The 42,299-nt window shown below is 52.5% G+C and carries 37 protein-coding genes, 2 tRNA genes and 1 rRNA gene (1 of these 40 only partly in view); 20 read left to right on the forward strand and 20 right to left on the reverse strand.

What is annotated here, in order from left to right; translation table 11 throughout:
* The 4 genes from uvrA to EI42_RS22945 all read left to right on the forward strand — a co-directional run.
* Positions 1-444: the 3' portion of an excinuclease ABC subunit UvrA gene (uvrA, locus tag EI42_RS22930; protein ID WP_428843957.1), read on the forward strand. 2,304 nt of this gene lie to the left of the window's left edge; 444 of the gene's 2,748 nt are visible here — the last part of the coding sequence; its start codon lies beyond the left edge, outside the window; it ends in the stop codon at positions 442-444.
* A gap of 156 nt (positions 445-600) precedes the next feature.
* Positions 601-673, forward strand: a tRNA-Phe gene (locus EI42_RS22935).
* Between the two features lie 156 nt (positions 674-829).
* Positions 830-2,686, forward strand: coding sequence for a MutS family DNA mismatch repair protein (locus tag EI42_RS22940; protein ID WP_211326318.1), 1,857 nt, complete (start codon positions 830-832; stop codon positions 2,684-2,686).
* 218 nt (positions 2,687-2,904) lie between these two features.
* The gene (locus tag EI42_RS22945; protein ID WP_170142839.1) at positions 2,905-4,299 is read left to right on the forward strand and encodes an acyltransferase family protein; all 1,395 of its coding nucleotides are present in this window, start codon (positions 2,905-2,907) and stop codon (positions 4,297-4,299) included.
* Positions 4,300-4,307: 8 nt separating this feature from the next.
* On the opposite strand, the gene EI42_RS22950 is transcribed toward EI42_RS22945, so the two are convergent.
* From EI42_RS22950 to EI42_RS22975, 6 genes are all read right to left on the reverse strand, one after another.
* Positions 4,308-6,020: an ArnT family glycosyltransferase gene (locus EI42_RS22950; RefSeq protein WP_111324981.1), complete on the reverse strand. Its 1,713-nt coding sequence runs from the start codon at positions 6,018-6,020 to the stop codon at positions 4,308-4,310.
* A 42-nt stretch (positions 6,021-6,062) separates the two neighbouring features.
* The gene (locus EI42_RS22955) at positions 6,063-6,443 is read right to left on the reverse strand and encodes a response regulator (RefSeq protein WP_170142840.1); all 381 of its coding nucleotides are present in this window, start codon (positions 6,441-6,443) and stop codon (positions 6,063-6,065) included.
* A gap of 1 nt (position 6,444) precedes the next feature.
* A complete protein-coding gene (locus EI42_RS22960) occupies positions 6,445-9,129 on the reverse strand; it encodes a GAF domain-containing sensor histidine kinase (RefSeq protein WP_111324983.1) in 2,685 nt (894 codons plus the stop codon).
* 268 nt (positions 9,130-9,397) lie between these two features.
* Positions 9,398-10,150 (reverse strand): LysM peptidoglycan-binding domain-containing protein, encoded by a 753-nt coding sequence (locus EI42_RS22965; protein ID WP_246046333.1) that lies wholly within the window; start codon positions 10,148-10,150, stop codon positions 9,398-9,400.
* Between the two features lie 183 nt (positions 10,151-10,333).
* A complete protein-coding gene (locus EI42_RS22970; RefSeq protein WP_111324984.1) occupies positions 10,334-11,947 on the reverse strand; it encodes an amidohydrolase in 1,614 nt (537 codons plus the stop codon).
* Between the two features lie 23 nt (positions 11,948-11,970).
* Positions 11,971-12,909 (reverse strand): alpha/beta fold hydrolase, encoded by a 939-nt coding sequence (locus tag EI42_RS22975; protein WP_170142841.1) that lies wholly within the window; start codon positions 12,907-12,909, stop codon positions 11,971-11,973.
* A 64-nt stretch (positions 12,910-12,973) separates the two neighbouring features.
* Here EI42_RS22975 and EI42_RS34475 point away from each other — a divergent pair, with 64 nt between their 5' ends.
* Positions 12,974-13,108: a hypothetical protein gene (locus tag EI42_RS34475; RefSeq protein ID WP_282957334.1), complete on the forward strand. Its 135-nt coding sequence runs from the start codon at positions 12,974-12,976 to the stop codon at positions 13,106-13,108.
* A 159-nt stretch (positions 13,109-13,267) separates the two neighbouring features.
* Here EI42_RS34475 and EI42_RS22980 read toward each other — a convergent pair whose 3' ends face one another.
* Positions 13,268-14,290 (reverse strand): methyltransferase, encoded by a 1,023-nt coding sequence (locus tag EI42_RS22980; RefSeq protein WP_111324986.1) that lies wholly within the window; start codon positions 14,288-14,290, stop codon positions 13,268-13,270.
* 1,328 nt (positions 14,291-15,618) lie between these two features.
* On the opposite strand from EI42_RS22980, the gene EI42_RS22985 reads away from it, so the two are divergent.
* Positions 15,619-17,061: a sensor histidine kinase gene (locus EI42_RS22985; protein ID WP_170142842.1), complete on the forward strand. Its 1,443-nt coding sequence runs from the start codon at positions 15,619-15,621 to the stop codon at positions 17,059-17,061.
* A 119-nt stretch (positions 17,062-17,180) separates the two neighbouring features.
* A complete protein-coding gene (locus EI42_RS22990; RefSeq protein ID WP_111324988.1) occupies positions 17,181-17,900 on the forward strand; it encodes a response regulator transcription factor in 720 nt (239 codons plus the stop codon).
* Positions 17,901-17,907: 7 nt separating this feature from the next.
* On the opposite strand, the gene EI42_RS22995 is transcribed toward EI42_RS22990, so the two are convergent.
* The 3 genes from EI42_RS22995 to EI42_RS23005 form a co-directional block, all read right to left on the reverse strand.
* Entirely contained in the window at positions 17,908-18,837 is a 930-nt protein-coding gene (locus tag EI42_RS22995; RefSeq protein WP_111324989.1) for a metallophosphoesterase family protein, read from the reverse strand.
* A gap of 156 nt (positions 18,838-18,993) precedes the next feature.
* Positions 18,994-19,692, reverse strand: a complete 699-nt coding sequence (locus EI42_RS23000; protein ID WP_111324990.1) for a hypothetical protein — start codon at positions 19,690-19,692, stop codon at positions 18,994-18,996.
* A gap of 224 nt (positions 19,693-19,916) precedes the next feature.
* Positions 19,917-20,312: a response regulator gene (locus EI42_RS23005; RefSeq protein WP_111324991.1), complete on the reverse strand. Its 396-nt coding sequence runs from the start codon at positions 20,310-20,312 to the stop codon at positions 19,917-19,919.
* 318 nt (positions 20,313-20,630) lie between these two features.
* On the opposite strand from EI42_RS23005, the gene EI42_RS23010 reads away from it, so the two are divergent.
* From EI42_RS23010 to EI42_RS23040, 7 genes are all read left to right on the forward strand, one after another.
* Positions 20,631-23,456, forward strand: a complete 2,826-nt coding sequence (locus EI42_RS23010; protein ID WP_111324992.1) for a tetratricopeptide repeat protein — start codon at positions 20,631-20,633, stop codon at positions 23,454-23,456.
* 256 nt (positions 23,457-23,712) lie between these two features.
* Positions 23,713-25,116: a CCA tRNA nucleotidyltransferase gene (locus EI42_RS23015; RefSeq protein WP_111324993.1), complete on the forward strand. Its 1,404-nt coding sequence runs from the start codon at positions 23,713-23,715 to the stop codon at positions 25,114-25,116.
* 93 nt (positions 25,117-25,209) lie between these two features.
* Positions 25,210-25,974 carry a Nif3-like dinuclear metal center hexameric protein gene (locus EI42_RS23020; RefSeq protein ID WP_111324994.1) on the forward strand — a complete coding sequence of 255 codons (765 nt, stop codon included), beginning with the start codon at positions 25,210-25,212 and terminating at the stop codon, positions 25,972-25,974.
* Positions 25,975-25,989: 15 nt separating this feature from the next.
* On the forward strand, positions 25,990-26,406 hold the full coding sequence (locus EI42_RS23025; protein ID WP_111324995.1) for a hypothetical protein: 417 nt from the start codon (positions 25,990-25,992) through the stop codon (positions 26,404-26,406).
* A gap of 128 nt (positions 26,407-26,534) precedes the next feature.
* The gene (locus tag EI42_RS23030) at positions 26,535-27,335 is read left to right on the forward strand and encodes a sulfite exporter TauE/SafE family protein (RefSeq protein WP_111324996.1); all 801 of its coding nucleotides are present in this window, start codon (positions 26,535-26,537) and stop codon (positions 27,333-27,335) included.
* 104 nt (positions 27,336-27,439) lie between these two features.
* The gene (locus tag EI42_RS23035) at positions 27,440-28,933 is read left to right on the forward strand and encodes an MFS transporter (protein WP_111324997.1); all 1,494 of its coding nucleotides are present in this window, start codon (positions 27,440-27,442) and stop codon (positions 28,931-28,933) included.
* Positions 28,934-29,161: 228 nt separating this feature from the next.
* Entirely contained in the window at positions 29,162-30,001 is an 840-nt protein-coding gene (locus EI42_RS23040; protein ID WP_111324998.1) for a PP2C family serine/threonine-protein phosphatase, read from the forward strand.
* Between the two features lie 26 nt (positions 30,002-30,027).
* On the opposite strand, the gene queA is transcribed toward EI42_RS23040, so the two are convergent.
* Together queA and ruvB are read right to left on the reverse strand one after the other, a co-directional pair.
* Positions 30,028-31,116: a tRNA preQ1(34) S-adenosylmethionine ribosyltransferase-isomerase QueA gene (gene queA / locus EI42_RS23045; protein WP_111325014.1), complete on the reverse strand. Its 1,089-nt coding sequence runs from the start codon at positions 31,114-31,116 to the stop codon at positions 30,028-30,030.
* A 2-nt stretch (positions 31,117-31,118) separates the two neighbouring features.
* Positions 31,119-32,150 carry a Holliday junction branch migration DNA helicase RuvB gene (ruvB, locus tag EI42_RS23050; protein WP_111324999.1) on the reverse strand — a complete coding sequence of 344 codons (1,032 nt, stop codon included), beginning with the start codon at positions 32,148-32,150 and terminating at the stop codon, positions 31,119-31,121.
* A 530-nt stretch (positions 32,151-32,680) separates the two neighbouring features.
* On the opposite strand from ruvB, the gene EI42_RS23055 reads away from it, so the two are divergent.
* A complete protein-coding gene (locus EI42_RS23055; protein ID WP_111325000.1) occupies positions 32,681-35,881 on the forward strand; it encodes an efflux RND transporter permease subunit in 3,201 nt (1,066 codons plus the stop codon).
* 68 nt (positions 35,882-35,949) lie between these two features.
* Here EI42_RS23055 and EI42_RS23060 read toward each other — a convergent pair whose 3' ends face one another.
* A complete protein-coding gene (locus EI42_RS23060) occupies positions 35,950-36,552 on the reverse strand; it encodes a 5-(carboxyamino)imidazole ribonucleotide mutase (RefSeq protein WP_111325001.1) in 603 nt (200 codons plus the stop codon).
* Positions 36,553-36,559: 7 nt separating this feature from the next.
* Positions 36,560-37,723, reverse strand: coding sequence for a 5-(carboxyamino)imidazole ribonucleotide synthase (locus EI42_RS23065; RefSeq protein WP_211326319.1), 1,164 nt, complete (start codon positions 37,721-37,723; stop codon positions 36,560-36,562).
* 166 nt (positions 37,724-37,889) lie between these two features.
* Here EI42_RS23065 and EI42_RS23070 point away from each other — a divergent pair, with 166 nt between their 5' ends.
* Genes EI42_RS23070 through EI42_RS23080 form a run of 3 tightly spaced genes read left to right on the forward strand, consistent with a single transcriptional unit; the run spans position 37,890 to position 38,681 of the window.
* On the forward strand, positions 37,890-38,111 hold the full coding sequence (locus tag EI42_RS23070) for a carboxymuconolactone decarboxylase family protein (protein WP_111325002.1): 222 nt from the start codon (positions 37,890-37,892) through the stop codon (positions 38,109-38,111).
* An 18-nt stretch (positions 38,112-38,129) separates the two neighbouring features.
* Positions 38,130-38,420, forward strand: coding sequence for a carboxymuconolactone decarboxylase family protein (locus EI42_RS23075; protein WP_137686139.1), 291 nt, complete (start codon positions 38,130-38,132; stop codon positions 38,418-38,420).
* 12 nt (positions 38,421-38,432) lie between these two features.
* Positions 38,433-38,681, forward strand: a complete 249-nt coding sequence (locus EI42_RS23080) for a hypothetical protein (RefSeq protein ID WP_111325004.1) — start codon at positions 38,433-38,435, stop codon at positions 38,679-38,681.
* A 61-nt stretch (positions 38,682-38,742) separates the two neighbouring features.
* Here EI42_RS23080 and EI42_RS23085 read toward each other — a convergent pair whose 3' ends face one another.
* From EI42_RS23085 to EI42_RS23100, 3 genes are all read right to left on the reverse strand, one after another.
* Entirely contained in the window at positions 38,743-38,994 is a 252-nt protein-coding gene (locus tag EI42_RS23085) for a YtxH domain-containing protein (RefSeq protein ID WP_111325005.1), read from the reverse strand.
* 493 nt (positions 38,995-39,487) lie between these two features.
* Positions 39,488-39,871 carry a response regulator gene (locus tag EI42_RS23090; protein ID WP_137686140.1) on the reverse strand — a complete coding sequence of 128 codons (384 nt, stop codon included), beginning with the start codon at positions 39,869-39,871 and terminating at the stop codon, positions 39,488-39,490.
* A gap of 412 nt (positions 39,872-40,283) precedes the next feature.
* Positions 40,284-40,355 (reverse strand) — tRNA-Lys (locus tag EI42_RS23100).
* Between the two features lie 185 nt (positions 40,356-40,540).
* Between EI42_RS23100 and EI42_RS23105 the strand changes: the two genes are divergently transcribed.
* On the forward strand, positions 40,541-41,044 hold the full coding sequence (locus EI42_RS23105) for a nucleotide triphosphate diphosphatase NUDT15 (protein WP_111325008.1): 504 nt from the start codon (positions 40,541-40,543) through the stop codon (positions 41,042-41,044).
* Between the two features lie 75 nt (positions 41,045-41,119).
* On the opposite strand, the gene EI42_RS34975 is transcribed toward EI42_RS23105, so the two are convergent.
* The 3 genes from EI42_RS34975 to EI42_RS23115 form a co-directional block, all read right to left on the reverse strand.
* Positions 41,120-41,179, reverse strand: a complete 60-nt coding sequence (locus tag EI42_RS34975) for a hypothetical protein (protein ID WP_371859999.1) — start codon at positions 41,177-41,179, stop codon at positions 41,120-41,122.
* 2 nt (positions 41,180-41,181) lie between these two features.
* Positions 41,182-41,370 (reverse strand): hypothetical protein, encoded by a 189-nt coding sequence (locus tag EI42_RS33990; protein ID WP_111325009.1) that lies wholly within the window; start codon positions 41,368-41,370, stop codon positions 41,182-41,184.
* A gap of 69 nt (positions 41,371-41,439) precedes the next feature.
* The gene (locus EI42_RS23115) at positions 41,440-41,766 is read right to left on the reverse strand and encodes a hypothetical protein (protein ID WP_111325010.1); all 327 of its coding nucleotides are present in this window, start codon (positions 41,764-41,766) and stop codon (positions 41,440-41,442) included.
* Positions 41,767-42,044: 278 nt separating this feature from the next.
* Between EI42_RS23115 and rrf the strand changes: the two genes are divergently transcribed.
* Positions 42,045-42,161, forward strand: a 5S ribosomal RNA gene (rrf, locus tag EI42_RS23120).
* The last annotated feature ends 138 nt before the right edge of the window (positions 42,162-42,299 follow it).

Raw genomic sequence — 42,299 nt, forward strand, 5'->3', positions numbered from 1 at the left:
GGCGAAGCCCTCGCGTTCTTCAACGATACTCCAAAGCTGGCTCGCATGCTCCAAACCCTCTGTGATGTCGGCCTGGATTACATCACGCTCGGTCAGAGCGCAACCACCTTTAGTGGTGGTGAGGCACAACGTATCAAGCTGGCCAAAGAACTGAGCAGAATGGCAACAGGCAAAACTCTGTACATTCTTGATGAGCCAACCACGGGCCTGCATTTTGCGGATACCCAGCACCTGCTGAATGTGCTGCACCGGCTGGTCGACGCTGGAAATACCGTTCTGGTCATCGAGCATGAGCTTGATGTCCTCAAAACGGCAGACTGGATCATCGACATGGGGCCTGACGGAGGTGAACAGGGGGGCTACCTTGTCGCCGAAGGGACACCGGAACAGATCGCAGATAACCCGAAAAGTATCACCGGGCGTTATCTCCGTGCCATACTGTAGTTCGTATACATCGCATCTCAGGCGACAAGGTCATGCTTGTCGCCTGCCTGGTCCTCGGCCAGCATGCCAGATTTCTCACTGTTTTTGCCACAAGCTCAAAAATTGGGTCCAAAAAGGCTTGACGGCCAGAGCGAGTCGTGTTATATTAATTCTCGCGCCAAGGTAGCTCAGTCGGTAGAGCACAGCACTGAAAATGCTGGTGTCGCCGGTTCGATTCCGGCCCTTGGCATTTTGTATGCGCGCCGAAAAGGCGCTTTTTTTTTGTCTCTTCGAGACAGCAGCCCTCACAACCCGAAACCGTATTGTACGTACTACTTAAAAAGTAGAAACCCCATCAAGCTTTCATTTGAAAAGACAGGACACTTGCAAAATGATATCCCAACACATGCGTCAGGCTGCCTTGCAACGGCATCTGGAGCGACTACAAGAGCGTATAGATCGACGCCTGGACCGCCAACGTTTTTATGGTATGCAACAGCTCGCCACGGTTTTCCTGGGCTTCTTTCTCTGTGCGGGGGCGCTGGCCTGGAACCATTTTTTTGGCGTACTTGTCATCATCGGCGCTATTCTCTATTTCGTCTATAACTGGCGGCTGCATAAAGCCTATCAACAGAGTGTATCACGCTATCAGCGCCGTCTCGAATACCATCAACAGCAGCTTGCCCGCCTTGCACTCAACTGGGAGAATATCCCCTCAACAGGCCCCAAAGCGGAGCAGAGCGATCACCCCTTTGAAAATGACCTGGATATCAGCGGCGACTACTCGCTGCATGAACTGCTCAATACCGCAGCCTCCCAGGGTGGAAGCGAGCGCCTGCGCTCATGGCTTCTAACACGTGAACCTGACCGTGATACGATCCTTCAACGCCAGCAGCTTGTGCGGGAACTGACCCCAATGATCAATTTTCGGGCCGCGCTAGCCGAGCATTCACAGTATGCGGTCAGCTATGGCAACGAATATCTTGTAAGCGAGAGGCTACAAAACTGGGTCACCAGGACCATGAAACCTATACCCCTCTATAAGCTGATTGTTCCGCTCCTGCTCACAGCGCTCTTTCTCGGAACGATCATTGCCTATATCGTTGCCCATATCTCCCTGATGCTAACAGCCATTCCCTTTTTTCTTTGTATTGGTTGGTCAATCCTGACAACCTCTGATCGTGCAGGTCTGTATGAAGAAACGGCCTACATGAGTGAAACACTCAGGCGATTAGGCATCATCTTCAGTTTTCTCGAACGCACCTCTTTTGCGCCGCAGTCGAAGCTCCAGGGAATATGTCATCCCTGCTACAGTGGCACTGTTCGTCCCTCACGGTTGATGAAAAACCTCAAGTTGATTGCCTCTCTCTCGGGGTTCACTCAGGATCAGATAGGCAGTCTCTTCTTCAATGCGTTCCTGCCCTGGGATGCCTTCATCGCGCGCAGGCTTCAGGAGTTCAAGGCCGACCTCAGCGAGCACCTGCCGCAATGGCTCGATACATGGTATGAGCTCGAAGCGCTCTGTTCACTGGCGAATTTCGCCTATCTCAACCCGGAATACACTATGCCCCGACTTCTTCCCGCTGAAGCGGAGGGGCCACTGCTAGAGGCAACAGAGCTCGGTCATCCGCTGATCGATCCCGCCGTCCGTGTGACCAACACGACCAGCTTTGCCCGCATCGGTGACATCATGCTCCTGACCGGCTCCAATATGGCGGGAAAAAGCACCTTCCTGCGCACTATCGGCGTTAACCTCTGTCTGGCATATGCCGGAGCACCGGTGGTTGCTCGCTCATTTCAGACCCGACTCTTTGAGCTCTATGCCTGCATTCGTGTCACCGACTCAATGGCTGATGGCTTCTCCTATTTCTATGCCGAAGTTCATCGTCTGCGCGGACTCCTTCAGCGGCTGGAAGCACAACCACGTTACCCGATCTTCTTCCTTATCGATGAGATTTTCAAAGGCACAAACAACCGCGAGCGGCTTATTGGCAGCCACGCCTATATCTATGCACTGGCGCAGAAGCGGTGTGTCGGTGCGCTGACCACTCACGACCTTGAGCTTGTGACACTCAGCGAGGAATTGCCGCAGGTAAGCAATTATCACTTCCGGGAAGAGGTGGTTGACGGGAAAATGACCTTTGACTATAAGCTGCACGTGGGCCCCTGTCCCACAACCAACGCTCTGAAGATCATGCAATTGGAAGGTTTGCCCATTTCCTGGCCTGATCCTATAAAGGGCACAAAAGAGAAAAGCAAATAAAAGAAACAAGAAGAGAAATGACCGCTTTCTACCTGACGGAAGCGGTTATTTTTATCTAATATACCGCAATATATTCCTACCCTTATTTCGCATTCTTGCAAATCCTCGGCCCTGTTTGTTACAGTGTCAGGTGAAGTAGGACCTAATGCTGTAAAATGTGAGGAGTCACTAAAACCTTGATTACTCCAGTCGCCGTAAGCCAAAATAGAGAATCTTTTTTGCAACGTACAAGAGCAAAACTAGATCTTATACTGGAAGGCAAGAAACAGAAAAACACGATTGCTGTGTTGGATGGGGTGCGGGCCCTGGCCTGCCTTTTTGTTATTGCTTATCATATGATGCTCATCTTTGTACAGGATATCAAGATCCTGCGCATGGACAAGCTCCCGGTCTTCTTCGGGGCGATCCTCAACGCAGGAGATACGGGCGTCAATCTTTTTTTTATTCTTTCGGGCTTCCTGCTATTTCTTCCCTACGCGAGAGCCATTCTTTTTGAGCAACAGAAATGGCCCTCTTTCTGGAGATTCTATGTAAAGCGCATTATGCGCATCTTGCCAGCCTATTATCTCTCGCTCCTGCTCATGATTCTCCTTTTTCACCCTGCCTACCTTCAGCCCAGGAACCTCCCCCGTGTACTGGCATTTGTCACTATGTTTATGGATTCGGGCAAGACCACCTTCAAGGAGATCAACGGTCCATTCTGGACATTGGCAGTCGAGTGGCAATTCTACCTCTGGCTTCCCTTTATCGCGCTCGGGATCGGCCTGCTGGTGCGAGCAATCATGTCTCGTTCCACTCCGCGTTCACGCTTCTTTCTGCTCTCGTTCTTCTTGCTGTTGCTGACAAGCTGGGGCGTATTCTCACGCTTTGTCGGGCTTCAATTTGAAAGGCATGTCTGGAATCTACCGGCCATTCCGCCTATTATCACCCATATCTATCTTGTGCTCTCATATGGCACGATCGAGAAAGCAGGCCTGCACGGCAAATTCCTTGAGAACTTTGCGGTTGGTATGTGGGTCAGTTCGCTCTACATCTATGTGCAAGCGCTTCCCAAGCAACACAAGCAAAACACCGAGCGCCGTTTGCAAAAGCTCAGCCCCTTGCTCTTTGTGATCGGGCTACTGGTACTCCTCAGTATGTTCCTCTGGAAGTACGATATGCACCCGAAGCTCGCCACAGATCTCAACATTTTCAGAGCGCTCAATGACAATTTCGCCTACGTTTCCGAATTGGGCTACGGTCTGGGCTATGGCATCTGCGTTCTGGCCCTGCTCTTCGGTTTTGCCTGGCTGAAACGGCCCTTTGAGTGGAAACCGTTGCGCTGGATTGGTCTGCTCTCATATGGCCTGTATATGTGGCATCTGCTGCTATTGCAACAACTGACACCATTGATTCAAAGCCATGTGCACCACTGGCCCAACATCCTCATCTACCTGAGCTACGGTGCCTGGCTCCTTTTCCTGATTATTCCCTGTATGCTGTTGCTCTTCTTCCTGGTTGAACGCCCGGGGATTCAGCTTGGAGAGCTGCTGACACGCAATAAAAAAAGCCATCCAACAAAGCGGACGGCTTCTATAAACGATGAGTCTCATGAGCTCATCGCAAAAGATTGACAACTGGCTCACTGGGGCAAATACAACCAGTATCCCTCTAACGAGATCCGCTTGTATTTGCGCCCGGTCTGCTGAAAGTAACGCTCAATGTTTTTATGCACAACAGAATTGGCGGGCGAGATATCTGTTCCCGGTACATATTTCGAGGAGGCCGAGAACAGATATGCCGCCTTCGGATCATGCTGTACCAGTTCCAGATAGCCCGGCACGCGGTTTCGCCCGGGCTTCAGCTCATCACTCACCCCGACACAGGCAATGCGTTCCTGCGAGAGAAACGAAAACTTATTGCACCCCCAATAGTCGGTGTAGATGCTCTTCACACCAAGCTGAACCAGCGTGTTCACAATACGCTCGTTTCGACGCGCAATTTCTATTGCCTGCGGCACTTCTCCAAATGCGGTCAGGAATGGGCCAATCAGCGACATCACAAGGACATAGGTCAGAATAAGGGCGCATCCGCCTTTGCCCACCAGTGCGGGCCAACGCTTTTTCTCGATCTGCGCCGTAATGCCCTGCCAGAGCCACCAGAAAAGCGCGGGCAAACAGACCAGCAAACCAATGACATACCGTGCATGCACGTCAGGATCATGTAGAGAACCATTGCTAAATGCATACATATAAATCGTCAACAAAGCGGCGCCGAGCAGGCCAGCGTGTAAGATTGCCCGCCGCCATTGAAGCTGTGCCTGTTCCTCTCCTGGCGCCTGCCGCCCCTGCCTCCATGTGCGCCAGAGCGTCCAACAAGCCAGGCAGAGCGCGATCAAAAAGACGGCGCAATAGCCAAACCCCCACAGATCCATCAGCACCTGACAGCGGCGCGTATACTGCACTACAGGAGCAAGGTAGACAAACTTGCCATACAGAGGACAGAAAGGCTCACCGGTCATCAACGGAATGCTGATCCGAATCGTATTGAGCAAGCCTGTTATTTTCTGGCTCCAACTCAACTGTGAGCCACGCATGCTATTGAGCACCGACCACGAATCCTGGCCAGGCAGGGCATGCAGATTGTAATAGAGCAGCGGGAACGCGCCGATCCCCAGGCCGAGGAGCAAGAGCAACACAGGCCACCCGTGCAGGAACTCACGCCAGCAAACCACAAACAGGACCACACCCGACATACAGACAAAAGGCGCGATCAGTAAGTCACTCCAGAGCGCACAGCCTGCCACAAGCCCCCAGAGCAAGTAGAGCGCAACTCGCCACCAGCGAAAGCTGCGTGGGCGGTAGGTCAGGACGAGCAGCGCAGAGAGCACAAACAGGAGCGAACCAAACAACAGCGTTTCAGTATAGCCTCCAATCGCGCTCAACTCGCGTGCCATGACATAGCCAGAGCCCAGACACAGCAGGAGCAAGGAGAACAGAGCCCATCCCCGGGTATAGAGCAAGCGTGCAAGAATATAGGAACTTGCTAAAAAGAGCGCAAAGAGAACGACCAGACCCAACCGCAGCGCGAAGAGCGATGGGCCAAAGAGATGGAAAAAAAGGGCCCCCAGGAACGCCTGATGAGACCCCATATAGTGTTGACCATAATAAAAAATGGGAAGATCGCCGTGATAGGCAATGCGTAACGCCATAATACCAATCGTGCCTTCATCACTATTGGTCCACGGCCACCCTAGAAAAATAAAGATACCACGCATAATACTCGCGGCAAGAATCAAAGAAAAGGCAAGCACATCATGCCTGCCCAGATGAGATGATTTCATGGTTGTTTCCATATATTCCTTTTTCATTTACTCAATGACAGAAACATCCATCTTTTAGCCTGTGAGCATGTATGGTTCAAGCACCTGCATCACGTCATCTACTGTAAACGGTTTTGGCATGGTTGCATCAACCTGAAGCGCGGAAATATCCACCATATTATCAAGGGCAGACATCAGCACAATCACGTGCCGCTGACGCACCTCCGGTTCAGCCAGTAGCTGTCGGCATACCTCTCGACCATCCATGACAGGCATCAGCATATCCATAAAAACCAGAAAGTTTCCATCTCTGCGCAAGATCTCCAGCGCCTCACGCCCATTACGAGCCACAGAGATCGGATACGCCTCAAAACTGAGAATATCAACCATCATATCTCTGATAATAGGGTCATCATCCACCACTAAGATCGCACTTGGCCTCTTCTGCACCTGCATATCACTCTCCTGTTTCAACTGGTGGCTCGACACGAGGAAGATAAAATGTGAAAACAGAACCTTCTTCAGGGTCACTGCTCGCCAGCCAGATCTTTCCCCCCATAGCCTCAACATAGCGGCGACAAATATACAACCCCAGACCCGACCCCCGAACCGGCGTCGTCAGTGAACGCGGTGCCCTGACAAACTTCTCGAAGATGCGCTGCTGATCCTCTGGCAACACACCTTCTCCCTGATCCTTGACAGAGATCAACACAACAGGAATATCCCCCTGTTCTACCAGCAACATTGGGTCTTCCTGGTCTTCCGGCAACCTCTCCGCCACCTTCGCAAGCGTTGTCTCCTCGGCAAAAACCGTAATCTCGCTTTTTGCCGGCGAGTATTTTGCAGCATTATCAAGCAAATTGACCATCACCTGACGAAAGTGGAGCGCATCAGCATTCACCCACAAGTGCTTGTCTATCCGCAGGCGGATCTTCTGCTCAATATTGAACAAGAGCATCCTGGCAGCAATCTCCGCCACTGTTCGGACCTGTACCGCCTCAAACTTAAGCTCCAACTTCTTGTCAACGGCTCCCAGTTTTGCGGCATCCGTCATGTTATCAATGAGATTCTGTAGTTGCTGCGCTGCGGTACTGATCTTGGTTGCAAACCGGAGAATATCCTGCGATGAAGCACGAGAGCTCTGCCGTTTTAGCAGGGTCGAATAGCCGATAATCGCGCTCATGGGCGTGCGTAGCTCATGCGATGCAGTCACCATAAACTCATCTTTGAGCTTGTCCATGCGCTGCAATTCTGCATACGCCTCCTCACGCTGCTCAACAAGCTGAGCGTTCCGAATCGCGCTGGCCGCCTGGGCACAAATGGCAAGCAACATGCCCACATCCTTCGGACGGAAGTTTCTGCTCTCTCTCGGTACAGAGACCGAAAGCAGGCCGATAAAATCTTCCTGAAAGAACATCGGTATCATCAACATCTGTTGATCGGGGAGGGCACGCAGGAACAGGGCTCCCCCTTCGTCGCTCAACTGTGCCAGCTCTTCCAGCTTGGGCGGGTCAAGATAGAAAAACGAGGACTCGTTTACCAGTTGCTGCAAAAAGGTATCTTGAAACGGCAGACGGATCAAGCGGATCAGCGCCTCGTGCTCGCCCTTATTATAGGGCGGCTCAATCGCCGGGCGTCCACTGCCATCGTCAAGCTGGCTGACACTCGGAGGGCCATACATCGCCTGGGCAACCAGCTCTTCTTTGGTGGGCGAGAGCTGGAAGAACACACAGAGATCCACCCGTACCAGACTGGCAACCTTCTCCACAAAGGTATTGAGCAGTGCATTGACATCCAGCACCGAGCCAATGGACTGCAACGCGCTGTTAATCGCGGCAAGCTGTGCCTCACGTTGACGAGCATCACGCAGAAGATGCCGGTCACGCTCATAAAGCTTGGCGTTCTCGAAGCTTACAGTGACTATCTGAATCATTGTTTCCAGAACCTGTATTTCCTCTACATGATATGCGTGTGGACGCTTACTTGTAAGGCACAATGAGCCTGTAACCCGATTAAACATTTTCATTGGCAAGAAAAGAAACGATTGAGCGCTGCGTTGGTCTCCCCAGGTACCCATCAGTAATTCTTGATACTGCTCTCGAAGTCGGGCATCCTGAGCGGGCGAAAAGTTCAGGCGAAGCAGCTCGTTGTGGGCCACCTGCTGCGCCACAGTCCACCACATCGGGCGGTCCTCTTTTTTCGAGATTACCGGTTGCTCAGCCAGATTCGCGACAGAGTGACCATCGATCACCGCAAAGATATCGTAGATTCCCTCAGTATCCCGATCGTATAGCGTCAATAACATTGCCGAGACATCAACCACCTGAGTCGTAAACTGATAGATCTTGCCAACCAGCTCCGAGAGCTTGACCGTGGCAGGAAACGCGGTACTGATATTCTGCAAATGCTCAAGGTACTCGCTCGTCCGCTGCTGAAGCCGCTTCAGGCGCTCATTTTGTAGATAGAGCGAGATACGCTCAACATATTGCAGTGCCTCGGCTCGCTGTCGCTGCTGAAAGCCCGCGCCCAGGCCGGAAATGATCTGATACAGAACCACAACCCCTTCAACACGAGAGGGAGCGGCCTCATCACCATAGAGCACATCAACCGGGGTACCTTCCTGAACAGGCACAACCAGATATGACGTAGGAGGGATATCAATATGCAGCTTCAGGGGCTGCCCGTGATGGAAGATCGAGAGGTACTCTTCATGGCTCAAGATATAGGCTTCATTTCTCTGCCAGGCCTGCCCGATTACATCCTGACCACGCGCAAAAGCCGTCCCTACCGCGAACAGCTCACACTGCGGAGGAAGCACATCTTCAATCTCATCCATTGCAGGGCTTTCCTGTCGCAGATAACCGGAAGGAGTGGGAGCGATATCCTTTTGCAGATGCATTGAAATACGCCTCCGAGGAACTCGAAGACCCAACCCGCCCGCTTCAACATACACACTTGCATTCCGCACACGAACATGGGCCTGCACAACCATACGATCCTGACTCTCGTCATAGAGCGCGATACAGGCTCCCTGTGCGGAAAATTGCGCCATCATCTGTTGTAAAAGGAAACGCAAGAGTGGCAACAAATAGGTCCGGTTCCTGGATGCGTCAGGACTTTCCCAGGCAGAGGCAGAAGCCATATGTTTTCCCTCCTCGGTCTCGATCCTTCCTCAGGCCTAATCTCTATCAGTTTCTCTCGATTCAGTACAGCCTAGCATATCATATCTGCTATGCTAAGTGTAGTGCAGGGGAGGTGTAAATGTTGACAAGTAGCACATTTGGGCCTGGACGCTTACTTTCACTCGGAATAGATCTACTATTTCCGTGTCAACAGGAGCCAAAAAAGGAAAGCGGGTGATCCATTCTCGACCACCCGCTTTCAGATATAGACGTACGTCTATGTATCAATTAGTAGACAAAAGCAACGCCGCTTCCAGGGTAAATAGTAGAGTAAGAAACACTCCAGGGATTGGCACCCCAGTTCATGTTACTGACTGTTACAGAGCCGTCAGCATTGATGCTTTCAACGATACCGACATGACCGAGCCAGGAAGCTCCCTGTACGTTGGCCTGCAGGACAACAACAGCACCACGCACCGGTGTGTAGGAAACGTTCCAACCGAACTCGCGAGCGCGGTCAACCCACTGCCAGGCGTTAGAGTTGGTCGTCCAGGGAACATAATATCCATGCAACTGATGGAAGCGTTCATTCGCCCACCATGTGCACTGCCCATAAGGGAAATAGTTTCCACTTCCGTGCGTGCGGTTCGCCGTATAGGAGATTGTGCTGACGTTAGAAGGTGTTGTCCCCTGGGAAGAGCCACCACCATTGTTGGAAACGCTGCCAGACTGCTTACCAGGAATACAGACGTGTTGATCAACGTAAATCAGGTCCGGATTCGGCAACTTGTTGTAGGTCGCCAGGTTCTGATAGTTGGTGCCATACTGCATAGCAATAGCGCCCAACGTATCGCCCGGGCGTACAACATATGTCTGATCTCCGGTGCTACAAAGACCTGCCGCAAACGTGCTTGCGATCTGATCTCCAAATACACCAAAGGCACCGATCAGCAGCGCTCCAATAATGGCAAGGTTTGTGATAGCAAGTTTTGCAACGCTGCGTTTCTTGCAATACTGCCAGATTGTCTGCAATCTGTTCATCGATTGTTTGCCTCCATCTTTTTTCCATTGCGTGTATATGGCAGTCCCGTTATCTGCCCGCGCTATCAAGCGCGTATACACTGATGCAAATCCTTTGATGAGGCAATATTAACACAAGCAATCGATGAAACACTATGAAACACTATGAATCTAGGAGAAATGGCCTATAGGCTAAAGGACCTCCTACACTTCACCATAGACGATTTTCCCACCGAGAATAGTTGCCTGGACCCCATTCTCACTCATCTTCTCCTGGGGTACGTGCACTATATCATCTCGGAGCACAACTGCGTCGCCAAGCTTCCCAACCGTAATGGAGCCCTTCAGCTTCTCTTCTGCTCCTGCATACGCCGCACCAAGCGTATACCCCCAGAGCGCGTTACTCACAGAAAGCGCCTGATCTGGCAACCAGGAAGGACGTCTTGACTCGGGATCGGAGCGTACAGTTGCCGCATAGAGAATATGCAAGGGATCAAATGTTTCCACTGGCGCATCTGAGCCAAGCGCAATCGGGATTCCCATTTCGTGCATAGTGCGATAGGCATAGGCATAGCGATGGCGCTTACCCCAGTACCGTACAGCCAGATCACGATCAGCAACCGCATGATAGGGCTGAATGGAGGCAACGACGCCCAGGCGGCGCATGCGCTCAAGGTCGGTCCGTGCAATCAACTGAACATGTTCCAGCCGATAACGCAAGCCCCGTTCTGGATCATAGGGCCTTCCCTGCTCGGCCAGCCAGCGCTGTGCATATTCAATTGAGTTCAGTGCCACGCGGGCCGCTCTGTCACCAATCGCATGAATGGCAACCATCAAACCTAAATCACTGGCATCGCGCACAACAGCCTGCATCTCGTTTTCAGGAATCGAGAGAATACCAAAATTCCCGGGGTTCCCCTCAAAACTTTCCAGCATTGCCGCCGTCTGTGAACCAAGCGTGCCATCCGCAAAAATCTTGATCCCGGTCACCCGCAACAGGTCATTGTCCTCGTTCTTGATCCCTCGCTCGCGCAACTGAGGCAGGAGCTGACGGGGCAACACCATCTGTACGCGCACCCCAAGTTTGCCTTCATCACGCAATTGCTGAAAGATCTGTAGCGTATCCTCTCCCTCAATATCGTGAATAGAGGTAATACCCGACCGCTGCAACTTTTGCAATGCCTCTTCAATCAGGAGCCGATCCAGCTCAGGATCTGACTTTTCGACAACGCGATACATCAGTGAGGTCGCGCCTTCTTCCTGCAAGATGCCAGTTGGCTCACCTGAGCCATCACGCAAGATTGCCCCGGTCTCCGGCTCCGGCGTCTCGGCTGTGATTCCAGCCTTCTGTAGTGCCAGCGAGTTCACCCAGAGCAAATGACCGTCTTTGCTCCAAAGCACAACAGGATGATGAGGTGCTGCCGCGTCTAGCGAAGCCTTCGTTGGAAAACGACCACCGGGCCACAAATTCTTATCCCAACGTCCTCCCTGAATCCAGCGCCCCGGCGGTGTCTTTGCAGCACGCTGTCGCACCAGCTCCGCGACCTCATCTTCTGAGGACGCGTTCTCTGCATCGATATGATATGCGCGATACGCGGTGCTCATCAGATGGATATGCGCATCAATAAAGCCGGGAAGAACGGTTCGCCCCTTGATATCAATCAACTCAGCATGTTGGCCGCCAACACGTCGCACCTCGTCATTGCTGCCAACGGCCAGAATTCGGCCACTGACATCATCGATTGCCATCGCCTGAGCGCGTGGCTGTAACGCATCCATCGTGTAGATGTTGCCATTGAGAAAAAGCACTGTTGTCATCTGTCAACCCTCTCCAAGAATAGTCAGAGTTCTGCAACAAAACTGGCTACAGCCTGCGCAAGTGTTTGCGGGTGTTGTAGCTGAATATCGTGATTGGCCCCGGGCATCCAGAGCACCGAGCACCGCCGAATAGCCCGGGCAACCTGAGCCGCCATATAGCCTTTTGCCGCGGCGAACTCGGCGGCCGTCTCCAATCGTTCCGGCGGATCACCATCCGGCTTCGGTTCAGGCGCTGCTGGCACCAACAGAACCGGACAGGAAAGCTTACTATAATAGAGCAGCGCCCGGTCCTCCCACAGTGATTCTCGAATCTGTCTTCCATGTTCACGCTGTAACCGCTCTTCCACGCTCCCATCAGGCAACTGCTGCACATAGCTGAGTATAATATTTTCTATCTCGGGAGACCAGAACACCTCCATCTCCGCTTTCATCGCCTCAAGAAAATGATTCAGCGAGGCATAATGGCGATCAGGGCCCTTCTCACTTGCCCGAATGAAACGATCATGGGTCATACCAGGCCAGTGTCTGGGCTCTACATGAGGACAATCAACCAGCACAAGATGGCTGACCAGCGCCGGATGTCGTGCAGCCAGTACCAGCGCCACACGTGCCCCCCAACCATGTCCGACCAGTGCCACCTGACCAAGCCCCAGAGCCGCCATCCCGTGGACCACATCTTCCGCCACGGTCACAAGGTCATAACCCGCCTCCGGCTGCTCACTCAATCCGTGCCCGCGCAGGTCAAAGGCGATCACGAGATGTTTATGATAGAGGTGCTGTGCCACTAACTGCCAGGTATTGGCCGTGGCACTCAGCCCGTGCAACAAAACCAGAGGGATATTGTCCTCGGCACTTTCACCTATCTCTCCCGGAGCAGTCTGAGCTGTCAACGAGGAATCCCATTCAAGGTAGTGCAGTCTGATAATCTCGGTGTTGACAAAGGCACTGCGAGGTTTTGTCATGGCTAATCCCTTCATAAAGCGAAACCGACACTCAATCCGTTTCGAGAAGAAAGCAAGGCCGTTTATGTCCCGCTTGTCAGCACCAGCGGTACAGCTTTTCGTCGCTCAATTCGCTTCCATGAGGCAAACAAGCGCCGTCAGTACACGCACAGATCTGATCCCGGACGACAGGGAGATGCAATACGTGCCGGAACAGTGACAGGCAGAAAAGAAACGCTGGCCTCACATCACAAGAAGATCAACAGAACCCACTTACATGTTTTGAGATACCAGAATATCAGTACAACTCTTCTTCTATTGTACCCCATAAAGCCGGTCTACTCGCGCCTGACTCTGATGTTCTCGTGTTCTGCGCTCGCTACTTCTGTCCGGGCAAGGGAGACGAAGCGCACAACACCTTATATTTCGTGTTTCCTGCCACCTCAACCACTTTGCCATAACAGCTCTGCATGGTCGGCTCATATTTGAGAAAGCGATTCGCAACCAGATAAAAGCGCCCATTCCGCTGAAGCACCTGCGCCGACTCCCGGATAAAGCGCTCGGCAATGGTCGTCGTTTGGATGCCTCCCTGATGAAATGGAGGATTTGTCACCACCAGATCAAACCGCTGCTCTCGAACTGCCTGCACTCCATCACCGGGTAAAACCGTAACATTACGCAGCCCGCTGTTGACAACAGCTTCCTGTGCTGCCGCCACCGCAGCCAGACTGACATCAATCATTGTGACATGGCCCTCTGACGCCTGACGAGCCAGATGCACACCAATAAAGCCAGCGCCACACCCCAGATCAAGCACGCGATCCTGTAGACGCACCGGCACCGCCTCAAGCAGCAGACGCGTTCCCTCATCCAGCCGACTATCAGCAAAGACAGGCAGCGCCTCCGGCTTCGGCAATGCCAGTCCCGGGGGACGGCGCGAGGCAATCACCCGCTGCCCCTTGCTCATCACCAGCGTCTCGCCATTGCCAAAAAGCTCCTGCATACGCCGCCCGATGCTCATAATACCTCTATCCTTCGCACCTGTGACATAGAGCGTTCCACCGGGGCGCAGGGCATAGGCCGCCACCTGCAACGCGTAATACATCCAGGCATTGGAGGGCTGATAGAGCAGGTTCAACAGCGCAATATCTGCCGTTCCTTCCTTCTGATCTTGAAGATAGGCATGAAAAGGAACAAAGCGTGTGTGCTGTTCCGGTGAGAAAAGCTGCAAAGCCGCTGTAGCCGCAGCAAGGTTATCTTCCGCAAAAATGATCTCTGCACTCCCCGTTGCTTTCGCGGCAAGCTCCTGCACAAAGGGGTCAGCCGCCGAATTGAGGATCAGCACTGTTTCCCGACCAGAAAGCGAGACACTTTCGCAAAACAGACATAACGGGCGTCTCATACTCTCACTCCTTCAATCTAGCGTTCCAGCGATATCACCGCATAGCTTACGGGACCATCAGACGCTCGTCAATGAGCAAAATATGGTTGCGTTATAGCAACATAATAGCTAGAAAACATCTCTGTTAGCATAGATTTATAACAAGATGAAAAAAATGTAATCTCATTTCTTTTTGGTTTGCCTCCAAAAATGAAAAATTATTCATCATACACGTTCTTCAATTCATTGCATCGTCATAACTTCGTGTTATATTAGAGACAGAAACAAAAGGGAACACAAAACCCGAAGGGGAAGTGCATAGCTGACCTGATTGGAGCATGAGGAATACGTGGTTTGGGGGAAAGGTCAGGTGCGGGGATTGGTAGAGATGTTGACAGAGTGCACGGAACCCGAAGAGAAAGTGCATAGCTGACCTGATTGGAGCATGGGGAATACGTGGTTGTGGGGAAGGTCAGGTGCTGGATCTGGTAGAGAGACGAGGTGTCTCAGCCAGAAGAGCGCCGTAACGGACGACAGGATGTGAGCTTTTCGCCTGCCGGTCTTGTGAAAGCGTAGCGGCTGAGGCATCGGCTCTCACAAAAAGCGCATATCGGTATATATGGGGGCTCCAGTGGTAAGGGAGGAAGATGTGCGCATCTACTCGGGCCATCTATTTGGACTCAGAATGAGGGGAAGGCCGATGGGCGTGGCAGGGAAGGTGAGCGGGGAAGCAGGCCTTGATGTAGCAGGGAGGTTGGGTGTTGATGCTGAGCGGAAAGTGCAGTGATGCACTTTCTCATCAGAGATCAACCAGGAAAACCTTCTTACTCTCAGTAGTGGAGCAGGGCTTGTCAGGTGGCAGGTGGAGAGAGCAAGAAGTGACAGCGAAGACCCGGAATGCCTCGTCTGACAGGGCGGGGAGATGGGTGTTCCTGAACGAAGCAGCGGTACCGTCGGGCAGACGGGAACCGACGAGCACGCCTCGTCAAACGCTTCTGGACAGGTGGCTTCTCCTCACCGCGTCAGGAGACTGGCAGGTGAGCACGCCACATGGATGAAAGAAGAATCCACCGGTCACACCGGATGGAGTGTCAGCGATAGAACCAGCGCACATTGTACAGGGGTGGATGAGGGGATGTGGTGGACCAGAAGGGGTCCGGGGGCTTCCTTGCCTCCGGACCCTTTTTTGCTGTCAAGCAGCAGGACACATATTCGTAACAAATTCGTTATATGCTATACATACCAGCACACTATACTGGCTCCATAGCGTTTCTGAGCAACCAGAACCACGGATCTGTGGTGACACGCTATCATCACTGCTTGACCAGCTTCAGGAAAAATACATGCTTATGCAAACAACAATTCAGGCAACTGCTGAGCCGCTTTCCTCACCCGGAAAGCGCTTCTCGAAAAGCATACTCTACCTATTGCTGTCCTTCCCCTTAGGAATAGCATACCTTGTCTTCTTACTTACGGGAATCTCTCTGGGCCTCAGCCTCCTGATTGTCTGGATCGGCATACCGATTCTCTTCTTTGTGCTCTATAGCTGGTGGGGAATGGCCCGCTTTGAGCGCTCTCTGGCGATCAACTTGCTACAGGCTGAGGTGCCGCCTATTGAGATACCAGAATCCCGTAAACCAACCATGCGCGAGTGGCTGAGCAAACGCCTGATCAGCTCGATGACATGGAAAACGCTTGCTTTTCTGATACTCAAGTTCCCGCTTGGCCTGCTCTCGTTCATCTTTACCATTAACGCCTTTGTGCTTATCCTCGTTCTCGCAATCTGTACCAGCGTGCTGACGTTCCTTATCGCGCCATTTGTCTATATTGGCATCGTGATCGCGGGCAAGCCACTTTCATTTCGGTTGGGGAAACGTCATATTCACGCCGAAACCATGCTTGAGATCCTGGGAGCAGGTGTGACCGGTCTGGGACTGGCACTGTTGCCGCTCTACCTGCTTCAGGGAATGGTCTGGATCTGGAAAGAGCTGGCACGCATCCTGCTTGGCATGAACGATCAAACGCAACGCATTGCCCGAGCAGAAGCAAAAGCCCGCGAAGAGCAGGCCCGCGCCACACGCGCCGAGTTGAGCCGACAGGAGTTAATCGCCAATGTCTCGCATGAGCTACGCACTCCCGTTGCCAGCATTCGCGCTCACCTTGAGTCCTTGCTTCAGGCCACAGAGAAGCCCGGGACGCGGCCTCTGACTCCGGACACGCTCCATCGCTACCTGACCATCGTTCATCGCGAATCGGTGCGCCTGGGCACACTGGTTGATGATCTCCTCTCTCTGGCTCGCAACGAGACAGACAAGCTGCACCTGAATATGGCCTCGGTCGAAGCAGATGAGGTTGTTGAAGAGGTCTATCAGTCGCTCTTACCTCTGGCACGCAAAGAGCGTCAGATTACTCTGATTCGCGAGATCGAGCCAGGAATACCCAGAGTCAAAGCAGATCGGCAGCGATTGCGTCAGGTTCTGCTGAACCTTGTGCGCAATGCGATCACCTATACGCCCGATGGCGGCATTATCGCGATCACTTTGAAGCAGGAAAAGCTCGATCAGGTTGTTCTGGCGGTCTCAGATACCGGTATCGGCATTCCCGAGGAGGCGCTTGAGAAGATCTTTGATCGCTTCTATCGCACCGATGCATCTCGTACCCGCTCATCTGGTGGCTTTGGCCTGGGGCTCGCTATCGTCCAGGATCTGGTAATTGCAATGGGGGGCTTTATCAACGTTGAAAGCAAAGTCGGGGAGGGGAGCAGTTTTCGCGTCATCCTTCAAACTGCCTGACTTCGCACCTCGATTTATCAGGGATGCTAGACGGATTACCGGTTGAGGTTGTACACTATAGGAGAACAACAGCAGTCTGTATGTATTCCTGAAACGGGCAGGGAGAACAAACAACATTTATGGCACGCGTTTTAGTAGTTGAAGACGAAGTCGATATATGTAACCTGATTAAGAGCGAATTGGAAGCCGAGGGGCACGTTGTTTTTCAAGCATTCGATGGCCCCACCGCTCTGACACTGGTAGAACAACATATTCCACATCTGATAATCCTGGATTGGATGCTTCCCGGACTAGATGGACTTTCGGTCTGTCGACGCGTGCGCCAGAATCACCTCATGCCTATTATTATGCTTACCGCCCGGAATGAGGAGATAGACCGTATTCTAGGGCTGGAAGTCGGCGCAGACGATTACGTTAGTAAGCCCTTCAGCGTACGCGAATTGATGGCACGCGTTCGTGCTATGCTGCGACGCGTTGAGCTTGATAGCCGTCTGACACAGCCGCCTCAGCCCACTGCCCCTGCCCAGCCTGCCCCTTCCGAACCGGCCCCAACAATTGTGCATGGGACGCTGATGATTAACCAGTCAGCCCGTACTGTACAGCTAAATGGGTCAACTATCGATCTGACACCGCGCGAGTACGAGCTTCTGGTTCTGCTGACATCACATCCCGGAAGGGCCTTCAGTCGGGATTTCCTGCTACAGCAGCTCTGGGGCTACGATTATGATGGATTTGATCGTACCGTTGATACCCATATTACCCGCTTGCGCAAAAAGCTCGGCCCGTTAGGCGAGAAAATTGCAACTGTCTGGGGTGTCGGGTACCGGTTCACCGCCTGACCTCTCCTCAAAAAGAGACCAGCCATTCCTTGAGCCAGCATTTGCTGAAGTGATCGCGCACCCGGATTACCGCCCGATCCCGATAGATCTGAAACTGGAACGACGGAATAACGTGCGGTTCATCCGGTGTATAGATCAACGTCTCTCCATCAAAGCGAGTCGCGCCATGCGTGCCCGTATACCAGGGCGACATCAGATTCACAAAGCCCACATGACGCTTTCCAAGCCGTTCAGTACAGACAATTCCCGGCGCTTCCCAACCGGTATGGGTATGTCCACTGATAAAAAGCCGAACGTTATCATGCAGCGCAAGAATATTCCGCACGGCCTGTGAGTTTTCGGGAGAGAAGAAGTTTTGCAGCGAGTTATAGTCACGATGGCGCTCAGGATCGCGATCTCGTACAGTATTACGCAACGGACAATGTAAGAAGATCAGGGCCGGCTTCTCTGCGTATTCATGCAGCGTGTGATCCAGAAAAGCCAGTGTCTCGGGCATAACATAGGCATACATGGGATCATCGCCTGCGGTGGGATCGGGATAATCGAGCATAATACAGATTACCTCGCCGACCTGCCAGCAATAGCGAGGGGACTTTTCCCAGACGTGCTCAAAGGTTTCCAGATGCTGTGTGGCAAAGCCTTGCGCCGAATCATAGTACTCATGATTGCCAATCCCGGGATAAAAAGGAATATCGCCCATCTGCTCCAGAATACGCGTTTTTGCCAGTTCGTGGTTTTCTCGCAACCATGTATCAACCACATCGCCAGGTGAGACACAGAAGGCGGGCTTTCCCTCTTCTTTCCAGAGCGCTTGAAGATCATCATACATAAGTTGAAAGCGAGGCGTCTGAACCTTCTCCCAGGCGGGATGAGCCCGATAGTGCATATCGCCAATGCCCCAGAAAGAGAGCAACACATCCTGTTCTTTTGCTGTCATAGCACCATCTTCCTTTTGAAAAAATGAAAATACCGGACAAACAGTGTCCTGACACAAGCATACCCTGTTTCATGCAGAAAGAGAACCGGTGCGTGCCGCAAACGAAAAAAACCTGGCATCCTTCCAGCGGGAGTCAGGTTTTATACAGGGACGGTGCTAGCGTGCTTTGAACGTCTTCCCATCATTATAAAAGATGATCTGCTGATTCTGGATATGAACAAGCAAATCTGGCTTACCATCACCATCTACATCTTTTACCTCTCCGGTAACCGGTGTCAAATCCTGTCCATCACCAAGCAGAATCGGCCCGGGGAAAATACGTACTTTCGACGGATCTCCACCGGGAATCTCAACAACCTGAATGTGTCGATCCAGATTTAAAAAGATAAAGTGGGTTGGCTTCTCTTTACTATCTTCATGTCCAACGACAGCATCGAGATGCGAAGTACGAGGACGTCCATAATGAAGATCATCCTGATAGAGTTGCCACCAGGAAAAGACAACATTCAACAACATAAATAGTACTATAGTCATAATTCCGCCGACGAGAATAAGCAGCAGCGGACTAATCCTGCGCTTACGGGCGGGGCGCTTTCCAGGGGCGCTCTGCGGCAATTCATCATCATCCAGATCGATTGTTTCCTGCTGAAGGCCGCGTGAACGTCTGCGATATACTATTCCTGGATCATCTGTTGTATCCCGGGAAGGGGGGGCATACGCCTTATAGCGGCGCGTGCTGGTCGGTCGGCGCGTCTCGAAAAGCGCGTCATCAAAAAAGGTAGCCTCTCCTCCATTTTCTTCGATGACATCGCTTCCGAGCGGTCGTGATTTGCGGCGAACCTGAGATGAATCCATAACCGGTTCGTCCTCCTTTCTAGCATCCCGATAGAAAAGTTAGAACAAAATTTCTATATAATAGTATACCAGAACAGGGGAGCCAGTCAAGTAAGGAAACGAGAAAACAGGCAGAGAAACAACAGAGAGGCAAGTTGAACGGACGCTTGAGTTCAACTTACCTCTCTGTACGATGCGAGGCGGGATCAGAACGACACAGGATAAAAAGAGAAAACAGATATTGGTTACGCCGATGCGGCAGTCAGACCAATGCATGCGTTTACTGCCGAAAGAATGGTATGGGTCGTAAATGGTTTGGAAAGATAGGTATGAACACCTGCCAGACGCGCCTTAAGGCGGTCAACGACGCCATTGTGGCGGGTCAACATCATGATCGGGGTACGACTCAGTGCGGGTTTTGACTTCAAGTAACGGGCTACCTCATATCCGTTCATCTTGGGGAGATCAATATCCAGGATAATGAGATCGGGCAGGCGGTCTAATTGCTCGGTCGTTAAGGCACGCAGGGCTTCTACCCCATCGGGAAACGAAATAACACGAAATCCGGCTCGCCTCAAACAAACTTCCACGATTTTCCGAACCGTCGGAGAATCGTCTATAATCATCACAGACTTGTTCATAGGTTCAAATCCCCTCTGAACTTAATACATACTCTTATGCCCCATGTAAACGAGTAAACCTTTTTGACTATGTGCTCCATACATAATTATGCATACACCAAACAATCTGTTACAATGACAACTATACGACAACTATCCAACAACTTTGCACTTCAACAGAGTTTGCGTCATACTTAATCATAGAGAGACCAGGAATCCGGTTAAGGCACAATCAACCCAGACTGGAACGAATGTCAGAAAGAATGTCGCTCTACATCATCATCTTGTAGGATAAAAGCATGCACAGTCGCATATGTATGGTTATCAAGGTAAAAGGGCATGAAACAGAATCAGCGCTTAAGACGGGAACGCGAGCTACGGGGATGGTCTCAGGCAAAAGTCGCGCAAGAAATCGGAACTGATCCAGCCACAGTAAGTCGATGGGAACGCGGGCTTTCCTTTCCTTATCCTTATTTCCGGGAACGCCTCTGTGCTCTTTTTGGAAAAAACGCTGAAGAACTGGGTCTCGTTCAGGAAGAGAACAGCGACCAGGAACCTCCTTCCTCTCCCCCGATGACAGACACCTACATTTTTGATCCAGCAATTCCGCTTCCAACCACGATAGGAGGCGGCCTGATTGGACGTGACGCGTTGCTTCAGCAAACCAGAGATCGCCTCTGTCAGAGCAACGCAGCGGCCCTTGCCGCTTTGAACGGGCTCCCTGGTGTGGGCAAAACGTCTCTCGCGATTCAGCTTGCCCACGATCCTGCGATTCAGGAGCATTTCACTGACGGCATCCTCTGGGCAGGCCTCGGCCCTTCTCCCGATATCGTCAGTCATCTGGTGCGCTGGGGCAATCTGCTAGGCATTCAGGCAGAAGAGGTCAAAGAGCAGGAGAGCGCTCATGGTTGGGCCGAGGCGCTCCGCTTCGCAATTGGAACGCGCCGCATGCTCATTGTGATTGACGACGCCTGGGAACTGGAAAACGCTCTTGCCTGCAAAGTAGGGGGACCACAGTGCGCCTTCCTGCTTACGACGCGCTTTCCACATATCGCGCTCCATTTCGCCAGCGATGGCGCAACGCTGGTAAATGAGCTGGCGGAAGCTGAGGGCTTACAACTGCTTGAGCGGCTGGCACCCTCTATTGTACAGGATCACCGACCGATGGCCTGTGAGCTGGTGCGTTCTGTTGGTGGACTTCCTCTTGCGCTCACGCTGATCGGGAAATATCTGCGTGTCCAATCGCATAGCCGTCAGCCCCGACGCATCCTCGCGGCAATTGAACATCTTCACCATGCCCGTGCCCGTTTACAGCTCAGTGAGCCACGCGCCCCGGTTGACCGCCATACCAGCCTCGCGCATAATATCCCGGTCTCCCTCCAATCGGTTATCAACGTGAGTGACCAATTGCTCGATGCCCAGGCGCGGCAGGCGCTCCGCGACCTCTCGGTTTTTCCGCCCAAACCAAATAGTTTCACCGAAGAGGCCGCCATTGCCGTGTGCAACACACCGCGTGAGATCCTGGATACCCTGAGCGATGCTGGTCTGCTTGAGAGTAGCGCCCCCGGACGCTATACCCTGCACCAAACCATTGCCGATTACGCCCATCTCCACCTGCATGATGGGCGGGTCTACGAGCGCTTCGTGCACTACTATGTCGAGTATATGGAGCAGCATCAGAAAGACTATACCATCCTCTCGCTTGAACAGAACAATATCAATGCGGCGCTGCAAACGGCACATGAGCGAAACTTAGATGTTGCGTTTCTGCGTGGGGTCAAGGCATATCAACACTTTCTGCTCGCGCGGAGCTTCTATCGGCAGCTTGAACACTACGTCGAGCAGGCATACCAGATCGCCACTGCTCGGAACTGGCAGGCTGATAGCGCAACGATGCTTGCCTATAAGGGAGAAATTGCCCAGAAATGCGGCGACTATCAGAGCGCTGAACTGGCTCTACAGGAGGGGCTCCATCTGGCCCGCCAATCACAGGACGAGCGGCTTGTCATCTCGCTGCTGAGCGCTATCGGGGACCTCTTCTGTCGCAAAGGCGATTATGCACAGGCTGAACGCTATCTGCAAGAGGGCCTGCAACAAGCAGATCGTCAGCACGCCAGCATTGAGATGGCAGAGCTGTTACGCTCACTGGGCACGCTGGCCCTCAATCGCTTTGATTATGAACAGGCCGAACGCTACCTCCATCGCAGCCTTGATATCAGCTATCACCTGAATAACTTTGAGCTGATTATTACCTTGCTCAATAAATTGATGATCATCGACGGAGATAGAGGCAACTATCAGCAGGCAGAAAGCAACGGCAAAAAGGCACTTGAGTTGGCCCGCAAGCAGGATAATAACGAGAAAGTGGCCTACCTTTTCAACAATCTTGGCTGGCTCTCCTGCTTACGCGGCAATGGGGCACAGGCACAGGCCTATTTCAGCGAAGGGCTGGCGCTTGCTCAACAATACGGTTTGATCGACTATATCCCCCTCTTTCACTTGAATCTGGGTGATGTCGCCTATGATTATGGAAACGACACCGAGGCGTATACCTTCTATCAGGAGGGTATCACGCTGGCCCGCCAGATCCATCAACGGCGCTGGACAACAACGCTGCTGACCCACCTCAGCATACTTTTGAGTAATCAACGTCGGTTTCCACAAGCTCTTGAAGCGCTTCAAGAGGCGGAACACCTTGTCAGACATCTGCCAGATAACAAAGATGTGCTCTGCGAATATCAGCTTGGCTGGGGCGTCTTCCACCTGCGGCAGGGAGACTATGAGCAAGCCGAACAGTATCTACAGGTTGGCCTGGAGATCGCACGGCAGACCAACACCCATCGTTTCCTGGCAGATATGCTTGCCATGCAGGGTGAACTCTACCTGAAACAGCAGCGACTTGAGCAGGCAAGCAACAGTTTCCAGGAGATGCTTGAGCGCACACCGGCAGGGAATCGTCTGCTCCTGGCCCGGGCTCATTATGGTCTGGCCCGGGTGGCTGCACTCAAAGGGGAATACGCTCAGGCATATCAGGCAGGAAAAGAGGTCCTGGCAACCTTTGCCAGCAAAAAGCATCGTCTACTGAAAGAGGCAAAGCAGTGGATACAAACGCTTCCAGCAATAGAAGAAACACAAGAAAACGCCGACGCGATACCAAAACAGTAAGCGCTCCCCCTTTAAAGGACCCATACGAACATGATACAATAGTCCCATTGTAGACTCAGAGGACTTTGATACTACATCGTCTGATAGAATACCCTTCTTCTGCTTCTTTTACGAAGGAAGGCGTCCTCCTGTCTGGCGCGGCACAAGCTTCCCCGGATCCAATGGGATAGATTGCCGCCCCGTCAGAGTCTGTCTGAAGAAGGATCAGGCACACACGAACAAAAAAACACTCAGCACTTTTCTGTAGATTTTTAGCATGCTAGATATCATCATCAGGCTGGCGCAAGATTTCCGTGCTCAGCAAAAACAACTCTATATGGTAGGAGGAACGGTTCGCGATGTCTTGCTTCATCGCGGAAAGTCCGCTGATGCCGATCTGGCTACCGATGCCCGCCCCGAGGAGATCAAGCGCCTGGTACAACCGACCAATCCAAGCGCGGTGATCCTGGTTGGTGAGCGCTTTGGCACCGTACGCCTTCACTATGGCAGCGGCGAGCACATCAGCATTATAGAGATTACGACCTTCCGTAGTGAACGCTACAATCCAGAATCGCGTAAGCCCGAAGTGTGTTTTGGCACAAGTCTGGAAGATGACCTGCTACGCCGCGACTTTACCATTAACGCACTGGCTTGCGACCCTCTGAATGGACATATCATCGATCCCTTTAATGGCAGACGCGATCTAGAGGATCATATTTTGCGAGCCGTTGGCAACGAACCAGACAAACGCTTCGATGAAGACCCGCTCCGCCTGTTGCGTGCGGTGCGCTTCGCCGCGCAGCTCAACTTCAGCATTGAACCGGAAACCTGGCACTCCATTAAACGGCAAGCCTCTAAACTGCAAAAAATCAGCCGTGAACGCGTTCGAGACGAGATGAACAAGCTTCTGCTCTCAACGCATCCCGCGAAGGGGATTGAGCTGCTGGTGGAATCAGGATTGATGGAGTACATCATTCCCGAGGCGCTGGAACTGCGTGGAGTTAGCCAGCAGCAGCAAACCCGCGTACCGGCTTCTAAGGATGTCTTCGCCCATGTTGTGCGCGTTGTAGAGCGTTCTTCTCCACGCCTCGTCACCCGATGGAGCGCATTACTCCACGATATTGCGAAACCCCGGACCAAAACGGTTGAAGATAATAAGGTTCATTTCTACGGTCACGAGGATCTGGGGGCCCATATGGCTCGGGAGATTCTCAAGCGCCTGCACTTTGACCGGGACTTTATCGACAGCGTTTCACGGATCGTGCGTCTACATATGCGAGCCAATGCCTATACTTCTGATTGGACAGATGGAGCGGTTCGCCGCTTGATGCTCGATGCTGGTGACGATCTGCCCGATCTCTTAGATCTTTCCCGGGCCGATATCACTAGCTATCGCGTCGACAAAGTTGCGAAAGCAGCCGCGCGAGTCGCTGAACTTGGCGAACGCTGTCAGCAACTCAAAGAAGAGGCCGAGCGGGTGCCACTGAAAAGCCCTCTTGACGGTAATGAACTGATGGCTCTCTTCAAGCGTGGCCCCGGTCCCTGGCTTCGTCCAATTAAGGAGCATTTACTGAGTCTGGTCATTGATGGTCAACTCGCTCCTGACGACAAAGAGGAAGCCGCCAGAATAGCCAGGGCCTATGTTGCCAGCGAGCACCAGGAACAAGTCAACAAAGAGTAGAAGAGCACCCCAGGCGGGTGCTCTTCCCCCCTCTCAAACCAGAGAACAGCAAGCAGGGTTTGTCCAGAGGAATATTTGTGCCGGGAGAGAGAAATGAATGTGTTGCGAGATGACATCGTACAATTTATCAACAACTATTTAAATATAGATGCGTTCCGTGATTACTGTCCAAATGGTATGCAGGTAATTGGTCGCACGTCGGTGCAACGCGTCGCGCTCGGCGTCAGCGCAAACCTTGAATGTTTTCGCCAGGCGGTAGCCGGTGAGGCAGATATGCTTATCGTGCATCACGGCCTCTTCTGGGAAAATATGCCGCGGGAAATCGGGGCAATGATGAAGGGCAGGCTGAAGCTTCTCTTTGATAACGATATCACCTTGCTTGGCTACCACCTTCCCCTGGATGCACACCCTGAAATTGGCAACAACGTCCTCTGGCTTCGTGAGCTTGGTTTTGAGGTAGAGGGCATCACAATCGGGAATGCACGCGGGAAGATGATTGGGGCCATCGGCACTGCCCCCAGGCGCATCACCCGTCGTGACCTGATCGAGCAAGTCGCCGCCATTGCTGGTGCAAAACCGCTTGTCTACGCCTATGGCCCGCAAACTATTCGTCGGTTGGGCGTTATCACTGGCGGCGGCGAGGGCTATCTGCTTGAGGCAATTGCTCGCGGCTGCGATACCTTTCTGACAGGCGAGGTAGGCGAGCCGACCGAATCCTACGCCCGCGAAGAAGGTGTGAATTTTATCGCCGCAGGCCATTATAATTCGGAGAAGATCGGTATCCAGGCCCTGGGGGAACTTCTCAAACAGCATTTTCCAGTAGAAACATTCTTCTGCGACGTACCGAACGCAATCTAGGGAGATAGATGAATCATGGCAAACCAGAATACATCCAACAAAGCCACAACCGGCAAGAAACGGCAAAAGGGAACGCGTCCACAAATTGGTGGGAGCGCAGTTCCCGGAGCACGGTCAACACAGCCCAAGCAGATGCCCACATCCAACAATCCGCAAGAACAGCAACTGGCGAGCTATAACCGCGAAATGCGCCGCCGTATGGAAAAGATCGGGGCCGGTCCAGCAGCTGAAGAGAACCGCCTTGAGAAAATGCGCGAAAAACGTAAGCGCAAGCTGGACCTCAAGAAGCAACGCGCCGCTGAAGAGCAGGAGCGTCTGAGACGGCAGCTTGCCCCCAAACGAGCGAGACTTGACCGCAAAGTCTACTACTTTATCTTTGGCACGCTGCTTCTGATCGTCCTGATCATTGTCCTCTTCCTCTTGTTCAAATAAGCAGCCCAGGGGCCTCCCTCTCGGGAGGCTCTTTCTTCTGTTTCGCCACATTCAACAAGCGCCACAAAATAGTGATATACTCAAAATGAGAGTAAAGTGAGTAGCTCTAACCAGAAAGAGGTTTCTGCATGACCTTTCTTGATGCGCTTGTCCTTTTTCTGGCGGCGGTTATGGGAGGCACTTTGAACGCGGTTGCAGGGGGAGGGAGCTTCTTCTGTTTTCCAGCCCTGATTTTTACCGGGATTCCTCCCATTCAAGCCAACGCCACAAACACAGTTGCGCTCTGGCCCGCCTCCATTGCAAGCGCGAGCGCCTATCGACACGAACTCAAAAAACAGTCGCTGGTCGCCTTGCTGTTATTGCCGGGATCCAGTCTCATTGGAGGCATTCTAGGCGCTCAGCTTCTTCTGGGCACTTCACAGGCCACCTTTACCCAACTGGTTCCTTATCTGTTGTTGCTGGCAACACTGCTCTTCGCGGTTAGCCCCCCGCTCACACGCCTGCTGCGCAAACGGAGAGAGGAGACGCAGACAGAGTCGACTGGCATCCAAAAGCATGGAATCGCCGCTCTGGTACTCGTTGCTTTTGCCCAGTTGCTTATTTCGATCTATGGTGGCTTTTTCGGCGGCGGCATCGGCATTATGATGTTAGCGACCCTCTCGCTGATGGGTATGGACAACATCCACGAAATGAATGGTATCAAGACGGTTCTGACTATCATTATCAATGGAGCCGCAGTTGTGCTCTTCATTCTCCGGGGAGCCGTCGTCTGGCCGCAAGCGCTGCTGATGATTCTTGGCTCAATCATCGGAGGCTACGCCGGAGCTTATTATGCCCGCAAAATTGATCCAAAGTATGTTCGTATTTTTGTGATCTGTATTGGCCTCGGCCTGAGCGCATACTTCTTTATCCGGCAGCTAAGCGCCTGAGCAAGAGCCTCCGGTTACGAAAAGCTGACAGCGGGTGTAATATATGGAGAGTTATTGATCTATCCATATACGCATACATATACATACATTAAAAGGAAAGAGGTATGACGCAGAAACAGAACACTCTAGAAGCAACCATCGAATCACTTTCCAGGCAACCAGAGACCCCCCCTAACAAATGGGCCGTCCTCATCATTAATTCCGTCGGCGTCTTTATGGCAACGCTTGACTCCTCAATCGTCAACATCAGCCTCCCTAAAATAGCTGAAAATTTCCATGTACCGATGAATGGCGCAATCCAGTGGGTCATTATCGCGTATCTGGTCGCAGCAACTGCTATCCTCCTGACTGCCGGGCGACTTGCCGATATGTTTGGACGCAAAACAGTCTGGCTGGCAGGCCTGATTATCTTTACAGGTGGTTCAGCTCTCTGTGGTCTCGCGCCCTCGCTTGGCTTCCTGATTGCAGCCCGTATCCTGCAAGGCTTTGGCGGCTCACTCGTGATGGCCGTTGGTCCCGCTCTTCTCACGGGCGCCTTTCCGCCACAAGAACGGGGGCGAGCGCTCGGCTTGAACGCCATTACGGTCTCGCTCGGTGTCAGCATTGGCCCGACGCTCGGCGGCTTTATCACAGCGTACTGGACCTGGCGTTGGATCTTCTTTATCAATCTACCAATTGGTATCCTTGGTCTTCTGGCAACCCTGCGTATTTTGAAAGAGACGACACCACGCAAAGAGAGCCAGTTTGATCCGCTCGGGGCAATCCTGCTGGCTGTAGGGATGGCATCGCTAACCGGAGGCCTCTCTTTCGGGCAGGATATCGGATGGAGTTCGCCAGTGCTGATCTCCATTTTTGTGCTTGCGGCCATTGCCCTGCTTGCCCTGCCGCTGGTCGAGACCCGCGTTGCGAATCCGATCATCGATTTTTCTCTATTCCGTAATCGCGTCTTTTTCTCGGCTAATATCAGCCTGATTCTCAGTTCAATGGCGCTCTTTGTGGTAAGCTTCATGCTCCCCTTCTACCTTGAGGAGCTGCGTGGCATTCCGACGCAGAACGCCGGTCTTCTGCTAACTCCGTTGCCGATCACAATCGCATGTGTTGCGCCTTTCAGTGGCGCTCTGGCCGATAAAATCGGGACTCGCTGGCTGGCTGCGGGTGGTCTGGCAATCGCCTGTATCGGTCTGATCTGTATAGGGCAGTTAAACGAGAAGAGCTCTATTCCAGACATCATCTGGCGCCTGATGCTGACCGGCTTTGGGCAGGCGCTCTTCCAATCCCCTAATAGCAGCGCCCTGATGGGTTCAGCTCCCTCCAACCGCCAGGGAATCGCTTCCGGCTTCCTTGCCACCGCACGCACGATGGGGCAAAGTATCAGCGTTGCTCTCTCAGGGACCATTTTTGCGACATTGGGGGGCGCTGCCGCCGGTCATATGCTTCAAGTGCAACAACTGACAGCAACACAGCAAGCAGAGCAGCAACATATCTTTACACATAGCTTCCAGATTGCCTTTATCGTCTGTGCAGTGATCGCTGCAATCGGTGTCTTTACTTCTCTGGTACGTGGTAAGGAAGAGAGACGGCAAAGAGCAGCCGCCTGATTGATAGGTTACCGAGGCAGAGATGTTTCGTCCTATAAGTGACACACCATCTCTGCCCCTCTTCAATACCAGGCAAACAAACCGCCTGATCAGAAGCGTGATGCCATACAGCAGAGAGCGTTATGCACCAGTACAATGGGAAAGAGAGACGGGGGGCTTGCATCAACCATCATCTGATAGTATGGTGGTTGCACACGAAATGATAACAATGATGAAGGAGTCAGCTCGTTGAACAGTGCATCCTCGCAATCATCGCTCGCAACATACCGCTGGTCTGGCAGTGCAAAGTTATATCTGGATACGCCAGCTATTTCAACCTGTGAACAGGTCGTCGTCGGTTGCTATGGCGGCAACACAAAAGCAGGAGCACAGAAGAACGAAGATGGAGCTCTGGTCTGGTGCGACAAAGAGCAGAACTGGGAGTTTGCTCTGATTGTTGATGCCCACTACACACCACAAAGCGCCGATCTGCTCCTTGATGCTATCGAAAGCATTCAACCGGCCATTGTAGAAGCATTAACGCAACCGATCTCAACCGCTTTTTTCTCACTCCAACAGCATATTGTCACGCTGCTTGGTTCACCGGCATTTCTCAAGCGCTGTCGAGAGGTTATCGGCGAAGCCTCATGTCTTTTCTGTGCCCGCAAAGATCGCTTTCTCTGGTGGTTGAATATCGGGGACTGTGTGCTTTACCTGCTCCATCCTGAACTGGCCTATATGGGACAGATTCCCCTGAATCAGCGAAGCTTTTTTGAATGGGTAGGCCGAACCAACACGTTTGAGCTTCCTGTCCCCTGTTTTTCCTCAGGCATTAAAGAGCTGCGGTTTGGCTGGAACCGTATCCTGCTGGTGACTGATGGCCTGCTGGAATATGGCTCACGGCCCTATGATAACCCTTTTCGGCTCTATCAGGCCTTTACCGACAGGCAAGAGGTACGCGAAACGAATCTCAGCGCGCTGGTTCAGCATGCGCTCAAGCGAGTTCATAAGGAGAAAGGGCGGGATAGCGCAACCATTATTGTCTGGGATTATTACAATCGCCAGGGGGCTACGTACTCCGCGCCCTAGAAAGCAGGTTTTGAGCCGTAGAAGCTCTAGAGAATCAGCATCGCATCGCCAAAACTGAAGAAGCGATAGCGCTCCTGGATCGCTTCCTGATAGACCGTCTCCATCAGGTCTTTACCCATAAACGCGCTGATTAAGAGCAGGAGGGTTGAGCGAGGCAGGTGGAAGTTCGTAATCATCGCGTCCACGGCTTTGAAGCGGTAGCCCGGCGTGATAAAAAGGTTGGTATGCCCATGATACGGGACGATTTTTCCATCGCCGACCGCCGCCACGCTTTCAAGCACGCGAACAGACGTTGTGCCAACCGCGACAACACGCCCACCGGCTTTCTGCGTCTCGTTGATCAACGCAGCGGTCGCCTCATCGAGGTCAATTTCTTCGCTGTGCATCTTATGATCTTTGACACTCTCGGTCTCGACTGGACGGAATGTATCCAGGCCGACATGGAGCGTTACAAAGCCAACGCGGACCCCCTGTGCCTGCAAGCGCTCAAGCAGTTGTGGCGTGAAGTGCAACCCGGCTGTAGGAGCAGCGGCAGAACCGCGAATTCGAGCATAGACGGTCTGATAGCGCTCCGGGTCCTGGAGCGTCTCATGAATATAGGGAGGAAGTGGCATATGACCAAGAGCCTCAATCGCCTGTTTGACGTCGAGCAGGCGATAGGGATCATCGCTTTGTAGCTCGGTCTGGTTCGGGATAAAGAGACGCACGATCCGGCCACCGGTCTCTGTGCGTTCCAGAATCTCGGCTTCCAGGCGGGTGGTCTGCTTTTCATCCTCAAAAAGGACACGTGCGCCCTCACGCAAGCGGCGTCCAGGACGTACCAGAGCTTCCCACACATCTCGACCCCGGTCCGGGCGCTCGGTCAGCAGCAGGATCTCGACAGCGCCACCGGTTTCGGCACGCTTGCCAAGCAGACGGGCCGGGATAACACGGCTCTGATTGGCGATCAGCAGATCACCGGGCCGTAGAAATTCGCCGATATCCCGGAAATGTCGATGCGCCAGAGCCCGGGTTTCGCGATTCACGACCAGGAGGCGCGAGGAGTCCCGCGGCTCGACAGGTGTTTGTGCGATTAGCTCTGGCGGAAGGTCATAATCAAAATCGCTGATTTTCAAGTCTAGGTTGTTGTCCACAGTGTCGATCGCCCCTCTGTTTCCGGCGGATGAATTTTCAGATGCTCATAGGCTGCACGCATCGCGACACGACCACGAGGAGTCCGAGCAATAAAGCCCAGCTGCAACAAATAGGGCTCATAGACGTCCTCGATCGTCTCAGCATCTTCACTGGTACTGGCCGCCAGCGTATCCAGGCCGACAGGACCACCGTTAAATTTCTTGATAATCGTCAGCAGCATATTGCGGTCGGTCTGATCAAGTCCCAGTTCATCTACCTCCAGAGCATCCAGCGCCTTCTGGGCCACTTCTTTCGTAATGGTCCCGTTCGCTTTCACCTGTGCATAATCGCGTACACGCTTAAGCAAGCGATTGACAATACGAGGAGTTCCGCGAGCACGCCGGGCAATCTCGCTGATGCCGTCCTCTTCGGCGGGAACTTTCAGGATACTGGCAGAACGAAGGAGGATCTGTTTTAATGCCTCCGCGTCGTAATACTCAAGGCGGTAGATAGCTCCAAAGCGATCGCGCAAGGGAGCAGTCAGCGAGCCAACACGTGTCGTTGCGCCAACAACCGTGAAGCGAGGCAACGAGAGACGCAACGATCTGGCTCCGGGGCCCTTGCCTATCACCACGTCTATAGCGAAATCTTCCATTGCTGAATACAGCCGCTCTTCCACGGCACGCGCCAGGCGGTGAATCTCGTCAATAAAGAGCACCTCCCCGGGCTGTAACGAGGTCAGGATTGAGGCCAGATCACCAGCATGCTCAATCGCGGGCCCGGATGTGGTGCGCAGATTCACTCCCATTTCGGCGGCAATGATATTACAGAGCGTTGTTTTTCCCAGTCCCGGAGGCCCATACAACAGGATATGGTCCACGGGCTCATTACGACGCCGTGCCGCTTCGAGCAGGATATTGAGATTCTCTTTAATCTTCTCCTGCCCGATATATTCTTCCAGGTGGCGGGGTCGCAAACTGCCTTCAATAAATTGTTCATCGTCGGTTAGATGTGGTGATACAAGGCGGTCATCCATTGAATTCTCCACCGGTGAAACTAGTGTTCTATGCAGTCTGGCTTCATTATATCAGAGATAATGCAGCGAGTCGAGGGGACGGCTCAGATGCTCATGCCAGTATGTTTCCTCTCTTCCCCGATACATCCTATTCTCAAGCACGACTTTCAGCACCCAAAAATAGATCTAGAGACCCGTTTCACTTCCTCCATAAGTCCGTATACTGAAGCCATCTCATGCATTATCCACTATTGGTTATGAAGAGTATATGACTGTTGAGTCAACGAAGTTGAAAAACAACACTTGCGTCCTGATGGTCCTTCAGGGGCAGGAACCTTTAACCAAGCTTGCACAACGCTCGGTAGGAGGGCAGTAACCCGAAATCGTATCTGATACGCAATACAGTGTCTCTCTCAAAGAGACATTCTTTTCATTATGCAAACAATCGGTAAAAAAGACCGCTCCAACACACAATCTCTCCCTCAAAGACGAGGACCATTCATCCCATCATACTTTCTATGTGTAGAGGAAGGCGATAGAGGAGCTTTTGTATGTCTGTTTTCTCACGACTCAGTCTGGCGAACAGAGGGCTAGTCGCGCTCGCCACCATTGCGATCTTGCTTGTTGGTGGCTTTCTTATTCCTCAATTGAAACAGGAATTATTCCCGTCGCTGGACTTCCCGGCCATCACGATCGTTTCCACCTATGTGGGTGCCTCACCTGAAATCGTGGAGAAAGACGTGACTGAGCCGATCGAACGCACCCTGAAAGGGGCTCCTGGGATCACCTCACTGACCTCAACATCCAGTGAGAGTGTCTCAGTTGTGACCGCGAACTATGATTTCGGCACCGATCTTTCTCAGGCTCGCCAGCAGTTGAATGACCGTATCAATCAGATACAATCACAACTGCCAGAGGATGTAAAGCCAAGCCTGCAATCGTTCAACATCTCGGACCTGCCGGTAATGTACCTGTCCGTCTCTTCATCGCAGGATTCGCAGCAACTCGCGCTTGACCTCAAGCAGAAGGTTGTTCCCGAACTCCAGAGCATTCCAGATGTCGCACGGGTCGAAATAACCGGCATTCGCGAGCAGATTGTTACCATTACCCTGGATATGAAAAAACTTGCCGCGACCGGCATTTCTCAGGAACAGATCCAGGGCGCGTTACAGGCAAATAACCTGACCCTGCCCGCTGGAAGCCTGGATGCCAGTGGAAAATCTCTTCCGGTGCGCGTTGGCAATACATTCACATCAATCAATGATATCAAGAACATCATTGTTGGCGTGCGCGCTGCTCAGATGCCCCCGACAACCGGTATCCCCGGTCAGGAAAGCATTCCGGGCATGACAGGGACACAGATGCAAACGGCGCCAATCCCGGTAAAGCTGAGCGATGTCGCAACCGTCAAGCAGGAACTGGAGCCGTCAACCAGTATCACCCATACCAATGGCAAGCCAAGCATCGGTATCTCGATCACAAAATCGAATGCGGGTAATACGGTTGCCATCTCGCACGCCGTTCAGGATCGACTGAGCGACCTTGAGAAAAAGCTTGGCAACAATGCTCACTTTACTGTTACTTCCGATCAGACGCCATACATCGAGCAATCGATTGAAGGGCTTGTCCGTGAGGGCCTCATAGGCGCAGGCTTCGCGATCCTGGTCATTCTGGTCTTCCTGTTCTCGATCCGCTCAACCCTGGTTACGGCGGTCTCGATCCCGCTTTCGGTTGTGGTTGCGCTGATCGGCCTCTGGGCGGGCAACTACACGCTGAATATGTTAACGCTGGGTGGTCTGACCATCGCGATCGGACGCGTCGTTGACGACTCCATCGTTGTGCTTGAGAATATCTATCGCCACCTGCATCGCGGCGCAAACAAACAACAGGCCGTTCTGGACGGCGTCCGCGAGGTGGCAGGAGCAATCACAGCGTCAACATTGACAACCGTTGCCGTTTTCCTTCCATTGGGCTTTGTCAATGGAATGGTAGGCGTCCTCTTCCGCCCATTCGCGTTGACCGTCACCATCGCGCTGCTGGCCTCGCTGGTTGTCGCCCTGACCATTATCCCGGTTCTGGCATACTGGTTCCTGAAGGCTCCGAGCGCGAAACAGGCCGCGAAGGCAGAAGCAGCCCATGAGAAGCCGACCTTCCTGGAAAAAGGCTATACACCCTTGATTGCCTGGGTGACCAAACACCGCATTATCACCATTCTCGCGGCTATCGTGATCCTGGTTGGTTCGCTCTTCTCCGCTACATTTCTGAAGATCAATTTCTTTGATATGGGCGATCAGCACACCTTTATGGTACAGCAGGAATTCCCCTCAGGAACGGACCTGAACAAGGCCAGCCAGGAGGTGAAGCAGGTCGAAGATATTCTGGCCCGCACCAAAGGTATTAAGAATTATCAAGCAACGATCAGCTCAGGAAGCAATAGCATGGGCTTTCTGACAGGGGGTGGCGGTGGCGTTTCAGCCAGTATTGTCGTCACAACCGAAACCTCGGCCACAACAAAAGATGTTCAACAGGATGTGCAGAACCAGGTCAAGAAGCTGAACAATGCTGAAAAAATCACAGTCTCCGAAAGCAGCATGAGCGCCAGCACCAATACTATCAAAGTGCTGGTACAGTCGTCCGATAACAAGACGCTGGAAAAGGCCGCACAGCAGGTGCTGGATACCGTCTCAAAAACCAAGAACCTGAAAAACGTGAAGAGCGATCTGGCCGCCTCCGCGCCTCTGATCGACGTGCATGTTGACCCGCAAAAGGCCAGCATGTATGGCCTGACACCTGCTCAGGTCGGACAATACCTGCGTGCGATCTACACAGGAACCAGCGTCACAAAGGTTACGCTGAATAACACACAGCAGGATGTATACCTGAAACTGGGCACTCCGGCCAAAAGCCTGAATGAGCTCAAGAACACGATCCTGCCTACCAAGACGGGACAGGCGGTGAAGTTGAGCGACGTTGCCACCGTGGCCCAGCAAAATGGTCCCGCTCAGCTTCGCCACGATGGCGGTTCACGTACCGCAACCATCAGCGCTGACGTGGCAGGCGACAACCTGGCAGCGGTGAACAGCGAGCTCTCCGAGAGCCTGAAAAAGCTTGATCTGCCGGCAGGTACAACCTATAGCATTGGTGGTGTCACCCAGCAGCAGAACGAGTCATTCAGGAACATGGGTATCGCGATGCTCGTCGCAGTCCTGATTGTTTACCTGATTATGGTCGCGACCTTCCATAGTCTGGTACAGCCGCTGGTGCTGCTGGTCTCGATCCCATTCGCAGCTACAGGTTCGCTCCTGTTAATGCTGGCAACAGACACAACGCTTGATATCACGTCACTGATTGGTATGTTGATGCTGATTGGTATTGTGGTCACGAACGCGATCGTGCTGATAGACCGGGTAAATCAGTATCGCGCTCAGGGTATGAGTGCTCAGGAAGCCGTTATCAAGGGCGGCACAGAGCGCCTGCGCCCGATTCTGATGACCGCGATTGCAACCATTCTGGCTCTGGTGCCAATGGCGCTTGGCCTGAGCAGCGAGGGTGTTGTGCTCTCTCGCCCGCTAGCAATCGTCGTTATCGGTGGCCTGACAACCTCCACGATTCTGACCCTGTTAATCGTGCCGACGCTCTATGTGATGGTCGAGGGCGTCAAAGATCGGCTCAACAGAAAGCCCGCGGTGGCTGTGGCTCATGCTAATGGCGCGAAGCCCAGGGAGCCTGAAAAAACAGGTCCACTGCACTAAGCAAAGATGAAAAAGAGCTGCCTCGGAGCGTATCCCAGGCAGCTCTTTGCTGTTTTGTCTCTGTGTTCTCAATCGGAGAAGCCCTGTAGCTTCTGCTCAAGACCCTGATTCTGGCGCTGGACTTTTGCCTTTCGTTTCTCGGCATAAGCCTGTAAGCGTTCTTTAATTGCTGGATCAGCGATCGCCAGTTCCTTCGCGGCATGAATGGCAGCATTGACCGCTCCGGCATCGCCAATCGCCATGACGGCCACTGGAGCCCCTTCGGGCATCTGCACCATCGAAAGCAGCGCATCGACACCCTTTAGCGCTCCCAGATCACGTGGAACGCCAATCACCGGAAGATCCGCACGCAGATCGGCGATATTGCCGGGCAGATGAGCGGCCCCACCGGCACAGGCAATCACCACCTGAACCGAAGGAGGCAGGTTCTCGATATGGCGCACCATCGAGCGCAGATCGCGATGCACCGAATTGATCTGCACCAAACAGGGGATGCCAAACTCAAACCGGAGTGTATCCACCGCCTTCATCATCAGCGGAAGATCGGAATCACTCCCCATCGTCACCAGGACGCGAGGCTCGCCACGTGCGGCAGAACCTACCCCTTCAGCCGAAACCAGAACGCCGTGTTCTTCATTGAGCGCCGTAGAACGAATCACCTCATGTGACATATCGTCTTTATATCGAGAGCGCAGCCCTCGCCTCCTTTGCCTGTTCATACACATCTTGCAGATTATCGCCGACAACCGTAATATGTCCCATTTTCCGGTCTATCTTGGTCTCGCGCTTGCCATAAAGATGCACAAAGACGCGCTCGGCATCATATGGCTTGCTCCATCGGGGATCCGCCGGCCCGTTGCGCTCTCCCAGAATATTGATCATCACAGCAGCGGGATAGCGCATGGCTGTAGAACCCAACGAGAGATCAGTCACTGCACGAAGGTGTTGCTCAAACTGGGATGTTTCGCAAGCCTCAATGGTATAATGGCCCAGATTATGGGGACGAGGAGCGATCTCATTCAGCCAGATCTTGCCCTGTTTGTCCAGGAAAAATTCAATGCCAAAAATACCCACGCCTTCCAGATCAGCGATCGTTCGGCGGGCAATTTCCTGAACTTCCTGCTGGAAGGCGGGATCAATGGGAGCGGGAGCAAGAACAATGTGGCAAATATCACGGGCATGGATCATCTCAACGACGGGATGGGTTGCAATCTCACCTCGAACGTTACGAGCTACCATCACCCCGAGTTCCTTTTCCAGATCGAGACATTGTTCTACATAGAGCTCGCGATCACCCAGTTTTTGGAACGCCGCTTCAATATCATCCCGACTATTGATTCGCGCGTTGCCCCGTCCGTCATATGCGTCTTTCTTCGCTTTTAGAACCAGCGGAAAGCCCCAACGCTCGATAGCGATTTCCAGATCGGCAGGGGTATCAATGGAAAGAAAGGGAGCGACAGGAATACCGCGCTGTGAGAGAAACTCTTTCTGGCGATACTTGTTCTGAATAATCGCCAGAAGCGAGGGAGCAGGATAGAGCGTATACCCTTGTTTCTGAAGAGCGCTCAGCGCCTCTGTATTGATATGTTCGATCTCATAAGTGAGGATGTCGACACGTGCAGCCAACTGCTGCAAAGCAACCGGATCTTTCAAGCTTCCGACGAGCTGTTCAGCGACAGCAGAAGCAGGACTCTGCGGTGTGGGGTCCAGCACCACCAGCCCGGGGAACCCCATCTGCTGAGCGGCTTCGCCGAGCATCAGCCCCAGTTGCCCGCCGCCAACCACACCAATATGTGTAGAAGCAACGCGTTGTGCTTCTTGCGTACTCAGTGATTGTTTCACGGAACTTTGACTCCTTGAAGTATAAGGCTGCTTTCATTTTAGGCTGTCGTCAGGATATGTGTCAAACGGGATACCGCTTGCATAACCTTCTGATGCTCTCATAGAATAAGAGAGGGTGAAACGTTGGAGAGGTGGATCTATCATTGCAGAAGAAAGGCAAAAAGGGATGTCACGTATACCACCCCGAGAAGATATAGAGCTGACCATATCCGAGCAAGCCGGAAGCCAGACAATGGAGACACTCTTTCGCGTTATGGCGCACCGTCCAGAAATCATGCAGCCAGCCTTACAGCTTGTTGAGGCGGCCATGCGTTCTGGGACAGTGGAGCCACGCCTGAAAGAGTTGCTGGCAATTCGAGTTTCTCAGGTCAACCATTGCTCCTATTGAATGGCGGCTCATACTGCTTTGGCAAAGCAGTTAGGCGTTTCTGAAGAGCTTCTAGACGCTCTTTACCATATCGACCGCTATCATCACCTGTTCAGCGAACGAGAGTTGATAGCGCTCCGATATGCGGAGATTGTTACAACCAGTGCACGCGATGTGGATGAGGCTTTGTGGGATGAATTACAGGCGCATTTCGATGATGGAGAACTGGTCGAACTGACCAGCGTCATCGGAGCATTTAACTTTTTTAATCGCTTCGCCGATGCATTACAGATTCATCCGCCAGAGCAAACAGATCGCGCTACTTCATAAGGATGAATAGATATGGCTACAACAGACGAAAAATTTCGAGCCCTGCTCCAGGATTTACAGGAATTATCTAACTACCTCCACGGGCGTGGAGACAAAACACGGGCGCTTTCTCAGCAATTCGCGGCCAATGCACAGCGCGATGCCTCAAACCGCGAATTCGATCTGAACCAGTCCCGCATGCTGGACTATCAGCATCACATCTGGCACGAGATCGGCAATAAGGTTGATCAGCTTATCAAGCTCTACGAGAAGAATAACTGACAAAAACCACCTCAGGAGAGTGCTGCTAGAGCGCTCTCCTGAGGTCGGAACTGCTTTCTCCCTAGAGCTCACCGGAACGAGCACGCGTATAACGATCAGAGAGTTCGTTCTTGGTGCGAGAATACAGTTCTCGACCCTGTGCCAGAGCTTCTTGAGCGCGGGCCCGAATCTCATCGCTAAAGCCGCCCGAACGCAAAAGTACTCCTTGCTCGCTTAACTGTGCGCGGGTCTCCTCGCCGGATTGAGGAGCAAAGAGCAAGCCTAGAACAAAACCGAGGCCCAGGCCTACGAGCAAACCCCAGATGAACTTCATTCTCTCGTTCCTTCCTTTCCCTGCCTCTACGGCAGCCCTTCATAAAACGCTCTGCCTTGATTGGCGAATCTGATACACATCCTTCGCAGTCTCACAGAACTGCTGCACCACGTCTTTTTCAATAGCTGTAAGAGATATGAGCGCAGGACCTCATCCCTCTTTCCTGGCTCATGGTTCGCATTTCTCTGCCCCACACCTCGGAAACGGATCAGGCCGCTCTCAAAAATGAATACTGCTACAAGAATAACACAGAAGGGCGCCGTACAGACATTTTCTCAGGATCAATGACCGTTTTTCTTATTGCATTCCATGTACAGGAGCCTTTCGGGACTACTGTACCCCTCATCCTCAATGGCGGAGATGAGATAGAAGTATAGACTTCCTCCCCCTTCACATGGCTGGTAGCTATCTTTCTCGTCATAGACCATCCATGAAAGCGGGTGAAGCCCCCTCTGAAACATGCTCGTTTGTGCTTCAAGCAGGTTCGTGGTTGTTACTCTAGCAGTTCCTCAACCTTATCCAGAAGAACCTGCAACTCAAAAGGTTTCCGGAGCAGATAGACATTGCCAAAGCGTTGAGGGTCGCTCTCAATGAGGCTTGCCACTTCATCGGCTTCCAGTACCGCGGCAGTATAAACAATCACCGGGATATCAGCCGTTACAGGGTCGCTTTTCACTTGCTTAAGCACATCCTGCCCGGAAATATCACCGAGCTTGAGGTCCAGAATCAAGAGATCAGGCAACTGATTCTTGACCCGTGAAAAAGCATCCTTACCCTCTTGCAAGATGGAAACCTGGTACTGCTCATCTTCCAGTACCCGACGCATGAGATGAAGCAGTTCATTTCTGTCGTCAACAACAAGTATCCGTTTTGTCACATCCAATCGGTGCAGTCAACGGGTAAAACCCGTCACACACTCACCGCCTCCTAGTGCAAACGCACCCCTAACCACTTTGTTTCGTGTTTTTGAGGCACGGTAACAACATTCAACAAGAGAACTGCACGTGAAGTACTATATCATGTCCCGGTAAACGTAGCAAGCTGTAGAGGCAAGAACCGGTTTACCGGTACGCTTTTTCCCTGGGAGAAAGATGACGAAACCCTTTTCTCTATCTATACGATTCAACCGAAGTTCAGGTATACCTTCTCTTCGGTTCATTCTCAGCAACGCTTGCATAAGCCGAACCACTTCTACAAGCCAAAAACCGTACATGAAAAAAAGGCACCAGATCCGTTCCTTTGGTTGGTCTGGTGGGAGACCGATCGTAATATCGGTATAAAAAAAGAAATGCGCGTGGTGGGACTCGAACCCACGGCAGCCCGATTAAAAGTCGGGTACTCTACCACTGAGTTACACGCGCATTGTTGAACCGATGCTATTGTAGCGTATTTTGAGGGAAGATGCAATAGGTTACCCCCCCAATTTCCGCCTGCTTTTTTCTGAGCATTATATTCACCCCCATCTATACATCAGTACAACGCTCCCCCTTCACCAATCGTGTGAGCTATAAGCGGTAAAAAGTCAGGAAAGGGGATACATCAAACAATGGCAGAACAATCTCAAGAGAAAAAGGTGCTGGCAGGCGTCGCCGTGTTGGTGAAAAATGGTGGTCGTGTCCTGCTCAATAAGCGCCACAATGTTCATGGCGCTGGAACCTGGGGACCAATCGCGGGACATCAGGAGTTCGGCGAGTCCTTTGAAGATTGCGCAAAACGCGAGACGAAGGAAGAAGCCGGTATCACAATTGACGACGTTGCTTTTCGCGTGATCACCAATGATGTCTTCGAGGCCGAACAAAAACACTATGTGACTGTCTTGTTCGACGCAAACTATGTCTCAGGCGAACTAAAAGTTGGCGCGCCAGAAGAAGAGTCCGACATTGGCTGGTTCTCCTGGGACTCGCTCCCGGAACCACTCTTCCTCCCATTACAGCATCTTCTCAATGGCGAGACCTACCCGTCACAAACCACACGCCAAAAGCTTGGCGAGGCCATTGAGATAGATACCAAACCATCAAACTGGGAAACGAGCCCCACAAAAACCGACTAACAGAGTTGTACATGCTCATCCGGTCAGAGCTTGATAGAAACGGATCTTATCGGCTCTGGCCGGTAGCTCCGCGATCTATGCGTCTCCAAACTCGACAATCATCCATGTGCCACCTGTGCCCTTCGCAACATCCATCGTCAGAAAGCGGCTCGGCTGGGCTTGCGCAACAGCGCAAATGGTGGCCGCTCTTCCTTTGGATACACTTCCTCGTTCCAGTAGTAGGCCCGGACAAGCGCTGCTTCCTCCAGAAAAAAAATGCGGTACTCCCTGGCCAGGGAACTTCCATGCTTCACGGGCTCAAAATGGACAAATTCGCGGAAAATCACACCACCATAGAGATCTTTTCCCCTGAAGCACTAGAAAGCGGCGTACGACCTGTTCTACGGCCGCTCTATCTATGGCAGAGGGAATATAACAGGCTCATCCCACTCATGCTTGCGCGACCTGACATAATCTTTCATGATTAACGGCGTATCACCAAAGTGACTGACCACCTCCTGTATCTCTGCCGTAGGATAATCAGGGGGAAGCCAGAGCATTGCCGGAGTCAATGGCTTAATCGAGCGATAATATTCGGGAAGCATATGGCAGAAGCGGTAGGCAACGGGCGAGGTGACCAGCCGCAGTCCCTTTTCTAACAACAGGCCGCAATGTTCCGGCCAGAGCATCCACCCACGATAGGCAGCAGGCTCTTTGTCTCCTACCTCCTGAACCAGGCGCACAGCCCGCTAAGGTCGCTCCTGACGTGTTAATGCATCGACGTCCGGTAGAGAGGGGTTTCCTTTCAATGTCCATACAATCTCGACTTCTTCTTCATATGCAGGATCAGGTTTCCTCCTGTCTCAGTAGTCAACACAAAACAGTATTTGCAAAGCTTCCTGCCCTTCTCAAGCCAGAACTCAAAACCATTTTGAAAACATCACCGAAAAAGTGTTGACAAACTTTCCGGCCCATGCTATTATACTCCCTGTCAACGAAAGCCGCCTGTATGTACAGGTGGTGCGGTGATTATCGCGAAAGGGTTCCACCCGTTCCCATCCCGAACACGGTAGTTAAGCCTTTCAGCTCCGACGATACTTGGCGGGCAGCTGCCTGGGAAAATAGGACATTGCCGCTCCACCTGTCCACACGGGCGGTTCTTCTTTTCTCTCTCTCAAGCTACCTGCTCTCTGCTTGCTTCCCTCCATCCTTGCTTACTTTTCCCGCTCATTCGGCTCTGGATACAAGAAGCGAACCCTTTTACGCTTCGCTTCCT

It is taken from the genome of Thermosporothrix hazakensis, from assembly GCF_003253565.1.
GTDB lineage: Bacteria > Chloroflexota > Ktedonobacteria > Ktedonobacterales > Ktedonobacteraceae > Thermosporothrix > Thermosporothrix hazakensis.

Bases quoted from the DNA above. Each gene is read 5' to 3' on its own strand.
- EI42_RS23060 (WP_111325001.1), bottom strand. From the start codon at position 36,552: ATGTCACATGAGGTGATTCGTTCTACGGCGCTCAATGAAGAACACGGC.
- EI42_RS23025 (WP_111324995.1), top strand. From the start codon at position 25,990: ATGGCAAACCAGAATACATCCAACAAAGCCACAACCGGCAAGAAACGG.
- EI42_RS23080 (WP_111325004.1), top strand. From the start codon at position 38,433: ATGGCTACAACAGACGAAAAATTTCGAGCCCTGCTCCAGGATTTACAG.
- EI42_RS22995 (WP_111324989.1), bottom strand. From the start codon at position 18,837: ATGACAGCAAAAGAACAGGATGTGTTGCTCTCTTTCTGGGGCATTGGC.
- ruvB (WP_111324999.1), bottom strand. From the start codon at position 32,150: ATGGATGACCGCCTTGTATCACCACATCTAACCGACGATGAACAATTT.
- EI42_RS23070 (WP_111325002.1), top strand. From the start codon at position 37,890: ATGTCACGTATACCACCCCGAGAAGATATAGAGCTGACCATATCCGAG.
- EI42_RS23005 (WP_111324991.1), bottom strand. From the start codon at position 20,312: ATGAACAAGTCTGTGATGATTATAGACGATTCTCCGACGGTTCGGAAA.
- EI42_RS23020 (WP_111324994.1), top strand. From the start codon at position 25,210: ATGAATGTGTTGCGAGATGACATCGTACAATTTATCAACAACTATTTA.
- EI42_RS34475 (WP_282957334.1), top strand. From the start codon at position 12,974: ATGTCCCGCTTGTCAGCACCAGCGGTACAGCTTTTCGTCGCTCAATTC.
- EI42_RS23055 (WP_111325000.1), top strand. From the start codon at position 32,681: ATGTCTGTTTTCTCACGACTCAGTCTGGCGAACAGAGGGCTAGTCGCG.
- EI42_RS22990 (WP_111324988.1), top strand. From the start codon at position 17,181: ATGGCACGCGTTTTAGTAGTTGAAGACGAAGTCGATATATGTAACCTG.
- EI42_RS22960 (WP_111324983.1), bottom strand. From the start codon at position 9,129: ATGGCTTCTGCCTCTGCCTGGGAAAGTCCTGACGCATCCAGGAACCGG.
- EI42_RS23010 (WP_111324992.1), top strand. From the start codon at position 20,631: ATGAAACAGAATCAGCGCTTAAGACGGGAACGCGAGCTACGGGGATGG.
- EI42_RS23105 (WP_111325008.1), top strand. From the start codon at position 40,541: ATGGCAGAACAATCTCAAGAGAAAAAGGTGCTGGCAGGCGTCGCCGTG.
- EI42_RS22950 (WP_111324981.1), bottom strand. From the start codon at position 6,020: ATGGAAACAACCATGAAATCATCTCATCTGGGCAGGCATGATGTGCTT.
- EI42_RS23085 (WP_111325005.1), bottom strand. From the start codon at position 38,994: ATGAAGTTCATCTGGGGTTTGCTCGTAGGCCTGGGCCTCGGTTTTGTT.
- EI42_RS22965 (WP_246046333.1), bottom strand. From the start codon at position 10,150: ATGAACAGATTGCAGACAATCTGGCAGTATTGCAAGAAACGCAGCGTT.
- EI42_RS22975 (WP_170142841.1), bottom strand. From the start codon at position 12,909: ATGACAAAACCTCGCAGTGCCTTTGTCAACACCGAGATTATCAGACTG.
- EI42_RS23035 (WP_111324997.1), top strand. From the start codon at position 27,440: ATGACGCAGAAACAGAACACTCTAGAAGCAACCATCGAATCACTTTCC.
- EI42_RS22970 (WP_111324984.1), bottom strand. From the start codon at position 11,947: ATGACAACAGTGCTTTTTCTCAATGGCAACATCTACACGATGGATGCG.
- EI42_RS22985 (WP_170142842.1), top strand. From the start codon at position 15,619: ATGCAAACAACAATTCAGGCAACTGCTGAGCCGCTTTCCTCACCCGGA.
- EI42_RS23000 (WP_111324990.1), bottom strand. From the start codon at position 19,692: ATGGATTCATCTCAGGTTCGCCGCAAATCACGACCGCTCGGAAGCGAT.
- EI42_RS23015 (WP_111324993.1), top strand. From the start codon at position 23,713: ATGCTAGATATCATCATCAGGCTGGCGCAAGATTTCCGTGCTCAGCAA.
- EI42_RS22980 (WP_111324986.1), bottom strand. From the start codon at position 14,290: ATGAGACGCCCGTTATGTCTGTTTTGCGAAAGTGTCTCGCTTTCTGGT.
- EI42_RS22940 (WP_211326318.1), top strand. From the start codon at position 830: ATGCGTCAGGCTGCCTTGCAACGGCATCTGGAGCGACTACAAGAGCGT.
- EI42_RS23030 (WP_111324996.1), top strand. From the start codon at position 26,535: ATGACCTTTCTTGATGCGCTTGTCCTTTTTCTGGCGGCGGTTATGGGA.
- EI42_RS22955 (WP_170142840.1), bottom strand. From the start codon at position 6,443: ATGCAGGTGCAGAAGAGGCCAAGTGCGATCTTAGTGGTGGATGATGAC.